Raw genomic sequence first — 57671 nt, 5'->3', positions numbered from 1 at the left:
ACGGTGACGATCTGTAGGGCCACGCTCGCTTCGGGCCCGGCTGCGCTCTGGCCCGCCCGTGACCGGGGGCGGCTGCGGGCGGCGCCCCCACGGACCCCACGGCGCGGTCTCGTCCTCCAGCGACCCCACCGTTCGCACGCACCCTCAGACGCCCAGCAGTCCGTCCAGTCGCTCGGAGACCCGATCCCAGGTCCACTCCCGGGAGACCCACTCCCGACCGCGCGCGCCCATTCCGGCGGCCAGCTCGGGATCGCGCAGCAGGCGGATGAGCGCCCGGGCGGTGGGTCCGGGATGGGAGCCGTCGACCACGGTGCCGGTCTCGTCCGCCAGGACCGCGTCCGGGGCGCCGCCGGACTCCCCGGCGACCACCGGCAGCCCCGTGGCCGACGCCTCCAGGTAGACGATGCCGAGCCCCTCCACGTCGAGGCCGCCGCGCCGCGTGCGGCACGGCATCGCGAACACGTCGCCCGCGTCGTAGTGGGCGGGGAGTTCCCCTGCGGCGACGGGGCCCGTGAGGACCACCGAGTCCAGGCCGCGCGCCGCCGAGCGCAACCGGCTCGCGTCGGGTCCGTCCCCGACGATGAGCAGCGCCGCCTCGGGCACGTCGCCAGGACACGGGGCCAGGCGCGCAGCAGCGTGTCCTGGCCCTTGCGCCGCACCAGCCGTGAGACGCACACGACCACGGGTCGCCCGCCCAGTCCGTGCCGTTGGCGCACCCTCACACCGCCGGAGCCGGGGCGGAACCGGTCGGTGTCGACTCCCGGGGCGAGGCGGCGCATGCGTTCGGCGGCCCGCGCGGACAGGGCCCGTGCCAGTCGGCGACGGGTGAACTCGCCCAGGTAGGTGACGGTGTCCGTGGTGTCCCCGATCCGGCGGAGCGCCTCGCGGGCGCCGGGCAGGGCCGACCATCCCGTCTCGTGCCCGTGGGTGAGCGCCACCTGGCGGCGCACGGGGCCGCGGTCGCGCAGGGACTCGGCCACCAACCCGAGCGGGGCCGCCGCGCCGTACAGGACCGCTTCACACCCCTCCAGTTCGGCGATGGCCCGTGCCCGCGCCGCCACCCGGGGAGTCGGCAGGAGGACGCGGGCGGAGTCACGCACGACGGGGAAGGGCTGGCGCAGGTCGAAACCGGGGTCGGCGGCGACGTCGCGGGGTGCGGGGGAGGAGCAGTACACGACGACCGATCCCTCCGGGCGGCGCAGGGCCAGTTCGTGCACGAAGGACTCGATGCCCCCGGAGCGCGGCGGGAAGTCGTTGGTGATGATCAGGGTTCGCGGCACGGACGCGAGTCTAGGGCGCGCACCCGGTACGTGCCGCGGGGGCGCACCCGGCCCGGACGTGTGCGGCCGTCGCCGCCAGGCCGAGGGCCGGTTCTTGGAACGGTCGCCCGAGGGGCGTTCGGGCGCGCCGAGGATGAGGAATTCCTGCCTTCGGGGCGCCCGAACCCGGTCCGCGGCGAAGCCGGGGACCCCGGGGGGCACTGCCTAGGGGCGCACGGCGGTGGTGAAGTTCTGCCGGTAGTAGCTGTTGAGGGTCACGGTGCCGATCGGCTTGCTCGACGTCGAGGCGTGCACCATCACGTTGTCGCCCGCGTACAGGCCGACGTGGCTCGGGCTGGATCCGTAGAAGAACATCAGGTCGCCGGGCTGCATGTCGTCCCACGACACCCGGGTGCCCGCGTTGACCTGGTCGTAGGTGGTGCGGGGCAGGCTCACGTCCGCGGCGGCCCACGCCGCCTGCGTCAGTCCGGAGCAGTCGTACCCGTTCGGGCCCGTGCCGCCCCAGACGTAGGGCTTGCCGATCTGGTCGTAGGCGAACTGGAGGGCGACCTGGGCGTCGCCGGAGGCCGAGCCGGTGTAGGCGGTGCCGCCGCCCCCGGACGAACCGTTGCTGGTCCCATCTTCGCCCGAGGTCGTGCCGCCGTCGGTGTTGGCGACGTTCTCGGTGGCGCGGGCGCGCTCCTCGGCGGTGAGCTCGTCCAGGAGCGCCTCCTGCTCGGCGATGGCCTCCTCAGCCTCCTCCGTGGCCTGTTCCGCCTCCTCCAGCGCCTCGGCGGCCTCCTCCTCGGCCGCGCTCGCCTCCGTCTCCAGCGACTCCAGGTAGGCCAGTTCTTCGACGTAGCGTTCGAGGTCCCGGTCGTTCTGCTCGGCGAGGTAGGTCAGGTCCGCCTCGTGCGCCAGCACGTCCTCGGGGCCGCTGGCGCCCAGAAGCTGGACGGGGGAGGTGAGGTCGCGCCGGTGTAGGTGAGGTTGGCCAGGGCGCGCACGCTGGCGCCCAGGTCGTCGATGGCGTCGCGGGTGGCGTCCAGGCTGGTCGTGATCTCGCCGAGACGCTCCTCGGCGGCCTCGTGCGCCTCCTGGGCCTCGTTGTACTCGGCGTTGAGCCGACTGAACTCCTCCTCCAGGGACTCGATCTCCTCGCGGACTTCGTCGGCGGTCGGCTCGGCGAGGGCCGCGGAGGGGGCGAGGAGGGCGCCGGCGGCGAGGGCGGCGACGACCGCCGTGCGGCGGCCAAGACGGGATCCAGACACGATGGGGTTACACCTTTCTCCCCTCGGTCCAGGCCTGCCAGGGGATCCAAGGGGCTGCACCGGGTGGGGCTCGGGCGGTCGACGACGCTGGCCGAAACGGTGTGGGGGTGTGCCCAACCCGGGCGCGGCCGTCACCACCAGGGGGGTGGTGAAGAAGGAGCGACCACGCTCGGCGATGAACACTAGTGCATTCGTCGCTCCGCTCTCAACTGTTTCGTTACCTTTGGCTCAAGCGTGTGGACTGTCCGAAATTCCCGTCGCGGAACGGCGTGAGGGCCGCCGCCCGGATCATCCGGGTGGCGGCCCTCACGGGCGCCTCTGGGGGTGCCCCGCTAGGGGCGGACGGCGAACTCGAACTGGCCGGCCCAGTAGGCGGCCAGGCCGACGACCTCGATGTTGCGGCCGGTGCGCGGGGCGTGCACCATCTGGCCGTTGCCCGCGTAGAGCCCGTCATGGCCCTGGCCGCTGAAGAACATGATGTCGCCGGGCTGGAGCGCGCTCATGTCGTTGATGCGCGTGCCCACGCCGGCCTGGGCGTAGGTGGTGCGGGGCAGGTTGACGCCGCCGGCGCGCCACGCCGCCTGCACCAGGCCGGAGCAGTCGTAGCCGTTGGGGCCCGTACCGCCGTAGATGTAGGGCTTGCCGACCTGGGCGTAGGCGAAGTCGAGCGCGGCCCCGGCGCTCCCGGACGCGCTTCCGGTGTAGGAGGCGCCCGCCGTGTCGTCGGCGCCCTCGGCGGAGGCGTCGGCCGAGGGGAACTGCGCCAGCAGTTCCTCCTGTTCGTCGATGGCCGCCTCGACCTCCTCCCGAGCCTCGTCGGCCTCCTGCAGACGCTCGTCGGCCTCCTCCAGGGCCTGCTCGGCCTCGTCCCGGAGGGAGAACAGACGCTGTTCGGACTCGCCGAACTCGTTCAGCTGTGCGAGCTGCTGGTCGGAAAGGTAGTTCAGGTCGGCGTTCTGCTCCAGGAGGCTCTCGGGCCCGTCCGAGGTCAGGATGCTCGCCGTGGAGTCCAACTCGCCCGACTGGTAGGAGGCGCTGGCGAACTGCTGGACCCGCTCACGCAACTCGTTGTAGCGGTCCTCCTCGTCGCCGACCTGCTCGTCCAGCTCCTCGAACTGGGTTTTGGCGGTCTCGTGGTCCTCCTCGGCCTCGTTGAATTCCTGGACCGCCGTGTCGGCCTGCTGATTGAGCTCCTCGATCCGGTCCTCGACCTCCTCCTGGGTTGGTTCCGCGTAGGCGGTTCCGGGGGAGATCAGGGTTCCGGCGACGACCACGCCGAGTCCGGTCGTCGTGAGTCGGCGAGCCGTACGCCGACCACCGGCGTTCTTCATGGCGGTCCACGCTCCTAAGGTGAGGGACTTCCGCACGGGGGTGCTGGAGGAGACAACGGGGAGGCCGTCCGCGCGGGGCGCGGACGCGCGTGAGTCGGGGGACCCGGCCCGGACCGCGGACACAGGTGTCGCGTTCTATCCGGTAGAGCACTCACGCTCCGGGAAGAACCTAGCGGACGGACCTGCGCCCCTCAACCACGAACCCCACGGAACACGCGGCCGCCCGCGCGACCGCACGGGTCGCACGGGCGGCGTTTGACCAGGCTGGGGCGCCCGCACGGGCTATGGTCACGAAGAAGTAACGAACCTGTGTGCGCGTGGCCGAGCGACCGGCCTCAACCGTGCCCCTCCAGTCGGCGCAGGAAGAGCGTCGACGGCACCGCCCGCGCGCCGGCCGCGCGCACGGCCGTGACGATCTCCCGGTCCGAGGTCACGACGGCGATCGGCCGCCCCGGCGGTTCGGCGCGCACCAGCCGCACGATCAGCTCGTCGGCGGTCTGACCGGGCGCGCTGAAGAGCACCCGTACCCGGCGCGGCTGGGCGATGACCGGCGGTGTGTCGACGTCGGCGCCGTCGAACACGCACGTGACCTCCGCCTTCGTCCGAGTCGCCAGGCCCTCCAGGGAGTTGAGCAACCGGGTGCGCTGATCGGCCAGGGCAAGCGTGCCGTAACCCGTCTTGGTGACGTTGTAGCCGTCCACGAGAAGGTGCACGCGCGGGACGGTGAGCAGCTGCTCCAGCAGTCCCGGGTCGTCGTCGGGCAGACCGCCCAACGGCACCCGGCGCTGCTCCCGCGCGGCCTCGGCGACGTGGTCGGCGGGGCTGGCCAGGGACGTGGGCAGGGCCAACTCTCGGCGCAGCCCGTGCGACGCCTCCACGAGCACGTCCACCAGCACGCGCAGGCGCGCCTCGTCGGCGTTGCGCCCGGCGCGCACCGCCCGGCGCGCGCTCTCGACCTGCGCCTCGACCTCGGCCAGCCGGGAACGCAGCCGTCTGTTCTCCGACTCCAGCGCGTTGACCTGCGTCGCCGACTCGCTCTCCCGGTCGGCGGTCTCGGCCAGGGCGCGCTCGCGCCCGCGGTGGCCTTCTTGGCGCGCTGGCGCTCGGTGTGCACCTTGCGCCGGAGCTCGGAGATCTCGGCGCGCTGCTCGCGGACCTGGCCGCGCAGCCGTTCCAGGTCGGCCTGGTGGCCGCGCCTGGTCTCCTCCAACTGGCGGCGCGCCGCGTCGAGCGCCCCCGCCGCCTCGTCGGCCTCCTTGGCACTGGTCTGGCGTTCCAACTCCGTGTGGACGCCCTCGACGATCTCCTCCCACCCGGGCGGCCGCAGCAGGTAGGCACAGGCCGCCACCGCCACGGGGTCGGCGGCGGGCGGCACGACGCCGGAGCGCAGACCCTCGGCCAACTCGGGCCAGACCTGGTCAACCCGGGCGGCCACACGTGCGCGGAACGCGCCGTCCGTCTCCAGCTGGGCGGCGATCTGCGGCCCGGCGAGCCGGGCACGGCGGCGCGGTTCGAACTTGGCCACCCGTCGCAGCAACGGGGGCAGTTCGCTCGCGGCCATGCCGCCCAGAACATCGGACCCGTACTCGATCACGCGTGCGCGTACCTGCTCGGGCAGGGGGCGCCGCAGCCGTCCGTCCTCGGAGTCCTCCCGCTCGTCACGGGCCGTTTCGGCACCGGGGCCGAGCGGCTCGTCGGAGTCGCCGCCCGCCTCCGGGCGGGCGCTCATGCCCGACCCGTCGTGCTCTCAGCCGAGGAGTCGGAGACCGACTCGGCGTCAGGGCGGGCGACGATCTCCACGCTGTCCGTCGCGCCGCACCACCGGCACCGGACGCGCTCCACCGTCTCGGCGAGCACCGACCGCTCCTCGACCAGGCCCCGTCCGGCCAGGTCCTGGTGGATGAAGTCCTCGGAACGGACCGTGCGGGTCACGTCGAAGCGCGTGAGGTTGCCGCACCCGGTGCACCGCCAACGTTCACTGTCACCCGGCATCGCGATCCCCACGGTTTCCTCCTCTGGTCGGCTCGGGACGTACGGACACTTCCGCCCCTTCACCCTCATCTTTCCATGTCGGGCAGGCCAGGCCGTCTTCGTCGGCCGTGAGGTCGGCGGCTCCGACTACCCTGACCGCGTGGGTCCACAGTCCGCGGCGTCGACCGGCGTCCAAACCAGCATCGTCGACCTCGGCACCCCGCTGGCCGCGACGACGTTCGTCGTGGTGGACCTGGAGACCACGGGGACCAGCGCCACGCGGTCCCGCATCACCGAGATCGGCGCGGTCCGGGCGCGCGCGGGCGAGGTCTTGGCCGAGTTCTCCGCCCTGGTCAACCCCGGTACCCTCATTCCGGCCAACGTCACCCTCCTGACCGGTATCACCCAGTCCATGGTCGCCACGGCCCCTCCGCTGGAGGAGGTCCTTCCCGGCCTGCTGGCCCTGCTCACCGCCGACCCCGACACCGCGCTCGTCGCCCACAATGCATCCTTCGACACCGCCTTCCTCAGGGCCGCCTGCGAACGGCTGGGCGAGCCCTGGCCCGACCTCCCGGTGGTGGACACCCTGCGGTTGGCCCGCGCCGTGCTCGACCGGGGCCAGGTCCGCAACCACCGACTCGGCACGCTCGCCGCCCATCTCGGGGTGGCCGCAGCCCCCACGCACCGCGCCCTGGCCGACGCCCGCGCCACCGTCGGCGTCCTGCACGGGCTCATCGAGCGCCTCGCCCCCGCCGGGGTGCAGAGCCTGGAGGAACTGCGCGCGGTCGCCAAGCCGGCCAGTCGAGCCCAGCGGGCCCGCCGCCACCTGGCCGAGGACCTGCCCGAGGAACCCGGCGTGTACGTGTTCACCGACGCGCGCGGCGCCACCCTCTACGTCGGCAAGAGCGTCAACCTGCGCCGTCGCGTGCGGTCGTACTTCACCGCAGCCGAGAACCGCCAGCGCATCCGCGAGATGACCGCGCTCGTGGAGGGCGTCACCCCCATCGTCTGCACCACCGAACTGGAGGCCGCGGTCCGGGAACTGCGGATCATCGCCGAGCGCAAACCGCCCTACAACCGCAGGTCGCGCACCCCCGAACGCGTCTTCTGGGTCAAGCTCACCACCGACGCCTACCCCCGCCCGTCGGTGGTGCGCACGGTCCGCGACGACGGCGCCGCCCACCTCGGCCCGTACGCGTCGGCCAAGGAGGCGGAACGGGCCAAGGAGGCGCTCCTGCACGCCTTCTCGCTGCGCCAGTGCACCCACGCCTTCACCCCGGTCCCCGGCGCGCGTCCGGTCGCCTCCCGCACGGGGAGCGGCCTGGTCGACCCCTGCGTGCTCGCCCAGCTCGGCCGGTGCGGCGCTCCCTGCGACGGCACCGAGACGCACGCCGAATACTCCGTCCACGCCGCGTCCGCGCGGGCCGCCATGACCGCGGACCCCGCGGCCGTGGTCACCGCGCTCACCGGACGCATCGCCGAGCTCTCCGCCGACCTTCGCTACGAGGACGCGGCGACCCTCCGCGACCGACTCGTCGCCTTCCTGCGCGGGGCCCGGCGGGCCCAGCGCCTGTCCGCGATCGCCGCCGTCGCGCACCTGGTCGCCGCGCGTCCCGGCGGCACCGGCTGGGAGACCGTCGTCGTCCGCCACGGACGCCTGGCCGCCAGCGCCGTCCTGCGCCCCGGCACCGACCCAGCGGCCTTCCTGGCCTCGCTCACCGCCACGGCCGAGCGCGTCCCCGCCGGTTTCGGGCCCACGCCGCGCGCCACCGCCGGGGAGACGGAACTGATCCTGGACTGGCTCGCCCACCCCACGACCCGACTGGTCGAGATCGAGGGCGAGTGGACGTGTCCCCTGAACGGCGCCGAGGCCCACACCGGGATGACACACTGGGCGCATGGCCGCGCTTCCGCTCAATGACGACTACCCGGTCCGCCGCGCCCCCGTGGTCGCCTACACGCTGATCGCGGTGAACGTCCTCGTCTACCTGGCGTCCCCGCTGGCGATGACCGCCGTCTGGTACCCGGCCGATCTCGCCGACCGGTTCTGCGCCATCGACGGCTACTTCATGCGCTGGGGCGCGGTCCCCGACGAGATGCTCGGCCGCACGGACCTGGCGCCCCCGATGACCCCCGAGTGCGGCGCCATCGGCGGCAAGTCCGTGGGGTTGTCGGTGTTCAGCGCCATGTTCGTCCACGGAGGGGCCGCCCACCTGCTCGGCAACATGGTCTACCTGTTCGTGTTCGGCCCGGTGGTGGAGGACCGGATCGGCCGGCTCCGCTTCCTCGTCCTGTACCTGGTCACCGGCCTCGCCGCGGCCTACGGGCACGCACTGGCCGAGAGCGACGGCGTCGTCCCCATGGTCGGCGCCTCCGGGGCGATCTCCGGGGTGCTCGGCGCCTATCTCGTCGTGCAGTTCCGCAGCAAGGTCACCACTTTGGTGTTCGGGGCCATGCCGATGCGACTGCCCGGGTGGGCCCTGGTGGGCAGCTACTTCGCCCTTCAGTATCTTCTCTACGTCACCACGTCCACCACTCCGGGGAGCGGGTCCAACGTGGCCTACGCGGCGCACGTGTACGGGTTCCTCGCCGGAGTGGCCGCGGGACTGGTGGTCTACCGGCTGCGATGGCGCTCCGGGACGCGGCTCTCCGACGTCTACTAGCGGTGCGCCCGCGCCCAACCCGTTCAGCGCCGATCCGCCATGGAGGCACCGTGATCACCGCGATCGTCATGATCAAGGCCGACGTCCACCGCATCCCCGAGGTCGCCGAGGCGATCGCCGACATCGACGGCGTCAGCGAGGTCTACTCGGTCACCGGCGGCGTCGACCTCATCGCCATGGTGCGGGTCCGCCGCCACGAGGACCTGGCCGAGGTGATCCCCGGCCGGGTGAACAAGGTGCCCGGCGTGATCTCCTCCGACACCCACATCTCCTTCCAGACCTACTCCAAGCACGACCTGGAGTCGGCCTTCGCCCTGGGCTGGTAGGCCGCGGACGGCGACGGGGGAGCGGTGACCGGACACCGCTCCCCCCGTGCGCGCCCCGTAGCTCCTAGACACCCTTGGACAGGCCCTGGCTGGTCTCCACCCAGGCCGCCAGCGTCCGCTCGGCCGCGCCGCCGTCCACCGCGGCGGCGGCGCGCTCGTAGCCCGCGCGCACGGAGTCCACCAGGGAGCCGCCGACACCGTCCACGGCCGCCAGCGCCGCGCCGGCGTTGAGCAGGACCGCGTCCCGGACCGGCCCCCGCCGGCCCGCGAGCAGGTCGCGCACCGCCTGGGCGTTGAACTCCACGTCGCCGCCGCGCAGCGCGTCGGGCGCCGAGCGCTCGATGCCCAGGTCCGCCGGGTCCAGCCGCTCCCTGCGGGCGGCGCCGTCGCGGACCACCCACACCGTGGACGTCGTGGTCGTGGTCAGCTCGTCCAGGCCGTCGTCCCCGCGGAACACCAGGGCCGAGGAGCCGCGACCGGCGAACACACCCGCGATCACCTCGCACATGCGCTCGTCGAACACCCCGATCGCGGACGTGGTGGGCCGCGCGGGGTTGGTCAGCGGGCCCAGGAAGTTGAACACCGTGGGCACCGCCAGTTCGCGGCGCGGCTTGGCGGCGAAACGCAGCGAGGGGTGGAACAGCGGAGCGAAGCAGAAGGTGATACCCGCCTCCTCCGCGACCCGGGCGGTGAGCTCGGCGGGCAGGTCCAGCACCACGCCCAACCGCTCCAGCACGTCGGCAGTCCCGCAGGACGAGGAGGCCGCGCGGTTGCCGTGCTTGACCACGCGCGCGCCCGCCGCCGCCGCCACGATCGCGGCCATCGTCGACACGTTCACGGTGTGCGCCCGGTCGCCGCCGGTTCCGACGATGTCCAGGGTCGGTCCGGGGACGCTGATTCGGACGGCGTTGTCGAGCATGCCCCTGGCCAGGCCCGTCACCTCGGACACGCTCTCGCCCTTGGCCCGTAGGGCGATGGCGAACCCGGCGATCTGGGCGTCGGTCGCCGATCCGGCCATGATCTCGTTCATCGCCCACTCGGTGTCGGCGGCGCTGAGCGTCTGGCCGCCGAGCAGAGCGGTGATCAGGTTGGACCAGGTCCGCTCGGTGACGGCGACCGCGCGTTCGGCGGGGTTGTCGGGCTTGGTGTTCATCGCTTCTTCGACTCCACGGTGCGTGCGGGCATGGGGGCGCGGCGGGGCGGCGGCGCACTGACGCGTCAGCTCCGCCGCGGGCCGGCGCCCGAGGGGACGGGACGGGCGCGGCCACGCCATCGCCCGGTGTCCGCACCGTGGTTGAGCGCACCGCGCACGACGGAACGCCGACGCATCTCCCTGTCGGCGTTCTGACGGTCGCTCAGTGTCGACGGACGGCCCACCGGGTCACCCGCTGAGGGCGGCGGCACGCTGACGCATCAGCTCCGCCAGCGACTCGGCCAGGGCGACGGGGTCGATCGGGTGGCTGATCACCTGGTCGGCCTGCGACCAGGTCGCGAGCCACCCGTCGTCGCGGCGGCCCACCAGGAGCAGGACCGGCGGGCAGCGGAAGATCTCGTCCTTGACCTGGCGGCACAGGCCCATGCCGCCGACCGGGGCGGCCTCGCCGTCGAGAACGGCCACGTCGATCCGCTCCGAGGCGGCCGTCGCCTCCAGCCTGCGGATCACGACGGGCGCGGTCGCGCACTCGACCAGTTCCACCCGGGGCACGTCGGCGGCCGGGCGCCGGCCGATCGCCATCCGCACCTGTTCGCGGGTCTCGGCCTTGTCGCTGTAGACCAGCACGCGCATCCGGGCGTCCGTGTCCGTACCGCTGACCACCATCGCGCAACCGTCCCATCACGTCGGTCCTCGGCCGCCGTCGAGGGGGCGCGGCCGGAGCGTTCGTTGGCTGTGTGTGTTCGACTCTATTGCCTCGCGGTCCCGGTGCCCAGAGCCGTCGGCAGGCCGGGCTGCTGGGTTGAGACCTTCGACACCCCCCAAGGATGCCAGCAGTCCGAAGCGGCCGGCCCACACGTCCCCCGCATGGCGTTGTGCAACGGTGACCCTTTCGATACCCGCGCGTTGGCCCCGGGGGGTTGGGCGGGACTCCACGCGGGTACGGATCGCCTCGGCAGCCCAGGATCGCGCCTGTCGGCCCCGTTCGGCGGGTCGCCGTCGCGCGGATGGCGGCCGAGTCGGTACAGTAACGCACGAGTCACGGTGAACGCCCCGGTCCAGGGCGCTTCGATGCTCGGTGCCGGTACTGATCCGCCCCCTTACGGGGGGTCGGGTACGGGTCTCCGCGAGATGCCGTAATAATGCTCCCGTGGCGACAGCAACCGCGAACCTCAAAACAACACCTACACCAGAGCATGGTGTGGCAAAGCGTCCTGACCTGGTGAGCGTTGGCACCATCGTGTGGCTCGCCAACGAGCTCATGTTCTTCGCAGCGCTGTTCGCGATGTACTTCACCATCCGATCGGTGACGAACGGGAACCCCGAGCTGGGCCCGTGGCCGACCACGCACCTCAACGTGCCGTGGGCGACCACCATCACCGTGGTCCTCGTGGCTTCGAGTTTCACCGCGCAGGCCGGCGTCTGGGCCGCCGAGCGCGGTGACGTCAAGAAGCTGCGCGCGTGGTTCTACCTGACGTTCTCCATGGGCCTGTTCTTCATCCTCGGACAGGCCTACGAGTACTACGAGCTCATCGTCCACGAGGGCCTGACTCTTCAGTCGAGCGCCTACGGGTCGATGTTCTTCCTGACCACGGGCTTCCACGGTCTCCACGTCACCGGTGGGCTGTTGGCGTTCCTCATCATGCTGGGACGCACGTACGCCGCGAAGCGCTTCACCCACCAGCAGGCGACCAGCGCGATCGTCGTGTCCTACTACTGGCACTTCGTCGACGTCGTCTGGATCGCTTTGTTCTTCACCATCTACTTCATCCAGTAACCCGAAACGGGGAAACCGTGAAATGGATTACCGCGCGGCGACGGCATCCCCTGGCGGGGTATGTCGTCGTCATCCTCGCGCTAGCCCTGTTCGGCGTGGGGTACGCCGCACTGGCCCCCACCCCCGACCAGGCGCAGGCGCAGACCCTCGCCGCTGACGCGCCGTCGCCCGAGGACGTCGACGTCGCCGAGGGCCGGCAGATCTTCGACCAGACGTGCGCCACGTGCCACAACTACGACGGGTCCGGCATGGTGGCCGAGGACGGCAGCGTCCAGGGGCCGGACTTGCGCGAGGTCGGACCCGCGGCGATCGACTTCCAGGTCAGCACCGGCCGCATGCCGTCCTCGAACCCGGACGTGCAGATGCCGCGCAAGCCCATGGCCATGTCCGACGAGGACCTGGCCAACCTGATCGCGTACTACGACGCGCAGATCAGGGACGGCCAGAGCGGCGCGGACGTCCCCTACGACGTACCGGACCTCGCGCCCCGGAGGGCCGACTTCAGCGTCAACCGCGCCGACTTCGACTCCGAGGAGGAGTACGAGGAGGCCGTCGAGGAAGCCGAGGCCGAGTACGAGTCCGCGCTACGGGAGTTCGAGGCCGAGTACGAGGACTACATCGCCGGCGCGAGGACACCGAGATGGGCATGAAGCTGTACCTGAGCAACTGTGCGCACTGCCACAGCTGGTCCGGTGCCGGCGGCGCCCTCACCGACGGCCGGTGGGCCCCCGAGATCCACGACGCCACCCCGCGCGAGATCTACGAGGCCATGGTCACCGGCCCCGGCGCCATGCCGATGTTCTCCGACACGGTCATCACGTCCGACGAGAAGCAGGAGCTGATCTCGTACGTCAAGACCCTGCAGGACGAGCCGAACGCGGGCGGAGTCTTCGACCTGGCGCGCGTCGGCCAGGTCGCCGAGGGCCTCATCTCCTGGACCATCGGCCTGGCCCTGATCATCGCCTGCGCGATCTGGATCACCGCGAAGCAGCGTGCACATGACTGAGAACAACAACAACGACAACACCGAGGCCGGAGCCGAGGCCGCGAGCGCGTGCTCGGAACCCCGTCCGCCGAAACCGGGGAGAGCGTGGTCTCCGGCGCCTCCGTCGAGGCCGGGCACGAGGGCCCCTACCCCGCATCCGAGACCCACGCGCACCCGGAGGAGGTCCAGCGCCGGGGCGAGAGGATCGCCTCGCTGTGGTTCGTCATCGCCTTCCTGGGCGGTGTCGGCTTCCTGGTCTCCTACTACCTGTTCCCGCCGAGCGCGCAGGACGTTCCGGCGATCGCGGACCCGCGGATCGGCCAGTACTCGAACATGCTCCTCGGCGGCACGCTCGCCGTGGCGCTGTTCGGCATCGGCGCCGGTATGACGGTGTGGGCGCGCAGGGTGATGCCCCACTACGAGGTCTCCTCGCCCTACGACGACCTGCCCTCCAGCGAGAAGGAGAAGGGCTCCTTCGGCGACTTCTTCATGAAGAGCGCCGACGAGAGCGGCTTCACCAGGCGCCCGCTGATGCGGCGGACGCTCATCGCCGCCATGCTGCCGCTGGGCCTGGCCCCGATCGTGCTCCTGCGCGACACGGGCCCCCTGCCCGGCGACAAGCTCAGGGACACGCCCTGGGCGGAGGGCGTGCGCATGGTGGTCGAGGGCACCGACCGGTTCATCCGAGCCGAGGACCTGGAGTCCGAGCCCAACGGGATGATCACCGCACTGCCCTACGTCGTGCACGAGGGCGGTCACGGCGAGGGCGGCCACGGCGGGGGAGAGGGCGAGTCCGCGCGGTACGCGGAGGGCTACCACCTCAGCCTGAACGACAAGGCCAAGTCCGTCATCCTCCTGATCAAGATCCCGGAGGGCGACTACAAGTCGGGCATGACCGAGACGGTCGAGGGCCAGGACGAGCCGCGGATCAACTGGACGCACAACGGGATCGTCGCCTACTCCAAGATCTGCACCCACGTGGGCTGCCCGGCGGCGTTGTACGAGCGCACGACGCACCGCATCCTGTGCCCGTGCCACCAGTCGACCTTCGACGCGGCCAACGCCGCCGAGGTCGTGTTCGGTCCGGCGCACCGTCCCCTGCCGCAATTGCCGATCGGCGTCGACGACGAGGGCTACCTCTCGCGACGGGCGACTTCACCGAGCCGCCCGGGCCGACGTTCTGGGACTACGCGAAGGACTAGTCGATGAGTAAGACCACGCAAGCACCCAAGGCGCTGCGCGGCGTCGGCAACTTCATCGACGACCGCTTCCACCTCGCCAAGACCGGTGAGAAGAACCTGCGCAAGGTCTTCCCGAACCACTGGTCGTTCATGCTGGGTGAGATCGCGCTGTACTCGTTCATCATCCTGCTCCTCACGGGTGTCTTCCTGACCCTGTGGTTCAAGCCGAGCATGGCGGAGATCGTCTACGACGGCTCCTACGAGCGCCTCCAGGGCGTCGAGATGAGTGAGGCCTACGCCTCGACCCTGTTCATCGACTTCGACGTTCGCGGCGGGTTCCTCGTCCGGCAGATCCACCACTGGGCCGCGCTGATCTTCGTGGCCTCGCTGGTGGTGCACATGCTCCGTGTGTTCTTCACCGGTGCGTTCCGCAAGCCGCGCGAGATCAACTGGCTGATCGGTGTCGGGATCTTCACGATCGCCATTCTGGAAGGCCTGTTCGGCTACTCGCTGCCGGACGACCTGCCCTCCGGCATGGGCGTGCGCATCCTCCAGGGTGTGATCATGTCCCTGCCGCTGGTCGGCAGCTACGTCTCGATGTTCCTGTTCGGCGGGGAGTTCCCCGGCGATCTGATCATCCCGCGCCTGTACATGCTGCACATCCTGCTGCTGCCGGCTCTGCTGCTCGCCCTGATCGCGGCGCACTTCATGATCCTGTGGCACCAGAAGCACACGCAGTACCCGGGCACAGGCAAGACGAACAAGACCGTTGTGGGAACGCCCATGTTCCCGGGCTTCGCGGTCAAGGCGGGCGGGTTCTTCTTCTTCACGTTCGCCGTGACCGCAGGTCTGGCCGCGTTCGTGCAGGTCAACCCGATCCACCTGTTCGGGCCGTTCACGCCGACCTCCATCACCTCCGGTCTTCAGCCGGACTGGTACATGGGCTTCCTGGAGGGGGCCCTGCGGATCTTCCCGAACACGTTCGACTTCCAGATCTTCGGCTACGCGGTTCCCACCGCGGTCCTCGTCCCGGGCCTGGGTCTCATGGGCCTGCTCTTCGGCGGTCTGGCCGCGTGGCCGTTCCTGGAGGCATGGATCACCGGCGACCGGCGTCCGCACAACGTGGCCGACCGGCCGCGCAACGCCCCGGTCCGTACCGGTCTGGGCGTCGCTGGCGTCACCGCCTACGGCATCCTGTGGCTCGCCGGGTCGAACGACATCCTGTCGGAGACGTTCTCGATCGAGCTGTACGTCACCACGTACATCTTCCGTGCGGCGATCTTCGTCGGCCCGGTCATCGCGTTCATCGTCACCAAGCGGATCTGCCTGGGGCTGCAGCGGCGTGACCGCGCGACCCTGGAGCACGGGTACGAGAGCGGCGTCATCCAGCAGCTGCCCAGCGGCGAGTTCATCGAGGTCCACAAGGAGAGCTCCCAGGACACGGTGGACGCGCTGCTGAGCAAGCCGGAGGTCACCTCGACCGCCCTGGGCGAGGAGACCGACGAGAAGGGCGTCGAGAGCCCCGGCAAGCGCAAGGCCATGGGCAGGATCCGCCGGTCCCTGGCGCACTGGTACACGAAGGACTACGTGTCCTTCGATGGTGTGGAGCCGCACAGCGGCCACCACCTGCACCACGCCGCCGAGGGCGAGAAGGAGTCCGCGGCCCACTAGGGACGCGCGCACCGCACACCGCGGGCCGCTCTCCCCTGGGTTCTAGCGGTGGTCGCAACACCCTGACTCTCAGGAGGTTGCGACCACCGTGTCGTTTTCGAAGCAGGAACTGGCCCGCTTGCGGGCGAGGTTCCTGGAACTGATGGCAGAGGCCGGTGACGTCACCGAGGTCGCACGCCGTCTCGGGGTGGACAGGAACACCGCGTTCTCCTGGGCCAGGAAGGCGGGCCCGTCGTGCGTTCTGGGCCGTGACGTCCAGGGGGCATGACGACGCCCGCGGATCGTTCCCGGAGCGTCCTCCGCCAACGGGAGAGGGAGTCGGCCGCACCCCGGGGTGCGGCCGACTCCCTCTCCCAGCACGGCGGGATCACACGTTGTAGATCTCCTCGATCTCCCTGCTCCAGCTCTTGCTCACCACGTGGCGCTTGACCTTCAGGGAGGCCGTCAGCTGGCCGCTCTCCTCGGTGAAGTCGCTGGGCAGGATCCGGAACTTCTTGATCGCCTCGGCCTTGGAGACGGCCTGGTTGGCGTGGTCCACGGCCTCCTGGACGGCGGCGTTGAGGTCGGGGTCCTCGGTGAGGTCGGCGATGTCGCCGGTCTTGCCGTTGTCGGACTTCCACTGATCGAACGACTCGGGATCGATCGTGACCAGGGCGGCGATGAACTTGCGGTTGTCGCCGACCACCATGCACTGGCTGACGAGGGCGTGGGCCCGGATCCGGTCCTCCAGGACGGCCGGGGCGACGTTCTTGCCGCCCGCCGTCACGATGATCTCCTTCTTGCGCCCGGTGACGCTGAGGAAGCCGTCGTCGTCGAGGGCGCCGAGGTCGCCGGTGCGGTAGAAGCCGTCCTCGGTGAACGCCTCCTCGGTGGCCTTCTCGTTGTTCCAGTACCCGACCATGATGTGGTCGCCCTTGAGGAGGATCTCGCCGTCCTCGCCGATCCGGACGGTGGTGCCGGGGAGGGGCTGGCCGACCGTGCCGATCTTGTTGAAGCCGGGGCTGTTGACCGAGGTGGGCGCGGTGGTCTCGGTGAGGCCGTAGCCCTCGATGATGGTCAGGCCAGCGCCGCGGAAGAAGTGCCCGAGGCGGTCGCGAGGGCCGATCCGCCGGAGACGGCGTACCGGCACCGGCCCCCGAGCCGGTCCATGAGCTTGCCGTAGACGAGTTTCTTGAACACGGCGTGCCTGACCTTGAGACCGAAGGGCACCTGACCGGTGGACAGAGCCTTGCTGTAGTCGATCGCGGTGTTGGCGGCCGCGTTGAAGATCCTGCCCTTGCCCTCGGCGGTGGCCTTCTGCTCGGCCTTGGTGAAGACCTTCTCGAAGACGCGGGGGACGGCGAGGATGAAGGTGGGTTTGAAGACGCCGAACTGGTCGATCAGTTCGGGACCGGTCGACGTGAAGTGGCCCAGGACGGCCTTGGACTCGATGACGATGACCTGGACGAATCGGGCGAACACGTGCGCCAGGGGAAGGAAGAGCAGAGTCGAGGGGTCCGCGGCGTGCGTGAGGACCTGTTTGGTCGGCCCCTCCAGCGCCGCGTGTGAGATGAACAGGAAGTTGCGGTGGGTCAGCTGACAGCCCTTGGGGCGGCCGGTGGTGCCCGAGGTGTAGATGAGGGTGGCCATGTCGTCGACCTTGACCGCGGTGCGGCGCTCCTCGGCGGTCGCGTCGTCGACGTCGGCGCCGGTGGAGCGCAGGGCGGCCAGGTCGTCGCCGTCGAACCTCCACACGTGGGCCAGGTCGGGGGAGGAGGAGCGGACCGCCTCCACGCGCTCGGCGTGGGCGTCGGTCTCCACGAAGGCGGCCTTGGCCCCGGAGTCGGAGAGGATCCACGCGATCTGCTCGGCGGAGGAGGTCTCGTAGATCGGTACGGTGATGCCGCCGACGGACCAGATCGCGTAGTCGACGACCGTCCACTCGTAGCGGGTCCGCGACATGAGGGCGACTCGGTCGCCGTGCGCGACACCCGCGTTGATCAGCGCCTTGGCGTACGCGGTGATGTCGCCGTGCAGTTCGGCGACGGTGACGTCGCGCCACTGTCCGGACTCCAGTCGGCGGGCGGCGACGGCGTTGGGCTCGCTGGCCGCGCGGGCGTAGAGCGTGTCGGTCAGCCGCGCGTCATCGGAGATCTCAGCTTTCGCGGGAGAGCTGTATTCGCGCACGTTGTGGCTCCTGGGCGTGTACGGGGTTCTCTTGTGTGGGGACGCGACGACCGTAACAACACCATGCTACTCGTGAGTAGGACAGGTTGCGGTTCGGTATCCAACGGTGACCGAAACGGCTGTCTGACGTGGGTGGACGCGCGGGGGCGGACAGCTCGTCCCGGCGGCTCCGCGCACGCACGCGACACTATCGCCTACAAGGGGTTTGTGCGCCCGTAGTGGGCAACGCGTTGAATGTCGCTTTCCTTGGTTTTTGGGTGATGTCGACACCGGCGCCGCGCCCTCTCCCTCCGGGGTCCCCTGGTTCCCCCCTGGTTCGGCCCCCAGGGCCCTGTAGGGCGCTCTCGCGGCCGGTTAACGTAAGGCCAACGGACTCGGCGCCAACGGAGGTCTGACATGACGGAGAACAACGGTCGGGGCGAGCGGACGTCGGGCGGGAGCGGACCGTCGCCCGACCTCGTCGACGACGCGCTGCGGCTGGTCGACGGCCTCCAGCGCAAGCTGCTGGCCGCCGGGGTCAGACGCGGGGTGGGCGCGGTCACGGCGCCGCCGTCCAAGGGGGACGTGTGGGAGGAGGCGATCCGTCTGGAGACGGAGCCGGAGCGTCCGGCGCTGAGCGAGGTCCTCGACATCGTCCGCACCAGTGCGCCGCAGATCGCCGGGCACCTCGGGCGGGCGGGTCTGGTGATGGCCGACGCGCTCGGCCGCACGTGGGACGTGGTCGAGCGCTCCCTGGAGCGGCCCCGCGACGACACCCCGGAGGCCGGGCGGCGGCGGTAGGGCTGGGGCGGCGGTGCTCACGGAGCTCCTCACGGGGATCGGCGCACCGTCGTCGTGCCGTCGCGGACGCATTGGGGTGGGGTCCGTGGAGCGGGTGGTCGCGGTGCGGTGACGGGACGCGCGGGCCGTCGGAGTGCGGAGGGGCGACACCGGGGGCAAGGGCCATTACACAGTGTCGTGAGCCGTGCATGCATGGTAGTCCAACGGGTTGCGTGGAAAGGGTTCTCGGGGCGGTGGGGACCTGGTTTAATCAAATGGTTCCCCTACAATTGCAAGTTCTCTGTCGCGAACCTGGATGCTTATGTCAGAGTTCGGGCGTAAGTGCGGAGGAGTCTTCCCCATGCTGACCATCGGCGTAGACATCGGTGGCACCAAGGTCGCCGCCGGGGTCGTCGACCCCGACGGGAGGATTCTGGACAAGGTCAGGTACCCCACTCCGGCCAACGCCTCCGAGGAACTCGCCGACGTCGTCGCCCTGGCCGTCCGCGAACTGCGCGACCGGCGCACTGAAGGAGACTGCGTGGCGGTCGGCGTGGGGATGGCGGGGTTCGTCGACGAGGACCGCGCCACCGTGCAGGTCGCCGTCAACCTCGGTCTGCACGATCATCCGCTCCGGGACCTCGTCCAGGAGCGCGTCGGTCTGCCCGTCGTGGTGGAGAACGACGCCAACGCCGCCGCGTGGGCCGAGGCCCGGTTCGGCGCCGGCCGCGGCAGTGACCACATCGTCTGCGTCACCCTGGGCACGGGGATCGGCGGTGGCCTGGTGCTGGACGGAAAGCTGTACCGGGGGCGCTTCGGCGTGGCCTCGGAGGTCGGCCACTACCGGATGGTGCCCTTCGGCCGCCGGTGCCCGTGCGGCAACCACGGTTGCTGGGAGCAGTACGCCAGCGGGCGCGCCTGGTAGCCGAGGCGCAGGACCTGGCCCGTACCCACCCCCGGGCGGCGGAGCGGATGCTCAAGCTCGCCGAGGGGGAGGTCGAGCGCGTCCAGGGTCCGATCGTCACCCAGGCGGCCCTGGAGGGCGACGCCGCGGCCCTGGAATGCTTCGCGTCCGTGGGCGAGTGGGCGGGGATGGGCCTGGCCGACCTCGCGGCCATCCTCGACCCGGAGTGCTTCGTCATCGGCGGCGGCGTGTCCGACGCGGGCAGGATCCTCCTCGACCCGGTCCGGGCCTCCTACGCCCGTCACGTCTCCGGACGCCCCCACCGCCGTTTGGCGCAGGTGCGTCTGGCCGAGCTCGGCGGCGAGGCGGGCATCGTCGGCGCGGGGGACCTCGCCCGGCACTGAGCCGCCGCGCGGCGCGGCCCCAAGGGGTTCGCGGTTCGCGCCCCGCTGCTGTGGGCCGGACTCAGTCCCTCGTGTCCCGGCCCTCCTCGGACCGTCCGGCCGCCTTGCGCCCGGCCCGCTCGGTCCGCCTCTCCTCGCGGCGCGTGCGCCGCTCCTCCTTGCGCTGGGCCCGCTCGGTGCGCCTGCGGTCCTTGTCGGAGGCGTGCTGTTCGCGACGGGCCTCCTTGGCCTCGGCCTCCAGCTCCGCCTTGACCGACTGTGCGTACCGGTCCACGTACTCCTGGCCGGACAGCGACATCAGCGCGTACATGATCTCGTCGGTGACGGCGCGCAGGACGCGGGGATCGCGCTCCATCCCGTGGTAGCGGGAGAAGTCCAGCGGCTCGCCGAACACCACCTTGGGCCGAACGCCCAACTTCGGGATGGTGCGGCCGGGCGGCATGATCTTCTCCAGGTTGATCATCGCCATCGGCACCACCGGCACCTTGGCCTCCAGTGCCAGGCGCGCCACGCCCGTGCGGCCGCGGTAGAGGCGGCCGTCGGGGGAGCGGGTGCCCTCGGGGTAGATGCCCAGCAGGTCGCCGCGCCTGAGCACACGCAGGCCCGTGCGCAGCGCCGCCTCGCTCGCCTTGCCACCGGAGCGGTCGATGGGGATCTGGCCCACACCGGTGAAGAACGCGCGGCTGACCAGGCCCTTGACGCCCGTCCCGGTGAAGTACTCGGACTTGGCCAGGAAGGTGATCTTGCGCGGCAACGGCAACGGACCGAAGAAGTGGTCGGAGAAGGACAGGTGATTGCTTACCATGATCGCCGCGCCCCGGCGGGGAACGTTCTCCACGCCCTCGGCGCGCGGCTGCCACAGAACGGCCAGGACCGGCCCCAGGATCGCCTTGACCACCCAGTAGAACATCGTTGAGATCACCCCTGCACACGCGGGGAGCTCTGGGCAGGGTCTGCCTCTGTTCACTGTCCCGCTCGGCCAACAAGGTCGCGAACGCCTCCGCCCGCCGGGTGCGGAGGAGCCGTTACCTGACGTGCGTCATCTTCCCATCGCACGGGGGCAACTGCCAAAGCGTCCCCAATCGGACGGCCACGCCCGACCCGTTAGAGGATACCCACGGACCCGGCCGTCGTGACGCGCCCCTCCGGGGACACGGCGCGGCGCGGGGGAAGCCTCGATGGCGAACGGATCGTCGAACGACTAACCTCACGCCTGAAGCCGGGGGCCTGCCGTCACCCGCGCGCGTACCGCACGATCCCCTGGAGCCGCCGCATGAGACCGACCGCCGTCACCCCCCTGCTTCCAGGAGCGGAGCCCTACAGCCACCGGGGGTCCGAGGTCGGCGTCCTCCTCTGCCACGGCTTCACCGGTTCTCCCCAGTCCATGCGTCCCTGGGCCGAACGCCTGGCCGCCGCCGGGTACAGCGTCGAGGTGCCCCTCCTGCCGGGACACGGCACCTGCTGGCAGGACATGAACCTCACCACCAGCGACGACTGGTACACGGCGGTCGAGCGGGCCCTGCTCGACCTGGCCTCCCGGTGCGAGGAGGTGTTCGTCATGGGTTTGTCGATGGGCGGCGCGCTCTCCCTCAGGCTGGCCCAGGAGCACCCGCACCTGGTGCGCGGCGCGGTGTTGGTCAACCCGTCGCTGGTCGTTGAGGACGTCCGGCTCCCGCTGGTCGCCCCGTTCCGCGGCCTGGTCGCGCGGATCATGCCCTCGACGCCAGGGTTGACGAGCGACGTCGCCAAGCCCGGCGAACGGGAGGGAGGCTACACGCGCACGCCCACCGCCGCCGCCGCGACACTCCCGAAGCTGTGGCGCGCGGTTCAGGAGGGCATGTCCGGTTTGCGAGCGCCGATCCTGGCCTACCGCAGCCCGCAGGACCACGTCGTCGGTCCGCGCAGTCTGCGTATGCTCGCAAGGAGGGCGGTCAACACGTCGTTGACGATCCACCTGCTCCACGACAGCTACCACGTGGCGACGCTCGACCACGACGCCGACGTGATCTTCGACGGGAGCCTCGCCTTCGTGCGAGAGCAGAGGAGAAGCGGGGAAGGAGCGGTCCGATGACTGAACGTCGGGGCAACGGCCTGCTCGCCGATGCCTACGTTCCCCTGGCCCTCCTGGCTCCCACCCACGCCGACCGGATGCTGGAGGCCCTGCGCCGCAGCGGGATCGCCGCCTACGCCGTCCCCCTGGACGAGGACGTCCTGGAACCGGGCGGAGGTGGAGCGGCCGATGACCCGCCCACCGACCACCTGTACGTGGACGCCGAGGAACGCGCGGCGGCCGAACGCGTGCTGGGGGTGGAGCTTCCCGATCTGGGCGGCCGGACGGGCGCCGTCCCCGCCACCGAGGACCACGACCCCCCGCGCGGCGGTGACCTGCTGGAGGGGCCTCCGGTCCACGCCGACCCCGACGCGCCCCCGGCGGACCCCCCTGACGAGGACGACGTCTGGAACGACCTGGTCGCCCGCTTCTACGACGGCGACACGGACGCCGCCGCCACCCGCCGCCGGGCCGCATGGCCCGACGCCGAGAACCTGAGCGTGCCCGACGAGCGCGACGAACCCCTTCTGGGCGACCTGCTGGCGGGCGGACCGACCTTCGACCACGACGACGCCTCGCACCTCGGGGCCGCCGAGCAGGAGGCGCGCCGCAGGGCCGAAGCCGAACGCGAGGGCCACTACGAACCCCCGCCTCCGCCTCCGCTGCTCCAGGGTGACCGGATCGGCATCGCCGCCTGGTTCGGCCTCCTGGGCGGACCGGTCGTCCTCTTCGGCGCCGCCTTCGCCGGGATCAGGCTCCCCAACTGGATCATGTTCCTGGCGATCGCCGCCTTCCTGGTCAGCTTCGTCGTGCTGATCCTGCGCATGACCGACAGCAGATCCGGGGGCGACGGCCCCGACGACGGGGCGGTGGTCTGAGCCCTGGGTTTCGACGTCCCCCTCTGGCGCGCGATCGCCGTCTTCCGCGCCGCTTCCCTCGTCTACTCGGCGGTCCTCGCCGTCCAGCACCACGAAGCCCTGAGCCGCCCCTGGCTGGCCTGGTGCGTGCTCGTGCTCATGGTCGTGTGGACGGTGGTCACCACGCGTGCCTACGCCCGGCCGCGACTGCGGACGTGGCGCCTGCTCACCGTCGACCTCGCGGTGTCGTTCGCCTGCCTGTTCGCCACGGCCCCCGCCGCCACCGCCTTCTACCTCACCCAGGCCCCGCCGCTGAGCGGATACTGGTTCGCCGGGGCCTCACTCGCGGCCAGCGTCATCTGGGGCCGACGCGGGGCGGCCGCCGTCGCCCTCTCGTACGGCGTCGCCGACACCGCCCTGCGGGCGGTCATGGACGCCGCCGTGACCGCCGCGACCGCGCGCGGCGTGGTCCTTCTCCTGCTCACCGGTCTGGCCGTCGGGTCCATGGCGCGGGTGGCCGAGCGCGCGGAGAAGCGGTTCGCGCACGCGGTCGCCCTGGAGGCGCGCATCCGCGAACGCGAGCAGCTGGCCCGATCCGTCCACGACTCGGTGCTCCAGGTGCTGACCCTGGTCAGCAGGCGCGGTGCGGAGGCCGGCGGAGAGGCCGCCGAACTCGGACGCATGGCGGGGGAGCAGGAGGTGCGCCTGCGCTCTCTGTTCGCCGACGGTCCCGTGGACGACGAGGACACCCGCTCAGCCCCGGCCGCACCCGAGCCAGGGGCGTCCCACCCGCCCGGCGCCGCGGACACCGGCGACGCCGGCACGGTCGACCTGCGCGACCTGATCCGACGGCACGAATCGGTGCGCGTGACCGTCGCCGCGCCCGCCACCCCGGTCGCGCTCCCCGCCCACGCGGCGCGCGAACTCGCCGCCGCCGTCGCGGCCGCCCTGGACAACGTGGCGCGCCACTGCCCCCCGGACACGCCGGCCTGGGTCCTGGTGGAGGACGAGGACGACGCCGTGACCGTCTCCGTCCGGGACGAGGGCCCCGGCTTCCCGAGCGGGCGGCTGGAGGAGGCGCGCCGGGGCGGGCGTCTCGGCGTGGCCCAGTCGGTCGTGGGGCGGTTGCGCGATCTGGGCGGCAGCGCGCAGGTCGTGAGCGAGCCCGATGAGGGCACCGAAGTCGAACTCCGGCTCCCCCGCGAGGGCGCGCGGGGCGGCGCGTGAGGGCGCGCCGCGTTCACGGGGGCGGGCCGTGCCCGGGTTCCTCCTGGTAGGAGAAGCGCTGTTCACGCCAGGCGTCGGCGCGGTTGTGGTAGCCGCGCTCCTCCCAGAAGCCCCGCCGGTCCGCGGTCATGTACTCCACGGCGCGCAGCCACTTCACGCTCTTCCATCCGTACAACCTCGGCACCACCAGGCGCAGCGGGAACCCGTGCTCCGGGGGCAGCGGCTCACCGCCCCGGTGTGTGGCCAGCACGACGTCCTCGCCCAGGAAGGTCTCCAGCGGCAGGTTCGCGCTGTACCCGTACTCGCCCCACGCCATCACGTGGGTCACTTCGGGGCCGGGCGGTGCGACCCGGACCAGGTCCACCGCGCGGACGCCGCGCCAGCGCACGTCCGGAACGCTGAACCGCATCACGCAGTGGAAGTCGCTCACCGAGTCCGCCGTGGGCAGCCGTCCGAACTCCTCCCACGTCCAGCGGTGGCTGCCGAGCGTCTCGGTGACCCCCATCACCCGAAAGTCCCACCGGTGCTCGCGGAATGTCGGCACGGGCCCGTAGTGCAGGGCCCTGTGTTCGCGCCGCAGGGCCTGGCCCGGCGGGAGACGCGCCGCGCGTGCGCCCTTCCGCTCCGCGTCCCCCGTTCCGTCGGACACGGCGTCCTCCGATCCTCTGGCTCCGGCCTGTCGGCCCCGGTCTCGACCCCGCCGCTGGCGGGCGGGTTCTCCTGTCCTGTGGGGAAAGGTCGGCATCTGGCCATCCTGCCAGGCGACACGAGAGCCACGTCACTCGCCCCGGGTGCTCGGACCGCAGCTGACGGTGCGCTATAGTCGCACCCATGCAGCGGAACTTCTGGCGCTTTTATGGCTACCGGCCCGATCCTCGGACGGTCGCCTGTCAAGCGCTGCGCTGACAGAAGACCTCACAAGGAGCCCCGGGCCGGACGGCCCGGGGCTCCTTCGCGTTCCGGCCCGGCCGCCCCGGTGAACGCGGACCCGCGCGGCTCAGCCACCAACACCGACGAACAAGGGAAACGCACATGGTCATCGTGATGGCACCGGACGCCACAGCCGAGAACATCGACGATCTGGTCGACCTCGTCGCCTCCGCCGGGGGCGCGGCCTACGTGACGCGCGGCGTGAGCCGCACGATCATCGGACTGGTCGGGGACGTCGAACGCTTCCAGGACCTGGGTCTGGCCGCCAAACCCGGGGTGAGCGACGTACTACGGATCTCCGCGCCGTACAAGCTGGTCAGCCGAGAGAACCACGACAGCCGATCCGTGGTCAGCGTACGAGGCGTGCCGATCGGCGGCGACCACATGACGGTCATCGCCGGCCCGTGCGCCGTCGAGACGCCCGAACAGACCCTCGCGGCGGCGCGCATGGCGCTGACCGCGGGCGCATCGCTGCTCAGGGGCGGCGCCTACAAGCCGCGCACCTCGCCCTACGCCTTCCAGGGCCTGGGCGAGGCGGGCCTGCGGATCCTCGCGGACGTGCGCGAGGAGACCGGGTTGCCGATCGTGACCGAGGTCGTCGACGCGGCCGACGTCGAACTCGTCGCCTCCTACGCCGACATGCTCCAGGTCGGCACGCGCAACATGCAGAACTTCGCCCTGCTCCAGGCGGTGGGCGACGCGGGCAAGCCCGTCCTGCTCAAGCGCGGCATGAGCGCCACCGTGGAGGAGTGGCTGATGGCTGCCGAGTACATCGCCCAGCGCGGCAACCTCGACATCGTCCTGTGCGAGCGCGGTATCCGCACCTTCGAGAAGGCCACCCGCAACACCCTGGACATCAGCGCGGTGCCGGTGGCCCAGAACCTGTCCCACCTGCCGGTGATCGTGGACCCGTCGCATTCCGGCGGCAAGCGCGATCTGGTGTTGCCGCTGTCCCGAGCTGCCATCGCGATCGGCGCCGACGGCGTCATCGTGGACGTTCACCCGAGTCCGGAGAACGCGCTGTGCGACGGTCCCCAGGCGCTCCTGGAGGAGGACCTGGCCGAGCTGCGCGACCTCGCGGGCACCCTGGCCACGCTCGCCGGCCGTGAGTTGACCCCGGCCCCGAGCCGTCAGCTCGCCGCCTTCTGAGCCCCGGGCCCGTTCTGGCGCCGCCAGGGCGTTCGGGGACCTGACCGCTCCGAGGGCGTCCGTCGAGGTGCCCGGCCCCCCCGCCGCCCCGTCCGCGCCCCGGTGCGGACGGGGCGGCGGCGCGGTGTCAGGCCCGGGCGACGGCCGCGCGGCCGTCCACCCGTGCGGGGGCCTCCTCGCCCAGGAAGCTCGGCTTGTGCAGCTGGGCGGTGCCGACCAGGTGCTCGGCCAGCTCCTCAGCGTCCAGGCGGCGCTCGATCTGGCGCAGGTCAGGGATCTTGGCCGCGGTCTCCACCTGGCGCGGCGTCAGCATGGTGCAGCAGTCCTCGTCGGGCAGCTCGGAGATGGCGAGTGTGCCGATCCGGCGGGCCTGGTCCATGATCTCGGTCTTGTCCATGCCGATGAGCGGACGCAGGATCGGCAGGTCCACGGCGTCGTCGAGCGCGGTGATGTTGGCCATCGTCTGGCTGGACACCTGTCCCAGCGCGTCACCGGTGATCAGGCACTGCGCGCCCAGGTCGTCGGCGAGCGCCTCGGCCGTCTTGAGCATGAGCCGGCGCTGGGCGACGATCTGGAGCCGCTCGACGCCGGAGCTCTTCAGCTGCTGTTGCGCCTTGCCGAAGGGGATGACGAACAGGCGCGAGCCACCTGGTAGCGGTCGAGCTGGCGTACCAGGCTGTAGGCCTTGTAGATGGATTCGGGGCCGGTGAACGGCATGCCTGAGAAGTGCAGGAAGTCGACCTTGAGCCCACGCCGGATCATTCGGTGGGCGGCGACGGGGGAGTCGATCCCTCCGGACATCAGCACGAGGCCTCGCCCGCTCATCCCGGCCGGCAGCCCGCCCTGGCCCGGGACGCCGTCGGTGAACACGAACGCCTCGTCCTTGTCCACCTCGACGTACAGGGTGTTCTGGGGGCGCCGCAGGTCCACCGGGTACCCGTGCGCCTCGATGATCTTCGAGCCGAGGTGGCCGGCCAGCTCGGAGGAGGTCATCTCGAAACGCTTGTCGCGGCGGCGGGCCCGCACGGCGAACGTCCCGCTGCGGTCGGCCATGGAGCGCACGGCGACGTCGGTGACCGTGTCCAGGTCCTTGGCGACGCGGCGGACCAGGTGCACCCACACGATCCCCATGACGTTGGCCATGCGGTCGGCGATCTCGGCGACCTCCAGGTCGGAGGCGCCCGGTTTGCGCACGATGATCACGCCCGAACCGCGTTGGGACAGGCGGATCTCGCCGAGGTCGCGCACGGAGTTGCGGATGTTGTTGTGCAGCCGCCGCTCGAACAGCTTGCGGTTGGAGCCCTTGAGGACGATCTCCCCGAGCTTCATCAGAACGCAGAGCTCGCCCAGTCCGGCGTCGGCTCCGGCCGGGTTTACGGGGAGCGGCGCGGACTCAAGCGACGCGGACATGGTGCTACCTCCGGTGGATGCGCTCCGGTGCGACGTGAATGCGACGGCGACGGGACCGGGCACACCCGCCGTCCCTCTCCAGTATCGAACACCGTTCCCACCGCTCCATCCGTTTTCGCGGGGGAACCGGCCACACGGCGGGCACGTGACCGCCCGCCGCGCCCCGGGAGCGACGGCGGGCGGGGGCCGGCGGCGATCAGCCGAAGAAGGTCTCGGCCTCCTGGTACCGCTCGCCGGGGACGGTCTTGAGGGTGTCCGTGGCCTCGGCCAGGTCGACGCGGACGACGTTGGTGCCCTGGAGGCCGACCATCTTCCCGAAGTCGCCGTCGGCGACGGCTTCGATCGCGTGCAGGCCCAGACGGGTGGCCAGGACGCGGTCGAACGCGGTGGGGGTGCCACCGCGCTGCACGTGGCCGAGCACGACCGAGCGCGCCTCCTTGCCGGTGCGGTGCTCGATCTCGTCGGCCAGACGCTGGCCGATGCCGCCCAGTCGGACGTGGCCGAAGGCGTCCTTCTCGCCGGTGGCCAGCTCCATCTGCCCCTCCTTGGGGTGGGCGCCCTCGGCGACGACGATGATCGGCGCGTACTGGGTGCGGAACCGGCTCTCGACGTGCTTGACGACCTCGTCCATGTCGAAGGGCCGCTCCGGGACGAGGATGACGTTGGCCCCCGCGGCCATACCCGAGTGCAGCGCGATCCATCCGGCGTGGCGGCCCATGACCTCCACCACGAGCGCCCGGTGGTGGGACTCGGCGGTGGTGTGCAGGCGGTCGATCGCCTCCATGGCGATGTTCACGGCGGTGTCGAAACCGAACGTGTAGTCGGTCGCGTTCAGGTCGTTGTCGATGGTCTTGGGCACGCCCACGACCTTGACGCCGCGGTCGTGCAGCTGGCGGGCCACGCCCAGGGTGTCCTCGCCGCCGATGGCGACGAGGGCGTCCACGCCCAGCCCGGCCATGTTGTCCTTGACCCGCTCGACGCCCCCCTCGATCTTCATGAGGTTGGTCCGGGAGGAGCCCAGGATGGTTCCGCCGCGCGGGAGGATGCCGCGCACGGCCTCCACGTCCAGCGTCATGGTGTCGCCCTCAAGAGGACCGCGCCACCCGTCGCGGAAGCCCACGAACTCGTAGCCGTGGTCCTTGATGCCCTTGCGCACCACCGCGCGGATGACCGCGTTGAGACCGGGGCAGTCTCCACCACCGGTCAGAACACCGACTCGCATGCGACTTCTCCTCGACGTTGTGGGTTCGGGGCGGCCCGTGCCGCCATATGGTCTAGACCATAGTGTCCGGGTGGAGCACAGGCCAACCTCCGGGGCGAATTCACCGACAGTTCACCCGTCCAGGCCCTGGTCGATCGCGTATCGCACCAGCTCGACTCGGTTGTGCAGGTGCAGTTTGGTGAGGGTGTTCTGGACGTGGTTCTGGACGGTCCGGTGCGCGATCGACAGCCTCCGCGCGATCTGCTTGTACGCCAGTCCCTTGGCCACCAGCCGCAGGACCTCCGTCTCCCGGGGGGTCAGCGCCGGGGCGCCCCCGTCGCGTCCGTGTCGCCGACCGCCGACAGCCGCCGGTACTCGCCCAGGACCAGCCCCGCCAGCCCCGGGGTGTACACGGCCTCGCCGGTGTTCACGCGGCGCACCGCGTCCAGCAGCTCCTCGCGCCCGGCCGACTTGACCAGGTAGCCCGTCGCGCCCGCCTTGACTGCGGCCAGCACGTCGTCGCCGGCCCCGCTGGCCGAGAGCACCAGGACGCGCGGCGGCTCGTCCAGGGCCAGCAGGCCGGACGTGAGCTCCACACCGGTCATGTCGGGCAGGTTGAGGTCCACCACCGCCAGCGTGGGCCGTGCGGCGGGAGCGATGCGCAGCGCCTTGGCGCCGTCGCCCGCTGTTCCCACCACCGCGACGCCCGCCTCCTCCAGGTCGCGCGCCACCGCGTCGCGCCACATCGGATGGTCGTCCACCACCAGAACCCGGATCGCCTCGGTCTCCATGCGGGCGAGCCTATCCCGAGGTGAGGTCCGTACGCGACGGATCGGGCGCCCCGCCCGCCCCGTCGCGTACGGCCGAAGGTCAGTCGTCGTCCCGGTCACCGCCGAAGTCGACGCCGAAGTCGACGCCGCCCGGGGTCGCGATGATCTCGATCTCCGTGCCCTCGGGGGCCCGGCCCGTCCGGGACTGCTGCGACACGGTGTCGCCGCCGAAGAACCGTTCGACGGTCACGTCGAAGCCGGCGTCCTCCAGCGCCTCTCGCGCCTCGCTGACCCGCATGCCGACGACGTCGGGGATGTCGACCCCGGGCGGGCCGCTGGAGACGGTGAGCGTGACGGTGGCGTTGGCGCCCACCGTGCTGCCGTTGTCGGGGTCCTGGCTGATCACCACGCCCTCCTCGACGTCCTCGCTCTCCTGTTCGACGACCTCGACCGTCAAACCGAGGTCCTCCAGAGCCTGGCGTGCCCGCCCCGACTCCTGGCCGCCGACGGCGGGAACCTGGATGCCCCGACTGATCTGGACGGTGACGGTCTCCTCGCGGTCGGCGTCCTCACCCTTGACCGGGTCGGTGGAGATCACCTGGCCCGGAGGAACGTCCTCGTCGTCCACGACCTCCTCCTGGAGGTTGTCCGGGTGGAAGCCGAGCTCCTCCAGCGCCGCCATGGCGTTGGCGCCGTCCTCGCCGACCAGGTCGGGCATCTCCACCACCTGCGGACCCCTGGACACGAACGCGGTGATCTCGTCGCCGGGGGACACCCGCTCCCCGGCCCCCGGTTCGGTGCGCGCGACCGCCCCGGCCTCGATCTCGCTGTAGACGCCCTCCTCCGCCTCCACGAGGATGAGGCCCTCGGCGCGGATCTCGTCACGGGCGGCGGACACGCTCGCGCCCGTCACGTCCGGCACGCTCTCGAACGTCCCAGGAGCAGCCACCAGCCGGCGCCGAACACGACGATCGCCATGACCGCGCCGACGATCCCCAGCAGGAGGTTGCGTCGCCGCCGCAGGCGTCGGCGTCATCGGGGTAGTCGTCGTACCGGTCGTCGTCCAGGGGGACGGCGCCGATGTCCACGACCATCGTGGCGTTGCCGGTGCCCGGTCCGGCGCCGCCGGCGATGAGCTGCGGCGCGGTCACGGCGGACGTCGCGGCGCCCGCCGGAGCGACGGGCGCCAGCGGACCCTGGGCGTCCTGCGCGCCCTCGGGCAGCCCCTGGAGGACATCCAGGACCCGGGCCAGGTACTGGCCGGCGTTGCTGGGCCGGTACCGGGGGTCGCGTTCGGTGGCCTTGGTGACGAGGTCGTCGACCTCCGGAGGCAGCCCCGGCAGGTAGTGCGAGGGACGCGGGACGTCCTCGGTCACGTGCTGGTACGCGATGGCGATCGGCGTCTCGCCGGTGTGCGGCTGGCCGCCGGTGAGCAGCTCGTAGAGCATGATGCCCGCCGCGTAGACGTCCGTGCGGGCGTCGGCCACGCCCTGCTCGATCTGTTCGGGGGCGAGATAGGCGGCCGTGCCCATGAGGGTGCCGGTGCGCGTGAGCCCCTGGTTGGACTGCTCCACGGCCCGAGCCAGACCGAAGTCGGCCACCTTGACCATGCCGTCGTGGGTGATGAGCACGTTCTCGGGCTTGACGTCGCGGTGGATCATGCCCGCCTGGTGGGCGGCGCCCAGCGCGGCGAGCACGGAGGCCATCACGTGCAGGGCCTCATGGGTTCCCATCCGCCCGGCCGACTTGAGCCGGTCGCGCAGGGTCAGCCCGGGCACGTACTCCATCGCCAGGAAGACGTGCCCCTGGTCCTCGCCCTGGTCGAAGACCTGGACCACGTTGGGATGGGACAGCTTGGCGACGGAGTGGGCCTCGTTGATGAAGCGCTGGACGAAGGCGGGGTCCTGCGCCAGCGACGGGTGCATCACCTTGAGCGCCAGTCGCCGGTCGAGCCTCAGGTCGTGGGCGACGTAGACGGTCGCCATCCCGCCACCGGCGATCCTGGACTCGACGAAGTAGCGTCGGTCCAGCGTCGCGCCTACGAGGGGATCGGAAGTCGTCATGTCCACGGCGGAGTAGTGTCCTTGTTGCGGGGAGCGTGGGCGTTCGCGGCCGGTGGCGCGTACCCGGCACCGGGTGTCGAATCGACACGATAGCGGAAGCGCGCGTCCGGGCCGCCCCGCGGATCGCGGTCGTGCCGTCCGGATTCCTCCGCGCGGGCGGCGTTCGCGGGTCGTGTTCGGTCGGGCGGCGCCGCTCCGTTGGCACCGCTTACCCCACCCACGGTAAGGGACGCCGCCAAACGCCCACGGGGATCTCGTCCGCGCCTGTCGTCAATCCACCGCGGGGGAGGACGCCTGGGCGTGTCGGCGGACCGGGATCCGCCCCGCCCGGCGCGCGGCGCGGCCCGCGCGGACGGCGTCGCGCATGGCCGCAGCCATCCGCACCGGGTCCTGGGCGCGGGTCACCGCCGTGGCGAGCAGGACCGCGTCGCAGCCCAGTTCCATGGCCAGTGCGGCGTCGCTGGCGGTGCCGATGCCCGCGTCGACGATCACCGGGACGCCCGCCTGTTCGACGATCAGCTCCAGGTTGTGCGGATTGCGGATGCCCAGGCCGGAGCCGATCGGCGCCGCCAGCGGCATCACCGCCGCGCACCCCAGCCGCTCCAGGCGGCGCGCCAGGACCGGATCGTCGTTCGTGTAGGGCAGGACAGTGAAGCCCTCGTCCACGAGCCGTTCGGCTGCGTCGAGCAACTCCACCGGGTCGGGCAGGAGGGTGTGCTCGTCCGCGACGACCTCCAGTTTCACCCAGTCGGTGCCCAGGGCCTCCCGGCCCAGGCGGGCGGTGCGCACGGCGTCGGCGGCGGTGAAGCAGCCCGCGGTGTTCGGCAGGGGCCGGATCTTGTTCCGGGTCAGCACGTCCCACACGGACCCCTGGGCGCCGGGCGTCACCCGGCGCATCGCCACGGTGGTCAATTCGGTCCCCGATGTGACGAGCGCCTCCTCCAACACCTCCATCGACGGGGCGCCGCCGGTGCCGGTGATCAGCCGGGAGCCGAAGGAGACGCCGTCGATCACCAACGGATCGTCCAGGATGTCGGTCATGGTCAGCCTCCCTGCACCGCGGTCAGGACGTCCACCCGGTCACCGGCGCCCAGGGTCGTGTTCGCCCAGGCGGTCCGGCGCAGGACCTCGTCGTTGACGGCCACGGCGATGCCGCCGGGGACCTCGCCGCCCTCCGGGGCGGTCAGGTCGCGCACGACCGTGGCGACCGTGGTGTCCTCGGCCATCTCGCGCCGGTCGCCGTTGATGATCAGTTCCACTGCTTCTCCCCCGTGGTCGTGCGGCCGCCGCCCAGTTCGCGGTCGGCGGCGAAGGCGCGCGCGTACTCCGGCAGGGCGCCGTCGGCGAGGGCCTCGGCCACGGCCTCGCCGGTGACCGGGGCCAGCAGGACGCCGTGCCGGTAGTGACCGCCCGCCAGGTGCACGCCGGGGATCCGGGTGGGTCCCAGGAGCGGTTCGTTGTCGGGTGAGCCCGGACGCAGACCGACGCAGGTCTCGGTGACCTCCAGTTCGGTGACGCCAGGGACGAGTTCGCGTGCGTCCCGCAGAACCTGCCACAGGCCCCCCGCGGTCAGCGCGGTGTCGTAGCCCCGTTCCTCCTGGGTCGCGCCGACGATGACCTCCCCGTCCTCGCGCGGGACGAAGTAGACGGGGAAGCCGCGGACCAGCCCCCTGACCGTGCGCCCGACGATGGGCGGCTCCCCCGCGGGCGGGCGCATCCGCAGCAGCTGGCCCTTGACCGGGCGCAGGTGGGGCACCACCCGCTCGGGGACGGTGATCCGGTCGTTCCAGCAGCCCGCCGCCAGGACCGTTTGGTCGGTGGGCAGGACGCCGCCGTCCGCCAGGCGCACGCCCAGGGGAGCGCCGTCCGGGCCGCCGTCGGTGATCTCCTCGACCCGGTCGGCCAGCTCTGCCACGCCCGCAGCCGCGCCAGCCGCGGCCAGCGCCCGCAGCAGCAGCCGAGGGTCCACCGAGTGGTCGTCGGGGGCGTGCAGGCCACCGCGCACGGACGGGGCGAGCATGGGCTCCAGACGTCGGCACTCGCGACTGGTCAGGCGCTCGCTGGCGACGCCGGTGCGCCGCTGCAGGTCCTGGAGGTCGCTGAGCACGGCCATGTCATCGCGGTCGAAGGCGACGAGCAGCGTACCGGTGGTGCGGTAGCCGACCCGCACGCCGCTGGCGCGCTCCAGTTCGGCGACGAAGTCGGGGTACATGCGCGTGGACCGGACGCCGAGTTCGACCAGCCGTTCCTCGCCGAACACCGCCTCGGTGGCGGGCGTGAGCATGCCCGCGGCGACCACGGAGGAGGCCCGGCCGCGCGCGGGGGCGCCGACGGGGTCGGGTTCGACGACGGTGACGGACAGTCCGCGCTGGGCGGCGCGCCAGGCGGTGACCCGCCCGACGATCCCGCCGCCGACCACGACCACCCGGTCGCCGTCATTGGTAGGACGATTCGCCCCGGAGCGGGGCTCGTTCCACGTGCGCATGGCGCTGGGTTCCACTCCCTTCGCCGGTATGACCCGGATCAGGTTCGTGCGGTCGGAGGCCGGATCAGCCTCCCTCTCAGCCGGGTCCACCCGGCTCCCGCGGGACGTTCGCTTGCGCGTTCATCCTAGATCACCCCGGTTCGGGGATGGGTGACGGGGATCTCCTGGCTCCGCGTCGGGCGTTCCCGGAGAGGGTGTCCGGGCCCCGCGCCGGTGTGGCAGATTGGAGGCGTGACACAACGCGAATCCGACATCGACGCACTGGTCGGCGAGTGGCTGACCCTCAGGGAGGCGGCGGCGCCGCTGGGCGTGAGCCCGAACCGGATCAAGCAGCTGATCCGGGAGAATCGGATGATGGGCGTCGTCCGTTCCGGACAGTTGTCCGTCCCGGCCGCGTTCCTGGACGGTGACGACCTCGTCAAGGGGCTGCCGGGGACCCTGGTGCTGCTCACCGACGCGGGCTTCTCCACCGAGGAGGCCCTGCGCTGGCTGTTCACGCCCGACGACACGCTGCCGGGCACGCCGATCCAGGCCATGCGGGAGAACCGGGGGACCGAGGTCCGTCGCCGGGCGCAGAGCCTGGCCTTCTGAGGAGGCGCGCCGTCGGGGGCCGACCCTTGGGCGCCGCGCGGCACAGGCCCTAGGCTGGGCGGCGTGAGGACCAGCCACGGAACCAGCCTGCGCAAGCACCTGGACGCATCGCTTCTGTACCTGTGCACCGACGCCCGTCGTGAGCGCGGTGATCTCGCCGAGTTCGCCGACGCCGCCCTCGCCGGGGGTGTGGACATCATCCAGCTCCGGGACAAGGACCTGGAGGCGCGCGAGGAGATCGCCGCCCTGGAGGTGCTCAGGGAGGCCTGCGAGCGGCACGGCGCCCTGCTCGCGGTCAACGACCGGGCCGACATCGCCCGCGCGGTGCGCGCCGACGTCCTGCACCTGGGCCAGCGCGACCTGCCCGTCCCCATGGCCCGGGACATCATCGGCGCGGACCCGGTCATCGGCCGTTCCAACAACGACATCGACGCCGCGACCGCCTCCGCGGCCGAACTCGGCAGCGACTACTTCTGCGTGGGCCCGACCTGGGCGACCCCCACCAAGCCGGGACGGGCCGCCGCCGGGCTGGAACTGGTCGAGCGGGCCGCCGCGCTGGACACGGACAAGCCGTGGTTCGCCATCGGCGGGATCGACCTGTCCACCGTCGACCAGGTGCTCGACGCCGGGGCGCGCCGGGTCGTGGTCGTCCGCGCGATCACCGAGGCGGAGGACCCCCGGGCTGCCGCCGCCGAGCTGCGCGCCCGTCTGGCCGCCCGCGCCTAGAGGTGTCTGCCTTGGGGCCTGCGCCTCGCTTCGGCCCGTGTTCGGGCGCCACCGCCCGGGGGCCGCTCCGCGGCGGCGGTCACACCGCGACGTGCGACAGCGCACTCGGGTGGCGACGCAGGAACCCCTCGATGGACTGGGCCGGGTGCCCGGTCAGCTTCGGAACGGTGGACGCGACCACGTCCATCTCCCCGGTGGCGATCGCCGCGTAGGACGACGCCCACCCCTTGACCGCCCACTCGGGAGCGCCGCTGGACCGACGCGACTCCAGCGCCTCCTCCCACGTCTCGGGCACGTACCGGACGGTGCGGCCGGTCAGGGAGGACAACTTGTCCACGGTGGCGCCCAACGTGAGCGCCTCCGGGCCGGTGACGTCGTAGGTCGCGTCGTCGGACACGGCGATCACCGCCGGATCGGTCAGCACGGCGGTCGCCACGTCCGCCACGTCGTCCCGCGACACCCAGGCGACCCTGCCGTCACCGGCGGGCCCGCGCACCACACCGCGCCCGTCCGCCCAGCGCGGCAGCAGGTCCAGGTACAGGCTGGGTCTCAGGAAGGTGTGCGCCACCCCGGACAGCCGGATGTGCGCCTCGGTGAAGAAGTGCGTCCGGGCGAAGGTGAACGTGGCCGCCGGCCCGGCGCTGAGGAACGACAGGTAGACGATCCGCGACACCCCCGCCTTGACCGCCGCGTCCACCGCGCTCGTGTGCGCGTCGATCCGGTCCTCCGACTCGGTCGCCGACACGAGGAACAGCGTGTCCACCCCGCGGCAGGCGCGCTCGAAGCCGGTGGTGTCCTCGTAGGCCGCCATCGCCGCGCTGCTGCCCGGGTACTCGGCGCCCGGTTGATGTCGCGGACGATGAGCCGCTGCGCCATCCCGAGCCGTGCGATCCGGGCCGCGACGCGTCCGCCGACGGCCCCGGTCGCCCCGGTCACCCCTATGGTGTGGTTTGTCATCTGATCGTCGCCCATGACACCCCATCCTGAGGGATCGGGACGGGCCGGGCGCCGAACGGCACGCGCGTTTTTGCGGCTACCGGTCAGCGGGTGGTGCGCTCTTGGTCCTCGTCCCGGTCGGGCCGGGCGACCGTGCTCTGGAGGGGACGCCGGTAGGACAGGCGGCGCAGCAGCACCTCCGCGGGACCGCGGCGGCCCGCGCGCTCCAACGCGTAGGCGGACACCACCGTCACCAGCCACACCCCGACCGCGAACGGGAACATGCTCCACGACGTCAGGTGCGCGCCCAGCCCCAGGCCCCACGCGGCCAGCAGCGGCGCGCACAGCACCGACTGCGCGAGGTAGCACGAGAGCGAGCGCCGCCCGGTGGCGGTGAGCGCGGTCACGATCACGCCGGGCTCGCGTCCGCGCCGCTGGATCCGGTGGGCGACGAGCGCGATCAACGCGACGTAGCCCAGGCCGCCCATCATGCCGCTGGTGACGTCCAGCATGGACAGCGCGTCCCCCGGGGACCAGTCCAGGACCCCGGTCTGCGTGAGCGCCGACGGGAGGCCGCCCAGCCAGCCCGCGGCGATGCCTCCGACGGCGACCCGGCGCAGCAGGGGCAGATGGCGTCCGGGCTCCTCCAGGATCCGGCGGCGCGCGGCCCAGAAGCCGAGCAGGACCACGGCGGGCACGACCATGCCGACCAGGCCCTGGACGAGGACGAACAGGGGCCAGAGCGCGGCGCGGTCCAGTGCGGCGCCGACCAGGGAGGGATCGGCGATGTTGCCGGCCACCACGCCCATGAAGTCCGCACCGGAGGACGCCGACGCCGCCTGCGAGAACACCAGCGGGACGAGGCTGGCCACCGACAGCAGCGCCAGGACGCCCGTGAGCGCCCCGGCCCACGCCAGCAGGGTGGTGTCCCTGCGGCGGAGGAACAGCCAGCACATCAGCAGACCGGCCAGGCCGTAGGCGCCCAGCACGTCGCCCATCCACAGCAGGAGGGCGTGGACGAAGCCGAAGGCCAGCAGCCACAGGTTGCGCCGCCGCAGCAGGGCGGACACGTCCTTCGGATCGGCTCCGGCGGCCTCCTGGCGTGTGGCGAGCTGCACGATCCCGTACCCGAACAGGAACGCGAACATCGGGTAGCTGCGCGCGTCCACGGCCACGATGGTGAAGAACTGCGCGATGGCGTCCAGCGGGCCCCCGGGCTCGGGGTGGGCGCCCAGCCCGCCGGTCGGCGCGGCCCACAGGTACCAGACCGTGTTGGCGAGCGCGATGAACAGCAGCATGAAACCGCGCGCCAGGTCGGGTGCGAGCGCACGCTCACCCGCCCGGGTCGGCCCTCTCGACGCGGTTGTCGCGGACATGACGACGTCCCCCCGTGATCGCGATACGGCTGTCGACGATTCAACCGGGCGGGAGCAGCGGGCGGCAACCTGTTTTCGTAGGGTTCGTCCGCGACGTCCGTCTCAGGCCGAGCGGCCCCGGAATCAGTGTGTCCGGGACGTGGCGGCCACCACGAGCCGGCGCAGCGGCTCGCGGGCGCCGGCGTCCAGTTCGGGGCTCTCCAGCGCGGCCATCGCCTGCCCGGCGTACTCCTCGATGAGCGCCTCGCACGCCTTGAGCGCACCGGAGTCGGCGATCAGTCCGCACATCCACGCGACCGACTCCGCGGACAGGTCCGGCGTGCCCAACAGGGAGCGGAACCGGTCGGCGTCGGCGCGTCCGGCGCGGGCGAGGGTCTCGGCCACGACCAGGGTCCGCTTCCCCTCGCGCAGGTCGTCCCCGGCCGGCTTGCCGGTGGTGCCCGGGTCGCCGAACACCCCGAGGACGTCGTCGCGCAGCTGGAAGGCCACGCCCAGCGGCAGGCCGTACCCGGTGTAGACCCCCTCCAGCGCGTCGAGCCGACCTGCCAGCGCCGCGCCCAGGTGCAGCGGGCGCTCGATCGTGTACTTGGCCGACTTGTACCGCATCACGCGCAGCGCGGCCTCGCGCGTTCCGGTCCCGCGCACCTGCTCCAGGGTGTCGAGGTACTGCCCCGCCATCACCTCGGTGCGCATGGCGTCGAAGGGCCGCCGACCGGCCTGGAGCGTCTCCAGCGCGAACCCGCTGGCCTGGTACATCTCGTCGGACCAGGCCAGACAGATGTCGCCGATGAGGATCGCCGCGCCCTGGCCGAACCCCGCGCTGTCACCGCTCCAGTCGTGCTCGGCGTGCAGGGTCTCCAGCCGCTTGTGCGTGGCGGGCAGCCCGCGGCGGGTGTCGCTGCGGTCGATGACGTCGTCGTGGATCAGCGCGCACGCCTGGAGGAACTCCAGGGACGCGGCGGCACGGGTGATCCGGTCGTCCTCCTCGGCGCCCCCCGCACCGCGCCACCCCCAGTAGCAGAAGGTCGGCCGCAGGCGCTTGCCACCCGCGAGCATCGCCTCCAGGGCGTCCATGGCCGGGGCCAGCTCCTCACCGATCTCCAACAGCCGGGTCCGGTGCGCGGCGCAGAACGCGGCCAGCTCGCCGTCAACCGCGGAGCGGATCACGGACACGGGAGAGGCGGACGGGGCGGAGGAAGCGAAAGGGGCCATGCCCAGCACACTAGCGGCTGGTCTGGACGGCCGGCGCGGTTTCCGCGCGTTCGGCTCAAGGCGCCGGTGCGACGCGCTCCGGCGAGCCGCGCCGGGTCTGGTGCCAGCTCGCGACCAGCACGAACGACACCGTCACCAGCAGGGCCCATGCGCCGAGCTTGGCGACGTGCACGAACTCCCAGCCCTGGTCCTGGTGCGGGTACCGCCAGGCGTCGAACAGGGTCGAAACGTTCTCCGCGACCCACAGGAACACCCCGATCAACAGGAAGGACAGGGACAGCGGCATCCGGTACCGCGCCTCGCCGACGGTGAAGTGCACCCAGGTGCCCCACGTGACGGCGATGAGCAGGGCTGCCAGGAGCACACGGAAGTCGGGGAGCCAGTGATGGGTGAGGAAGTTGAGGTAGATCGCGACCGCCACCGCGGTGGTGGCCCAGGCCCGGTAGCCCACCAGTCCCAGGTCCATCAGCCGCCACGCCCGCACGATGTACGAACCCACCGCGGCGTACATGAAGCCGCTGTACAGGGGCACGCCCCACAGTACGGTCCAGGCCTGCTCGGGGTAGGACCACGAGCCCAGCCGCACCTTGGCCAGCTCGAACGCCAGGCCCACCACGTGGAAGCCCGCGATCGCGGCGATCTCCCGTCCGCTCTCCAACCGCAGTCCCCAGAACACCGCCGTGACCGCCACCGCGTAGAGCAGCAGGGCGTCGTAGCGGGGGAGGGGCAGGGGCGCCACCGTGGACGCCGCCAGACCGGCGAACATGCACACGGCGAAGGCGCACGCCCGGGACTGCAGCCAGGCGAACCTGAGCAGCTGTGCGAGGACGTACCCGGGCGAGACGGACGTTCGTGCCATCGGCCGATGATCGCAGGTCCGCGGCCCCGGGCGCACCCCTGCCCCGGCATGTGCATGACCACATTCGAGACGATTGGTCTCACCTCGTGGGACGGTTCTTTCGGTGGGAGAGGGGGGCTCGCCTAAGGTTGTACGCATGCTGGCTGCACCGACACGCCCCGCGGGGCTCCGAAACCCGGCCCCACGGCCGCGTCAGATTCGCGAACTCCTCGACTCGGGCGAGCCGATGTTCTCCTTCGAGTTCTTCCCGCCGCGCGGCCCCAAGTCCCAGGCGAGGCTGTGGCGCGCCATCCGTGAGATCGAGGCGCTCGGTCCCTCCTTCGTCTCCGTCACCTACGGGGCGGGCGGCGGCACGCGCGACCTCACCGTGGAGACGACCGAGCGGATCGCGACCGACACCACGCTGCTGCCGGTCGCGCACATGACACTGGTCGACCACTCGGTCGCCGAACTGCGGCACCTGATCGGGCGGTTCTCCGACGCGGGAGTGTCCAACATGCTGGCCGTGCGCGGCGATCCTCCCGGCGATCCGACCGGCGAGTGGATCCGGCACCCCCGGGGGCTGACCTACGCCGAGGAACTCGTCCGGCTGCTCAAGGAGAGCGGCGACTTCAGCGTGGGGGTGGCGGCCTTCCCCTACAAGCATCCCCGGTCGGCTGACGTCGAGACCGACACCGACCACTTCGTGCGCAAGTGCGAGGCGGGCGCCGACTACGCCATCACCCAGATGTTCTTCGACGTCGACGACTACCTGCGGTTGCGGGACCGGGTGGCCTCGCGCGGCTGCGACGTGCCGATCATCCCCGAGGTGTTCCCGGTGGTGAGGCTGGCCTCGATCCCGCACTCGGAGAAGCTCTCCGGGGCGCCCTTCCCCCGTTGGCTGGCCGAGCGCTACGCGCGCCTGGGCGAGGACGCCGACGCCGTGCGCTCGTTCGGCATCGAGTACGCCCAGCGCATGTGCGAGCGGCTGCTCGCCGAGGGGGCGCCGGGCATCCACTTCATCACCTTCAACCAGTCCACGGCCACCAGGGAGATCTACCGTGAGGTCGCCCCGGGGAAGCGCGCAGGGGGAGCCGGGCGGCCATGATCGAGAAGGGCTGACCCGGGTTGCCGGGGAAGGGGAAGTCCCCCAGCAACTCGGTGAACCCGCACGAACGGTACAGGTGCCGCGCCGCGGTGGGGCCCACGCGTGTGGACAGCACCGCGGTGCGCTCCGGCCGCCCCTCGCACAGGGCGTACAGCATCGCCCGTCCTATACCCCGGTTCTGCGCCTCCGGGTGGACGTGGACCTCGGCGATCTCCAGGGGGTCCGCCAGGTACCTGCGCGCCAGCCGCACCCGGCCGCGCGCGTGCAACGCCTCGGTGACGACGTCGTGCCACCACTGGCCCCCGTGCCCGTGGAACCCGTAGGCGAAGCCGACCGCCCGCTCGTCGAGCACCGCCACCACCGACCGGAACCCCGGGTGGCGGGTGTGTCCGTTCATGACGGAGGCCCTGCCCGACAGTTGTTCGGACGGGGGGCCCATGGCCGCCTCGTACACCTCCAGGAGGGCGGGGACGGCGTGCGCGAACGCCGCGGGGGCGAGTTCGCGCAGTTCGGTGTCTGCTGCCACCCCGTCAGCCTAGATTGTGTCCGGCGGGCCCGTCGCTTGACGCGTTCCCCGCCCTGGGGTTAACTGGTGCCGATCGAACGGGCGTTCGATCACGGTCCGGAGGGTTGCCCCCCGACGGACGACGGCGTGGCCAGGTTGGGGAGGGGAAGCCCCACGTCTGGCCGCGCCGTCCGCGTGTGTCGGGCGGACACGGCCGTTCACGTCCGCCGCCGTCACGTTTCCAGCCGTCGCCCTGACGGAGCCCGGACGCACAAGAAACCGGCGTCCCGAGGATCGCCGGTTCTCGTGTGCGGGCCCGAGCGGCCCGCCGACCGCCGGGAGGGCCGCGTCCGTCTCCCTAGAAAGCGTCGACCGCGCGGCGCGCCTCGGGGTCGAGGACGCCCCAGTTGATGAGCTCCTCGGTCAGGTCCGACGGAGACTTGTCGTAGATGACCGCGAGTGAGCGCAGGTCCTCCTGACGGATGGACAGCACGCGGCCGTTGTAGTCGCCGCGCTGGCTCTGGATGGTGGCCACGTAGCGGGACAGCGGGCCGGCCTTCTCCTGCGGCAGCTGCTGCATGCGCTCAAGGTCGATGACCAGCTTGGGTGTCGGGCCGAGGGGGGTGGGGGCGGCGCCGCCGGGCAGCAGCTCCGACATCGGGACACCGTAGAAGTCGGCCAGTTCGGCGAGCTTCTGTACGGTGACGGCGCGGTCGCCACGCTCGTAGGAGCCGACCACGACGGCCTTCCAGCGCCCGTGGGACTTCTCCTCCACCCCGTGCAGGGACAGGCCCTGCTGGGTGCGGATGGCACGCAGCCGCGCACCGAGGGACTTCGCGTATTCGGATGGCATCTTCTTGTCGCTCCCGGCCGTGACGGTGGCTGGCGTGGTGGGGGAGACGTCCGCTCGCCCTCGGCGGGCCGCACAGGCGGTCCATCGGTGGTCACGGGGTGCAACCCCACCCGGCAATGGTTACAGACAGTGACGCTAGGGGGGTCTGGCTTCCAGGTCAAGCCGTTGGTGTGAAACGCGACGAATCAGTGGCCAAACCGTGCGTAAGTGAGGCACCTCTCATGTGCGGATCGATCGGGGCGAGTGGTGCGGATCTCGCGGGCGAAAAGCCCGATCTGACAGGCGTTTTCACGTTTTGCCCCTGGAAGGGGCCAATCCGTTCAGTCATGAAACGGTGACCCTTGGGTGACTAAGCGCCCACTCTCGATGTGTCGAGAGTCACATTCGCGATCGGCCGAGGTCGACCACCACTCGAAGGTCCTGGTCGTCGCTGGTAGCGTTGGCCCGATCGACATCCTTTAACGACCTGTTCAGCGAGGCAGGGAAGGGGTCACTATTTTGCGTGCGCGAAAGCAGACGAGGGGTGACACCGGGTCCGCCGACCCAGCGTCGTCACCCGAAGTGCCCGACGGAGCCAGGGCCGTCCTCGACGGCCCCGAGATCAACCGGGCGCTCACCCGCATCGCCCACGAGGTGCTCGAACGCACCAAGGGCGGTCGCCGCGTCACCCTCCTGGGCATTCCCTCGCGGGGCGTTCCCCTCGCCCGGCGCCTGGCCCAGCGGATCGAACGCGTCGAGGACCTGAAGGTGCCCACCGGATCCCTCGACATCACCATGTACCGCGACGACCTGCGGCTCGCCCCCGCACGGGCGCTCGGCAAGACCGAGATCCCCACGGGAGGGCTCGACGACCGCGTCGTCGTCCTCGTCGACGACGTCCTCTTCTCCGGCCGGACCGTGCGCGCCGCGCTGGACGCCCTGGGCGACCTCGGCCGCCCCCGCGCCGTCCAGCTCGCCGTCCTCGTCGACCGCGGCCACCGGGAACTGCCGATCCGCGCGGACTACGTCGGCAAGAACCTGCCGACCTCCCTGCGCGAGAACGTCACCGTCCGCCTCACCGAGACAGACGGACACGACGCGGTCCTGCTCGGTCCCGCGCGGCCGCGCCCCGGCGCCACGGAGGGGGACGAATGATGCGCCACCTGCTCTCCACCGGCGACCTCACCCGCGACGAGGCGACCCTGGTCCTGGACACCGCCGCCGAACTCGCGCGGGTCGGCGACCGCTCGGTCAAGAAGCTTCCGACCCTGCGCGGCCGGACCGTGGTCAACCTCTTCTACGAGGACTCCACCCGCACCCGCACCTCCTTCGAGCTCGCGGCCAAGCGCCTGTCCGCCGACGTCATCAACTTCTCCGCCAAGGGGTCGAGCGTCTCCAAGGGCGAGAGCCTCAAGGACACCGCCCTGACCCTCCAGGCGATGGGCGCCGACGGCGTCGTCATCCGCCACAGCGCCTCCGGCGCCGCCCACCGCCTCGCCAACTGGGTCGACGGATCGGTGCTCAACGCGGGCGACGGCACCCACGAACACCCCACCCAGGCCCTCCTGGACGCCTTCACCATGCGCTCCCGCCTGGGCCGCCTGGAGGGGTTGCGGGTGGCCATCGTCGGCGACATCCTGCACAGCCGCGTCGCCCGATCCAACGTGCTCCTGCTGAACACCCTCGGCGCGCACGTCACCCTGGTCGCACCGCCCACCCTGCTGCCGGTCTCGGTGCACACCTGGCCGTGCGAGGTCTCCTACGACCTCGACGACGTCCTGCCGAAGTCCGACGTGGTGATGCTGCTGCGCGTGCAGGCCGAGCGCATGACCGAGTCCTACTTCCCGTCCGTGCGCGAGTACAGCCGCAACTACGGACTGGACGGCGAACGCCTGGCGCGTATGCCCCAGGACGCGATCGTCATGCACCCCGGCCCCATGGTCCGCGGCGTGGAGATCTCCGCCGAGGTGGCCGACTCGCCGCGCTGCACCGTGACCGAACAGGTCGCCAACGGCGTCAGCCTGCGCATGGCCGTGCTCTACCTGCTGCTCGGCGGCTCCTGACCGCTCAGGCCGCCCCGACCGGCGCCCGCCGGGCGCGCGCCCCCGATCCCGGGGCCGCCGCGCCCGCGTTCCGGCGCGCCCTCGCACCGACCTTCCGCACACCGAACACGAGGAACACCACACAGCGATGCCCGACACCCACGGACCGCACCTGATCCGCCGCGCCCGCGCGCTCGGCGGCGACCCCGTCGACATCCTGCTCGCCGACGGCAGGATCGCCGCCCTGGGCCCCGACCTGGACGCCCCCGAGGGCGCCGAGACCGTCGACGCCGACGGTCTGATCGCCCTGCCCGGCCTCGTGGACCTGCACACACACCTGCGCGAGCCCGGCCGAGAGGACGCCGAGACCGTCGCCACCGGCTCCCGCTCCGCCGCGATGGGCGGCTACACCGCGGTCCACGCGATGGCCAACACCGACCCCGTCGCCGACACCGCGGGGGTCGTCGAGCAGGTCTGGCGCCTGGGACGGGAGGCCGGGTACTGCGACGTGCGCCCGGTCGGCGCCGTCACCGTCGGACTGGCCGGTGAGCGGCTCGCCGAGATCGGCGCCATGGCCGACTCCGCCGCCCAGGTCCGCGTCTTCTCCGACGACGGCGTCTGCGTCTCCGACGCCCTGCTCATGCGCCGCGCCCTGGAGTACGTCAAGGCGTTCGACGGCGTGGTCGCCCAGCACGCCCAGGAGCCCCGTCTGACCGAGGGCGCCCAGATGAACGAGGGCTGTGTCTCCGACCGCCTCGGACTGCCCGGCTGGCCCGCGGTCGCCGAGGAGGCGGTCATCGCCCGTGACTGCCTGCTCGCCCAGCACGTCGGTTCCCGCCTGCACGTGTGCCACGTCTCCACTCGGGGGTCGGTCGACATCATCCGCTGGGCCAAGGCCCGCGGCTGCGACGTCACCGCCGAGGTCACCCCCCACCACCTGCTGCTCACCGACGACCTGGTGGAGAGCTACGATCCCGTCTACAAGGTCAACCCGCCGCTGCGCACGGCCGAGGACGTCCGTGCGCTGCGCGAGGGGCTGGCCGACGGCACGATCGACATCGTGGCCACCGACCACGCCCCGCACCCGGTGGAGGCCAAGGAGACCGAGTGGTCCACCGCGGCCATGGGGATGGTCGGCCTGGAGACCGCACTCGCGGTCGTCCAGCACACGATGGTCGACACCGGCCTGCTCACCTGGGACCGGGTCGCCGACCGCATGTCCGCCGCCCCCGCCCGCATCGGGCGGGTCTCCGGGCACGGGCGCGACCTGGCCGCCGGTGAGCCGGCCAACGTCGTGCTGTACGACCCGGCGGCCCCCGTCGAGGTCGACGGCGCCGCCATGGCGACCAAGAGCGGCAACACCCCCTTCCGAGGCATGACGCTGCCAGGCCGGGTTCGCGCGACCTTCCTGCGCGGGGTTCCCACGGTCATGGAAGGGAAGATCAGTTGAACACGACAGAGAAGACCCAGGTCAGCACTGGTTCGGTAGAGGGGGAGAACGTGTCCGAGCAAACCGGCGGACCGGCGGTTCTGGTGCTAGAGGACGGCAGGGTCTTCCACGGCCGGTCCTTCGGCGCCGCTGGGGAGACCTTCGGCGAGGCCGTCTTCAACACCGGTATGACCGGCTACCAGGAGACCCTCACCGACCCCTCGTACCACCGCCAGATCGTCGCGATGACCGCGCCGCACATCGGCAACACCGGAGTCAACGACGACGACCCCGAGTCCGGCCGGATCTGGGTGGCCGGGTACGTCGTCCGCGAGCCCGCGCGCATCCCGTCCAACTGGCGGGCCCAGCGCACCCTCGACGAGGAACTGCGCCGTCAGGGCGTGGTCGGCATCGCCCTCACCGGCACCCGCGCCCTCACCCGCCACCTGCGCGACCGGGGCGCCATGCGCGCCGCGATCAGCACCGTCGAGACCGACCCGAAGGCGCTGCTCGCCCGGATCCAGGAGCAGCCGCGCATGGCCGGGTCGGACCTGGCCGCCGAGGTCAGCACCGACGTCCCGTACGAGGTCCTGCCGCCCGAGGCGTCCAGACCCGCTTCCACGTGGCCGCCGTCGACCTCGGCATCAAGGCCATGACGCCCCAGCGCCTGGCCGAGCGGGGCTGCCGGGTCACCGTGCTGCCCGCCACCGCGACCGCCGAGGACGTCCTCGCACTCGACCCCGACGGCGTGTTCTTCAGCAACGGCCCCGGCGACCCCGCCACGGCGGACGGTCCCGTCGCAGCCATGCGCGGCGTCCTGGACGCCGGCAAGCCGCTCTTCGGCATCTGCTTCGGCAACCAGATCCTGGGCCGCGCCCTGGGACTGGGCACCTACAAGCTCACTTTCGGGCACCGCGGCGTCAACCAACCGGTCCGCGACACCCGCACCACGAAGGTCGCCATCACCAGCCAGAACCACGGGTTCGCCGTCGACGCGCCGCTCGACGGCTCCTTCGACACCCCCTACGGCCGGGCCGAGGTCAGCCACGTCGGCCTCAACGACCAGGTCGTGGAGGGTCTGCGGCTGCTGGACCGACCCGCGTTCAGCGTCCAGTTCCATCCGGAGGCCGCCGCGGGCCCCCACGACGCCGCCGGACTCTTCGACGAGTTCTGCGACCTGATGTCCGCCCAGCCCGCTGGCCAGCAGCAGTAGAGGAAGAACATGCCGCGCCGTAGTGACCTTTCATCCGTCCTCGTGATCGGCTCCGGCCCGATCGTGATCGGGCAGGCGGCCGAGTTCGACTACTCGGGCACCCAGGCCTGCCGTGTCCTGCGGGCCGAGGGCCTGCGGGTCATCCTGGTCAACTCCAACCCGGCCACGATCATGACCGACCCGGAGATCGCCGACGCCACCTACGTCGAGCCGATCACCACCGAGATGATCGAGAAGATCATCGCCAAGGAGCGCCCCGACGCCCTGCTGCCCACCCTGGGCGGCCAGACCGCGCTGAACGCCGCCGTCGCCCTGGACGAGGCGGGCATCCTGGACGAGTACGGCGTCGAGCTCATCGGCGCCAACATCCAGGCCATCCAGTCCGGCGAGGACCGGGAGACGTTCAAGGAGATCGTCGAGCGGATCGGAGGCGAGTCCGCGCGCTCGCGGATCTGCCACACCCTCCAGGAGTGCCTGGACGCCGCCGAGGAACTCGACTACCCGGTCGTGGTCCGCCCGTCCTTCACCATGGGCGGCGCCGGTTCCGGCTTCGCCCACGACGAGACCGCGCTGCGCCGCATCGCCGGACAGGGCCTCGCGCTCTCCCCGACCACCGAGGTGCTCCTGGAGGAGTCCATCCTCGGCTGGAAGGAGTACGAGCTGGAGCTGATGCGCGACACCAACGACAACGTCGTGGTCGTGTGCTCCATCGAGAACCTCGACCCCATGGGCGTGCACACCGGTGACTCCATCACCGTGGCCCCCGCCATGACTCTGACCGACCGCGAGTACCAGAAGCTGCGCGACATCGGCATCGCGGTCATCCGCGAGGTCGGGGTGGACACCGGCGGCTGCAACATCCAGTTCGCCGTCCACCCCACCACCGGCCGCGTCATCGTCATCGAGATGAACCCGCGCGTGTCCCGCTCCTCGGCGCTGGCCTCCAAGGCCACCGGCTTCCCGATCGCCAAGATCGCCGCCAAGCTCGCCGTCGGCTACACGCTCGACGAGATCCCCAACGACATCACCCGGGAGACACCGGCCAGTTTCGAGCCCACGCTCGACTACGTGGTCGTGAAGGTCCCCCGGTTCGCCTTCGAGAAGTTCCCCGGCGCCGACCCCGCGCTCACCACCACCATGAAGTCGGTCGGCGAGGCGATGGCGATCGGCCGCTCCTTCCCCGAGGCCCTCCAGAAGGCCATGCGCTCCGTCGAGAAGGCCGGGATCGGCTTCACCTGGGCGGGCGAGGCCGGGGACAAGGGCGACCTGCTGCGCCGCGCCGCGACCCCGACCGAGCACCGCCTGCGCCAGGTCCAGCAGGCCCTGCGCGCCGGTGCGACCGTCGAGGAGCTGCACGAGGCCACCCGGATCGACCCGTGGTTCCTCGACCAGATGCTCCGCCTGGAGGAGACGGCCCGCGCCCTGGGCGGAGCCGCCAAGCTCGACGCCGGACTGCTGCGCGAGGCCAAGGGGCTCGGCTTCTCCGACGTCCAGATCGGTGAGATCACGGGCAGGAGCGAGGACGTGGTCCGCGAACTGCGCCATGCCCTGGGCATCCACCCCGTGTACCTGACCGTGGACACCTGCGCCGCCGAGTTCGCCGCCCGCACGCCCTACCTCTACTCCAGCTACGACGAGGAGACCGAGGTCCCCACCGGCGACCGTCCCAAGATCATCATCCTGGGCTCGGGACCCAACCGCATCGGCCAGGGCGTCGAGTTCGACTACTCCTGCGTCCACGCCTCCTTCGCGCTCTCCGAGGCCGGCTACGAGACCGTGATGGTCAACTGCAACCCGGAGACCGTCTCCACCGACTACGACACCAGCGACCGGCTCTACTTCGAGCCGCTCACACTGGAGGACGTCCTGGAGGTCGTCCGCGCCGAGCAGGCCGCCGGACCGGTCGTCGGGGTCATCGTGCAGCTCGGCGGCCAGACCCCGCTCGGCCTGGCCCGCCGGCTCAAGGCCGCGGGAGTCCCCATCATCGGCACCAGCCCCGAGGCCATCGACCTGGCCGAGGACCGCGGCGAGTTCGGCAAGGTCCTGGCCGAGGCCGGGCTGCCCGCGCCCAAGCACGGCACCGCCTACTCCTTCGAGGAGGCCAAGGCCGCCGCGGACGAGATCGGCTACCCGGTCATGGTCCGTCCGTCCTACGTGCTCGGCGGACGCGGCATGGAGATCGTCTACAGCGAGACGATGCTCGCCGACTACATCCGCCGCAACGCCGAGGTCAGCCCCGAGCACCCGGTGCTGATCGACCGCTTCCTCGACGACGCCATCGAGATCGACGTCGACGCCCTCTACGACGGCGCCGAACTGTACCTGGGCGGCGTCATGGAACACATCGAGGAGGCCGGGATCCACTCCGGCGACTCGGCGTGCACCCTGCCCTCGATCACCCTGGGCGGCGAGGACATCGAGCGGATCCGCCACTCCACCGAGGCCATCGCCCGGGGGACCGGCGTGCGCGGCCTGCTCAACGTCCAGTACGCGCTCACCTCCGGCGTCCTGTACGTGCTGGAGGCCAACCCGCGCGCCTCGCGCACCGTGCCGTTCGTGTCCAAGGCCACCGCGGTGCCGCTGGCCAAGGCCGCGGCCCGGGTCATGGCGGGCAGCACCGTCGCCGAGCTGCGGGCCGAGGGCCTGCTCCCGGCCGAGGGCGACGGCGGCGACCTGCCCGCCGACGCGCCGGTCTCGGTCAAGGAGGCTGTGCTCCCGTTCAACCGGTTCATCGACCGGCAGGGCGAGGGCGTCGACACCATCCTCGGTCCGGAGATGCGCTCCACCGGCGAGGTCATGGGCCTGGACACGCAGTTCGGCGCCGCCTACGCCAAGTCGCAGCTCGGCGTCACCGGCGCCGTGCCGTCCGGCGGCCGGGTGTTCGTGTCCGTGGCCAACCGCGACAAGCGCTCGATGATCTTCCCGGTCAAGCGCCTGGCCGACCTCGGCTTCGAGATCCTCGCCACCGAGGGCACCGCCCTGGTCCTGCGCCGCAACGGGGTCCGCGCCACCGTCGTGCGCAAGCACAGCGAGGGTCCCGGCCCCGACGGCGAGCCGACCATCGTGCAGCTCATCCATGACGGAGGGGTCGACCTCATCGTCAACACCCCGTTCGGCGGCGCCGGGCAGGCCGGTCCCCGTCTGGACGGGTACGAGATCCGCACCGCCGCCGTCGTGCGCGGCGTTCCCAGCGTGACCACCGTGCAGGGACTCGCCGCCGCGGTCCAGGCGATCGAGGCGCGCGTGCGCGGCGACGTGGGCGTGCGGTCCCTCCAGGAGCACGCGCGCACGCTGGAGGCCGGTCGCGCGTAACCGGACCGGACGGCGGGGCCGGACGCAGTAGAGTGCGTTCGCCGTGGGCCGCGGCCCACGGCGAACGCACGGCCAAGGCGAGGAAGGCTACCCCGAACGATGAGCGACAACGGACCGGTGCAGATCAGGTGCCCCGTGCTGAACGTGCGCAGAGTGGACGCCTACTACGCCATCACCGTGGTCGCGCCGGGCATAGCCGAGCGCTTCCGCTCCGGGCAGTTCGTCACGGTGGGCGTGGGCGGGGACCACTCCAGCACCCTGCTGCGCCGCCCCTTCGCCATCCACGACGTCAAGCCCGACTACGGCGGCACCGTCGAGTTCCTGTTCTCCGTGCGGGGGACCGGGACGGCCTGGCTGTCCGAACGCAGGTCACGCGACCTGCTGGACGTGGTCGGCCCACTGGGCCGCCCCTTCCCGCTGCCGCGCGACCCGGTCAACTGCGTGCTCGTCGGCGGCGGGTCGGGCAGCGCCCCGCTGTTCCCGCTCGCCCAGTCCCTGCGCAGGCGCGGCTGCCGCGTCGACTTCGTGCTCGGAGCGGCCTCCGCCGACCGCGTGTTCAGCGCGATCACCGCCCGCCGCGTCGCCGAGACGGCCGTCTTCACCACCGACGACGGATCCTTCGGCACGCGCGGCCGGGTGACGGACGTGCTCGGTCGCGTCATCGAGGACGCCCGCTCCGACGCGGTGTACGCCTGCGGACCGATGCCCATGCTGCGCGCGGTCACCGCGGTGGCGGGGGAGCACGGCGTTCCGGTCCAGGTGGCGGTGGAGGAGACCATGGCCTGCGGTACGGGGATCTGCATGACCTGTGTGATTCCCGTCGTCGGTGAGGACGGTGTCACCCGCATGGTGCGCTCCTGCGTGGACGGCCCGGTGTTCCGGGGCGAGCGGGTGCGCTTCGACGACGTCGGCTCCATCCCCTTCGACGCCTGGGCGCCCCGGGCTGGAAGGGCTCCAAGGCGGCCCGCGCGGCCGAGTCCGCACGCGACATCGCCTGACCCGCACACAGCCGGAAGGTGGGAACGTGGCTGCTCCCCTCTCCTACGGAAGGAGGTTCTCGGATGAGTGCCCTCCCGCCATGCGACGTGCGGGGATTCCTGGCTCAGGCAGCCCGGACGTCCCACGGGAGGTCGGGTCCCCCGCCCTCGACGCCAGCCGGGCTCGGACCCGCCCGGACCGGCGCCACGCGTGCGGACCCCGTCGTCCTTCCGCGGTGGCGTCGTCACGTTCGACGATCCAGTGGGAACCCGACACGAGGAGGGGAGCTTTGGCCCAGGTGAGTCATCCCGCCGTGGACATGGGCGGACGGCGCACTGCCCGGGACACCGTCCGGCCGCCGCTGCCGGTGAGGCGTGGGTTCCGATTCCCTCCCCGGCCCGAGGACCGGGGCATCCTTCAGGAGAGAACGTGAACGCGGACCTGACCATCCGACTCGGCGGCGCCGAGCTGCCCAATCCGGTGGTGACCGCCGCCGGGTGCGCCGGGGCGGGCCGCGAGCTGGCCCGGTTCTTCGACGTCTCCTCGATCGGCGCGGTGACCACCAAGTCGGTGATGCTGGAGCCGCACGCCGGGCGGCCGGCGCCGCGGATGGCCGAGACCCCCAGCGGGATGCTGAACACCGTCGGCATGCAGGGGCCGGGGATCGACGTCTTCCTCCAACGGGATCTGCCCTGGCTGCTCTCGCGCGGCGCACGGGCGATCGTGTCCATCGCCGGGACGGGGACGGCGGAGTTCGGGGAGCTGGCCCGACGCGTCTCCGGGGCCGCCGGGGTCAGCGCCATCGAGGTCAACCTCTCCTGCCCGGACCCGGCCGACCCGGGCGGGCGGTACTTCGCCGACGACCCGGCGAGCGCGGCGGCGGTGGTCGGCACTGTGCGCTCGCACGCCCGTTCGGACGTGCCCGTTCTGGCCAAGCTCGCGGCCGACGTCCCCGACGTGGTGGAACTGGCCAGCGCGTGCGTGGAGGCCAGGGCGGACGGTCTGTCGATGATCAACACCGTGCGCGGGATGGCGATCGACACCCGCACCCTGCGGCCCGCGGTGGCGGGCGGCGTGGGCGGGCTGTCCGGTCCGGCGATCCGCCCCCTCGCCGTGGGCTGCGTCTTCCGGGTGCACGAGGCCCTGCCCGACGTGCCGATCGTCGGCATGGGCGGGGTCCGCACGGGGGCGGACGTGGTCGAGTTCATGGCAGCCGGGGCGAGCGCCGTGGCGGTGGGCACGACCAACTTCTCCGACCCCTCCGCGTGCGCGCGCGTCCTCCGGCAGTTCACGGAGGAGTTGGAGGCGCGCGGGATCGAGCGGGCCCGCGACCTGGTCGGCGCGGCCCACGGCGAGGGGGTGGGCGCCTGAGACGCGGTCCGGGTCGAGTGCGAGGCTCCTGACCGGCCTGGACGGCGCTGAGGCGGCGCTGTGCGACCGAACGTGCGCATCCGGCATCCCGGACATACGAACCGGGGCGCGACCCGTTCACGGCCGCCTCGGAAGGCGTTACGGGGAAGTGACCTACCGGGGGCGCATGAAGAGCCGTATCCGGGGAATCGCACACTTTGGTGTGTGCACATGACAGCGAACGTGCATCGGCCGGTGCTTTCGTAAGCACAGGTGCAGGTGCTGACACCGACCGTACGGTGTCGGACGAAGAAGGGGAAACCGACATGACCGCGCCCACCGCTCCCGCCCCGATCGCCGTGGCGATCGACGCCGACGACATCGAGACCGCCGCCACCTGGGCGTCCGCGGTCGCTCCGCACGTGAGCACGGTGAAGGTCGGGCTGGAGCTGTACCTGCGGTACGGCCCCGAGGCGGTCAGCGCGGTGCGCGGCGCCAACCCGGTCGGGGTGTTCCTCGACCTCAAGCTGCACGACATCCCGGCGACGGTGGCGGGTGCGGCGCGCAGCGTCGCGGGCCTTCGCCCGTCGATCCTCACGGTGCACGCCAGTGGGGGAGCGGACATGGTCCGGGCGGCGGTGGAGGCCGCGCCGGACACCAGGATCGCCGCCGTGACGGTGCTCACCTCGATGAGCGAGAAGGACCTGGAGCAGGTGGGGCTGCTCGGTCCGGCCCGCGACGCGGTGCGGCGTCTGGCGGCGATGGCGGTGGGCGCAGGGGCCCGGGCCCTGGTCTGCTCGCCGCGGGAGGTGGCCCTGGTGCGTTCCGAGGTGGGCCCCGACATCACCCTGATCACGCCGGGCGTGCGCCCGGCGGGGGCGGACAGGGGTGACCAGTCGCGGGTGGCGACCCCGGAGGAGGCCGTGGCGGCGGGTGCGGACCTGCTGGTCATCGGTCGACCGATCACCAGGGCGGCGGACCCCGGCGCCGCGGCGGCGGCCATCGCGGCAGCGGTTCGGCGCGCCGGGGTCCGCGCCTAGCGGAGGCGGGGTCCGCGACCCGTGTGACGGAGCGGAAGGGGGTCTGGCCCGGATGTCGCAGTGATCCCATCACGCGCAGTTGTGGATCACGTACGGTCACCAAAAAAGTGTGTCCGAAATCAGGTTCTCAACGCTGAGAGTGACCCGCGTCACCCCCGTGTGACCTGCACAGGTGGCACCGTTGTCGGGCCTTTCAATCGGGACTTAGGTCCTGATTTTCGTCTCTGCCTGCAAGGGCTTAGTTACCTTGAGTAGTTCCTTCGATGAAATAGCCGCTGAAAGGCCACTTTGCGTTGCCTAAGGGGGGTCGGACCTACTAACTTGCGCAGGCGTCCGCCCTCTACAAACGAGTAGAAATCCGAGGTGACCCGGCGTGGCCCTTCCTCCCCTCACACCCGAGCAGCGCAGTGCGGCTCTTGAGAAGGCCGCCAAGGCCAGAAAAGAGCGCGCTGAGGTCAAGAACAAGCTCAAGAACGGCGGTATCTCGCTGTCCGAGGTCCTCGCCGACGGGCTCAAGGACGACGTCATCGGCAAGATGAAGGTTTCGGCTCTGCTGGAATCCCTGCCCGGCGTCGGCAAGGTCCGTGCCAAGCAGATCATGGAGCGGCTCAACATCGCTGAGTCCCGCCGCGTCCGTGGCCTGGGCACGAACCAGCGTGCCGCCCTCGAAAGCGAGTTCGGGGACCTGACCAAGTAGGTCTCCCCGAGCGACACCGGCCCGTCCGCGTCCCCCACAGTCGCGGCGGAGACCGTTCCTCGCACACGCGGGAACGGCCGCGTGCCACAGCGGTGGCCGAACCCCCGGTGAGTCTTCGACCGCGCCGCGGTCGGCGGACCGCTCGGCCCCAGGTCGACGCGTCCGCCGCGCCGCGCGCGGTGGTATAAATGGAGCTTCCCGCGACCGCGGAGACCTCGAAGGGAAGCCCGATCCACCCATGCCAGACGAGCCCGGAGCCCAGTCCAGCCCGCAGGAGAAGCGGCTGACCGTCCTGTCCGGCCCCTCCGGTGTGGGCAAGAGCACGGTGGTGGAGGCGATCCGTCGCGACCACCCCGACGTCTGGCTCTCGGTGTCGGTGACCACCCGCGACCCCCGGCCCGGTGAGCGCGAGGGCGTGCAGTACCACTTCGCCTCCGAAGCGGAGTTCGACCGCCTCGTCGCCGACGACGAACTGCTGGAGTGGGCCGAGTTCGCGGGCAACCGCTACGGCACCCCCCGCACCCCCGTGACCGAGCGGCTCTGCGCCGGGATCCCCGTCCTGCTGGAGATCGAGCTCCAGGGCGCCCGCCAGGTGCGCGCGACCATGCCCGACTCCCTGCACGTCTTCCTCGCGCCGCCCTCCTGGGAGGAGCTCGTCCGCCGCCTGACCGGCCGCGGCACCGAGTCCGAGGAGGTCGTCCAGCGCAGACTGGACGCGGCCCGGGTCGAGCTCGCCGCGGAGAAGGAGTTCGACACGACGCTCGTCAACACGGCCGTACGGGACGTATGCGACGAGCTGCTAGCGTTGATCCGAGCGCCCAAGGTGTGATATCGCCGCCCGCGGGCGCCCACCTGTCAATCACGTCACGGCTTTCGACGAGCCGGAGACCGTCCCTGGGGGTATACGAAGTGGCTGGTACCGAGCCCGTCGCCGAAGGCATCACCAACCCGCCGATCGACGACCTGCTGGAGTGCGTCGACAGCAAGTACAGCCTGGTGACCATGGCCTCCAAGCGGGCCCGCCAGATCAACGCCTACTACGCCCAGCTCGGCGAGGGCCTGCTGGAGTACGTCGGCCCGCTGGTGGAGACCCACGTGCAGGAGAAGTCACTGTCCATCGCCCTGCGCGAGGTCAGGTCCGGCCTGCTCACCGCCGAGCCCTACGAGGGCAACTGAGCCGCGCTCCCGCGGACTCGGGCGCGAGGAACGGGGCGCTCGCCCGCCCCCCGCCGTCCGGGGACGCCGCGCGCGGGTGGACCGCCGCCCCGACGCGGCCCGCCGGTGCGGTGCTCCCCGGCCCGTGCCCGGCGCCCGTTCCTCGCCGACGGCCCGACTCCTTCCGCGGAACCTCGTACGCCCCTCACGGCGTTCGGGGCGGCACCTGGTAGAACTCGTTCCGTGAGTGAGAGAGAACCCGATCGCGTGCCCCAGGTAGTCCTCGGCGTCGGCGGCGGCATCGCCGCCTACAAGGTCTGCGAGCTGCTCCGACGTCTGACCGAGTCCGGTCACCAGGTCCGGGTCGTGCCCACCGCCGGCGCCTTGCGCTTCGTCGGCGAGCCCACCTGGGCCGCCCTGTCCGGCCAGCCCGTCGCGACCGCCGTCTGGGACGGCGTGCACGAGGTGCCGCACGTGCGCACGGGCCAGTCGGCCGACCTGGTGTTCGTCGCCCCCGCCACCGCCAACATCCTGGCCAAGGCCGCCGCGGGTCTGGCGGACGACCTGCTGACCAACACGCTCCTGACCGCCCGATGCCCGGTCGTGTTCGCCCCGGCGATGCACACCGAGATGTGGGAGCACCCCGCGACCCGGGCCAACGTGGCCACGCTCCGCTCGCGCGGCGCGATCGTGCTCGACCCGGCCGAGGGGCGCCTGACCGGCGCCGACACCGGCAAGGGCCGGCTGCCCGAGCCCGCCGAACTCCTCGACGCGGCCCGCACGGCCCTGCGCGGGGGCGCCGCCGACCTCGCGGGACGACGCGTGGTGATCTCCGCCGGGGGCACGCGCGAGGCGATCGACCCGGTGCGCTTCATCGGCAACCACTCCTCAGGCAAGCAGGGGTACGCCCTGGCCCGGACCGCCGCAGCGCGCGGCGCCGAGGTGACGCTCCTCTCGGCCAATGTCGCCCTTCCCGACCCGGCCGGGGTCCGCGTCGTCCGCGTCGGGTCCGCGCTCGACCTGGCCGAGGCCGTGGCCGCCGAACGGGCCGGGGCCGACGTCGTGGTCATGGCCTCCGCCGTGGCGGACTTCCGCCCCGCCGCCAGCGTCGGGAGCAAGATCAAGAAGTCCGGTGGCCGGCCCGCGCCGATCGAACTGACCGAGAACCCCGACATCCTCGCCGGGCTGGTCGCCTCACGAGACGAGGAGGGACTGGCGCAGACCATCGTCGGGTTCGCCGCCGAGACCGACGACGTCCTGGCGCACGGCCGCGCCAAGCTGGAGCGCAAGGGCTGCGATCTGCTCGTGGTCAACCAGGTCGGCAACGGCCGCGCGTTCGGCACCGAGGACAACCAGGCGGTCGTCCTCGGCTCCGACGGCACCGTCGTGGAGGTCCCCTTCGGCCCCAAGGAGGACCTGGCCGATCGCGTGTGGGATCTCGTCGTCGCGCGCCTGGCGTAAATCACCACTGCCCGGGACTGGATTCCCACCCCTGATTACGCCACACTTCCTTCGGGAACCCGCGATCACAGGACCACGGGATTTCCACCTTCACCAGTCCCGTTACAGTGGAGCAACAACAACCCCGCCGGTCGGCCCCGTGTCACCGGTCCATGTCAGCCAGCAGCCGCTGCAAGGAGTCAGGCAACGTGTCCCGCCGCCTTTTCACCTCCGAGTCGGTCACCGAAGGCCATCCCGACAAGATGGCCGACCAGATCAGTGACTCGATCCTCGACGCGATGCTCGCCAACGACCCCAGGAGCCGGGTCGCGGTCGAGACGCTGATCACCACCGGTCAGGTCCACATCGCGGGTGAGGTCACCACCCAGACCTACGTCGACATCCCCGCCATCGTGCGCGAGCGGATCCTCCAGATCGGGTACGACTCGTCCGCCAAGGGGTTCGACGGTGACTCCTGCGGGGTCAACGTCTCCATCGACGCCCAGTCCCCCGACATCGCCCAGGGCGTCGACACGGCCTACGAGGCGCGGGTCGAGAACGAGGGCGACGACCTCAACCGGCAGGGCGCCGGCGACCAGGGACTGATGTTCGCTACGCCAACCGCGAGACCCCCGAACTCATGCCGCTGCCGATCAAGCTGGCGCACGCGCTCGCGGAGCGCCTCGCGGAGGTCCGCCGCAACGGGACCGTCCCCTACCTGCGCCCGGACGGCAAGACCCAGGTCACCGTCGAGTACGAGGGCCAGACCCCCGTCCGCCTCGACACCGTCGTGGTCTCCAGCCAGCACTCCGCCGACATCAACCTCGACGAGATGCTCGCCCCGGACGTGCGCGAGCACGTCATCGAGCCGGTCGTGGCCTCGTACGGTCTGGACGCCGACGACTACCGCCTGCTGGTCAACCCCACC

At 71.7% G+C, this 57671-nt stretch carries 39 protein-coding genes, 15 pseudogenes and 1 riboswitch (2 of these 55 cut by a window edge); of the genes and pseudogenes, 31 read left to right on the top strand and 23 right to left on the bottom strand.

The annotated features are described in order from the left end of the window. Positions 1-17, top strand: a pseudogene (locus BJF83_RS02485) (Ig-like domain-containing protein) (it extends 1281 nt beyond the left edge of the window). 127 nt (positions 18-144) lie between these two features. Here the strand turns inward: BJF83_RS02485 and BJF83_RS02480 are convergent. From BJF83_RS02480 to BJF83_RS02460, 5 genes and pseudogenes are all read right to left on the bottom strand, one after another. Continuing rightward, positions 145-1280 (bottom strand): annotated as a pseudogene (locus tag BJF83_RS02480) (glycosyltransferase family 4 protein). 204 nt (positions 1281-1484) lie between these two features. Then, positions 1485-2530 (bottom strand): annotated as a pseudogene (locus tag BJF83_RS02475) (C40 family peptidase). A 332-nt stretch (positions 2531-2862) separates the two neighbouring features. After that, complete coding sequence (locus BJF83_RS02470) at positions 2863-3861, bottom strand: C40 family peptidase (protein ID WP_187347065.1); 999 nt, start codon at positions 3859-3861, stop codon at positions 2863-2865. 335 nt (positions 3862-4196) lie between these two features. Beyond that, positions 4197-5590 (bottom strand): annotated as a pseudogene (locus BJF83_RS02465) (NYN domain-containing protein). After that, positions 5587-5865 carry a hypothetical protein gene (locus tag BJF83_RS02460; protein WP_075925014.1) on the bottom strand — a complete coding sequence of 93 codons (279 nt, stop codon included), beginning with the start codon at positions 5863-5865 and terminating at the stop codon, positions 5587-5589. Before BJF83_RS02460 ends, BJF83_RS02465 begins: the two are co-directional and overlap by 4 nt. A 127-nt stretch (positions 5866-5992) precedes the next feature. Between BJF83_RS02460 and BJF83_RS02455 the strand changes: the two genes are divergently transcribed. From BJF83_RS02455 to BJF83_RS02445, 3 genes are read left to right on the top strand one after another with little or no spacing between them, the layout of a single operon-like run. Continuing rightward, on the top strand, positions 5993-7753 hold the full coding sequence (locus tag BJF83_RS02455) for a DEDD exonuclease domain-containing protein (protein WP_075925013.1): 1761 nt from the start codon (positions 5993-5995) through the stop codon (positions 7751-7753). Further along, positions 7731-8495, top strand: a complete 765-nt coding sequence (locus BJF83_RS02450) for a rhomboid family intramembrane serine protease (RefSeq protein WP_075925012.1) — start codon at positions 7731-7733, stop codon at positions 8493-8495. The genes BJF83_RS02455 and BJF83_RS02450 overlap by 23 nt, the downstream gene beginning before the upstream one ends. A gap of 50 nt (positions 8496-8545) precedes the next feature. Then, a complete protein-coding gene (locus BJF83_RS02445; RefSeq protein ID WP_075925011.1) occupies positions 8546-8821 on the top strand; it encodes an Lrp/AsnC family transcriptional regulator in 276 nt (91 codons plus the stop codon). Between the two features lie 64 nt (positions 8822-8885). Here the strand turns inward: BJF83_RS02445 and trpD are convergent, their stop codons facing one another. Together trpD and BJF83_RS02435 are read right to left on the bottom strand one after the other, a co-directional pair. Continuing rightward, positions 8886-9974, bottom strand: coding sequence for an anthranilate phosphoribosyltransferase (trpD, locus tag BJF83_RS02440; protein WP_075925009.1), 1089 nt, complete (start codon positions 9972-9974; stop codon positions 8886-8888). Positions 9975-10202: 228 nt separating this feature from the next. Continuing rightward, positions 10203-10640 carry a hypothetical protein gene (locus BJF83_RS02435; RefSeq protein ID WP_075925008.1) on the bottom strand — a complete coding sequence of 146 codons (438 nt, stop codon included), beginning with the start codon at positions 10638-10640 and terminating at the stop codon, positions 10203-10205. A gap of 535 nt (positions 10641-11175) precedes the next feature. Here BJF83_RS02435 and BJF83_RS02430 point away from each other — a divergent pair. The 5 genes and pseudogenes from BJF83_RS02430 (at position 11176) to BJF83_RS02410 (ending at position 15856) form a co-directional block, all read left to right on the top strand. After that, positions 11176-11751: a heme-copper oxidase subunit III gene (locus BJF83_RS02430; RefSeq protein WP_316042177.1), complete on the top strand. Its 576-nt coding sequence runs from the start codon at positions 11176-11178 to the stop codon at positions 11749-11751. Between the two features lie 95 nt (positions 11752-11846). Further along, positions 11847-12757 (top strand): annotated as a pseudogene (locus tag BJF83_RS02425) (cytochrome c). Further along, positions 12750-13938: pseudogene (locus BJF83_RS02420) on the top strand (Rieske 2Fe-2S domain-containing protein). The pseudogenes BJF83_RS02425 and BJF83_RS02420 overlap by 8 nt, the downstream one beginning before the upstream one ends. A gap of 3 nt (positions 13939-13941) precedes the next feature. Further along, on the top strand, positions 13942-15588 hold the full coding sequence (locus BJF83_RS02415) for a cytochrome bc complex cytochrome b subunit (protein ID WP_075925006.1): 1647 nt from the start codon (positions 13942-13944) through the stop codon (positions 15586-15588). Positions 15589-15676: 88 nt separating this feature from the next. Continuing rightward, the gene (locus BJF83_RS02410; RefSeq protein WP_075925005.1) at positions 15677-15856 is read left to right on the top strand and encodes a helix-turn-helix domain-containing protein; all 180 of its coding nucleotides are present in this window, start codon (positions 15677-15679) and stop codon (positions 15854-15856) included. A 99-nt stretch (positions 15857-15955) separates the two neighbouring features. Here the strand turns inward: BJF83_RS02410 and BJF83_RS02405 are convergent. Then, positions 15956-17754, bottom strand: a pseudogene (locus BJF83_RS02405) (AMP-dependent synthetase/ligase). 396 nt (positions 17755-18150) lie between these two features. Between BJF83_RS02405 and BJF83_RS02400 the strand changes: the two are divergent. Both BJF83_RS02400 and BJF83_RS02395 read left to right on the top strand, forming a co-directional pair. Further along, positions 18151-18534, top strand: a complete 384-nt coding sequence (locus tag BJF83_RS02400; RefSeq protein WP_075925004.1) for a hypothetical protein — start codon at positions 18151-18153, stop codon at positions 18532-18534. Between the two features lie 340 nt (positions 18535-18874). After that, positions 18875-19821: pseudogene (locus BJF83_RS02395) on the top strand (ROK family glucokinase). A gap of 61 nt (positions 19822-19882) precedes the next feature. Here BJF83_RS02395 and BJF83_RS02390 read toward each other — a convergent pair. Continuing rightward, positions 19883-20731 carry a 1-acyl-sn-glycerol-3-phosphate acyltransferase gene (locus tag BJF83_RS02390; RefSeq protein ID WP_075925003.1) on the bottom strand — a complete coding sequence of 283 codons (849 nt, stop codon included), beginning with the start codon at positions 20729-20731 and terminating at the stop codon, positions 19883-19885. Between the two features lie 363 nt (positions 20732-21094). Between BJF83_RS02390 and BJF83_RS02385 the strand changes: the two genes are divergently transcribed. Genes BJF83_RS02385 through macS form a run of 3 tightly spaced genes read left to right on the top strand, consistent with a single transcriptional unit; the run spans position 21095 to position 23955 of the window. Then, the gene (locus BJF83_RS02385; RefSeq protein ID WP_075925002.1) at positions 21095-21892 is read left to right on the top strand and encodes a carboxylesterase; all 798 of its coding nucleotides are present in this window, start codon (positions 21095-21097) and stop codon (positions 21890-21892) included. Next, positions 21889-22749 carry a hypothetical protein gene (locus BJF83_RS02380; protein ID WP_075925001.1) on the top strand — a complete coding sequence of 287 codons (861 nt, stop codon included), beginning with the start codon at positions 21889-21891 and terminating at the stop codon, positions 22747-22749. Before BJF83_RS02385 ends, BJF83_RS02380 begins: the two co-directional genes overlap by 4 nt. A 3-nt stretch (positions 22750-22752) precedes the next feature. After that, positions 22753-23955 (top strand): MacS family sensor histidine kinase, encoded by a 1203-nt coding sequence (macS, locus tag BJF83_RS02375; protein ID WP_262391251.1) that lies wholly within the window; start codon positions 22753-22755, stop codon positions 23953-23955. Positions 23956-23968: 13 nt separating this feature from the next. On the opposite strand, the gene BJF83_RS02370 is transcribed toward macS, so the two are convergent. After that, positions 23969-24604 carry a molybdopterin-dependent oxidoreductase gene (locus tag BJF83_RS02370; RefSeq protein WP_262391249.1) on the bottom strand — a complete coding sequence of 212 codons (636 nt, stop codon included), beginning with the start codon at positions 24602-24604 and terminating at the stop codon, positions 23969-23971. Between the two features lie 383 nt (positions 24605-24987). On the opposite strand from BJF83_RS02370, the gene aroF reads away from it, so the two are divergent. Then, a complete protein-coding gene (aroF, locus tag BJF83_RS02365) occupies positions 24988-26034 on the top strand; it encodes a 3-deoxy-7-phosphoheptulonate synthase (protein WP_075924997.1) in 1047 nt (348 codons plus the stop codon). Positions 26035-26161: 127 nt separating this feature from the next. Here aroF and thiI read toward each other — a convergent pair. From thiI to thiO, 7 genes and pseudogenes are all read right to left on the bottom strand, one after another. Continuing rightward, positions 26162-27444 (bottom strand): annotated as a pseudogene (thiI, locus tag BJF83_RS02360) (tRNA uracil 4-sulfurtransferase ThiI). A gap of 196 nt (positions 27445-27640) precedes the next feature. Further along, entirely contained in the window at positions 27641-28666 is a 1026-nt protein-coding gene (locus tag BJF83_RS02355) for a 6-phosphofructokinase (protein ID WP_075924995.1), read from the bottom strand. Positions 28667-28777: 111 nt separating this feature from the next. Further along, positions 28778-29436: pseudogene (locus tag BJF83_RS02350) on the bottom strand (response regulator). Positions 29437-29515: 79 nt separating this feature from the next. Continuing rightward, positions 29516-31484 (bottom strand): annotated as a pseudogene (gene pknB / locus BJF83_RS02345) (Stk1 family PASTA domain-containing Ser/Thr kinase). Between the two features lie 264 nt (positions 31485-31748). Beyond that, positions 31749-32519, bottom strand: a complete 771-nt coding sequence (locus BJF83_RS02340; protein WP_075924994.1) for a thiazole synthase — start codon at positions 32517-32519, stop codon at positions 31749-31751. Between the two features lie 2 nt (positions 32520-32521). Next, positions 32522-32737 carry a sulfur carrier protein ThiS gene (gene thiS / locus BJF83_RS02335; protein WP_075924993.1) on the bottom strand — a complete coding sequence of 72 codons (216 nt, stop codon included), beginning with the start codon at positions 32735-32737 and terminating at the stop codon, positions 32522-32524. Further along, entirely contained in the window at positions 32728-33963 is a 1236-nt protein-coding gene (gene thiO, locus BJF83_RS02330; RefSeq protein WP_075925028.1) for a glycine oxidase ThiO, read from the bottom strand. Before thiO ends, thiS begins: the two co-directional genes overlap by 10 nt. Continuing rightward, positions 33961-34074: riboswitch (TPP riboswitch) on the bottom strand. It overlaps the preceding gene by 3 nt. 120 nt (positions 34075-34194) lie before the next feature. Here thiO and BJF83_RS02325 point away from each other — a divergent pair. Both BJF83_RS02325 and thiE read left to right on the top strand, forming a co-directional pair. Continuing rightward, positions 34195-34554 carry an Rv2175c family DNA-binding protein gene (locus tag BJF83_RS02325; RefSeq protein ID WP_075924992.1) on the top strand — a complete coding sequence of 120 codons (360 nt, stop codon included), beginning with the start codon at positions 34195-34197 and terminating at the stop codon, positions 34552-34554. 63 nt (positions 34555-34617) lie between these two features. Then, the gene (thiE, locus tag BJF83_RS02320) at positions 34618-35280 is read left to right on the top strand and encodes a thiamine phosphate synthase (protein WP_075924991.1); all 663 of its coding nucleotides are present in this window, start codon (positions 34618-34620) and stop codon (positions 35278-35280) included. A gap of 79 nt (positions 35281-35359) precedes the next feature. Here thiE and BJF83_RS02315 read toward each other — a convergent pair. The 4 genes and pseudogenes from BJF83_RS02315 to BJF83_RS02300 form a co-directional block, all read right to left on the bottom strand. Next, a pseudogene (locus tag BJF83_RS02315) lies at positions 35360-36252 on the bottom strand (SDR family oxidoreductase). Positions 36253-36320: 68 nt separating this feature from the next. Beyond that, positions 36321-37592 carry a DUF418 domain-containing protein gene (locus BJF83_RS02310; RefSeq protein ID WP_075924990.1) on the bottom strand — a complete coding sequence of 424 codons (1272 nt, stop codon included), beginning with the start codon at positions 37590-37592 and terminating at the stop codon, positions 36321-36323. A gap of 123 nt (positions 37593-37715) precedes the next feature. Continuing rightward, positions 37716-38804, bottom strand: a complete 1089-nt coding sequence (locus BJF83_RS02305; RefSeq protein WP_075925027.1) for a polyprenyl synthetase family protein — start codon at positions 38802-38804, stop codon at positions 37716-37718. A 55-nt stretch (positions 38805-38859) separates the two neighbouring features. After that, positions 38860-39663 (bottom strand): DUF817 domain-containing protein, encoded by an 804-nt coding sequence (locus BJF83_RS02300; RefSeq protein ID WP_075924988.1) that lies wholly within the window; start codon positions 39661-39663, stop codon positions 38860-38862. Between the two features lie 226 nt (positions 39664-39889). On the opposite strand from BJF83_RS02300, the gene metF reads away from it, so the two are divergent. Next, positions 39890-40750, top strand: coding sequence for a methylenetetrahydrofolate reductase [NAD(P)H] (gene metF / locus BJF83_RS02295; RefSeq protein WP_262391250.1), 861 nt, complete (start codon positions 39890-39892; stop codon positions 40748-40750). On the opposite strand, the gene BJF83_RS02290 is transcribed toward metF, so the two are convergent. Beyond that, positions 40671-41276, bottom strand: coding sequence for a GNAT family N-acetyltransferase (locus BJF83_RS02290; RefSeq protein WP_075924984.1), 606 nt, complete (start codon positions 41274-41276; stop codon positions 40671-40673). The two genes, metF and BJF83_RS02290, sit on opposite strands and share 80 nt — an antisense overlap. Positions 41277-41613: 337 nt before the next feature. Further along, positions 41614-42108: a transcriptional regulator gene (locus BJF83_RS02285; protein WP_017576791.1), complete on the bottom strand. Its 495-nt coding sequence runs from the start codon at positions 42106-42108 to the stop codon at positions 41614-41616. A gap of 498 nt (positions 42109-42606) precedes the next feature. Here BJF83_RS02285 and pyrR point away from each other — a divergent pair, with 498 nt between their 5' ends. From pyrR to metK, 13 genes and pseudogenes are all read left to right on the top strand, one after another. Continuing rightward, on the top strand, positions 42607-43242 hold the full coding sequence (gene pyrR, locus BJF83_RS02280) for a bifunctional pyr operon transcriptional regulator/uracil phosphoribosyltransferase PyrR (RefSeq protein ID WP_075924983.1): 636 nt from the start codon (positions 42607-42609) through the stop codon (positions 43240-43242). Continuing rightward, on the top strand, positions 43242-44150 hold the full coding sequence (locus BJF83_RS02275) for an aspartate carbamoyltransferase catalytic subunit (protein WP_075924982.1): 909 nt from the start codon (positions 43242-43244) through the stop codon (positions 44148-44150). Before pyrR ends, BJF83_RS02275 begins: the two co-directional genes overlap by 1 nt. 127 nt (positions 44151-44277) lie before the next feature. After that, entirely contained in the window at positions 44278-45579 is a 1302-nt protein-coding gene (locus tag BJF83_RS02270; protein WP_075924981.1) for a dihydroorotase, read from the top strand. Between the two features lie 50 nt (positions 45580-45629). Next, positions 45630-46771 (top strand): annotated as a pseudogene (gene carA / locus BJF83_RS02265) (glutamine-hydrolyzing carbamoyl-phosphate synthase small subunit). A 9-nt stretch (positions 46772-46780) separates the two neighbouring features. Beyond that, positions 46781-50083, top strand: a complete 3303-nt coding sequence (gene carB, locus BJF83_RS02260; protein ID WP_075924980.1) for a carbamoyl-phosphate synthase large subunit — start codon at positions 46781-46783, stop codon at positions 50081-50083. Positions 50084-50182: 99 nt separating this feature from the next. After that, positions 50183-51081: pseudogene (locus tag BJF83_RS02255) on the top strand (dihydroorotate dehydrogenase electron transfer subunit). Positions 51082-51490: 409 nt separating this feature from the next. Continuing rightward, on the top strand, positions 51491-52432 hold the full coding sequence (locus tag BJF83_RS02250) for a dihydroorotate dehydrogenase (protein WP_075924978.1): 942 nt from the start codon (positions 51491-51493) through the stop codon (positions 52430-52432). A 305-nt stretch (positions 52433-52737) separates the two neighbouring features. Then, positions 52738-53451 (top strand): orotidine-5'-phosphate decarboxylase, encoded by a 714-nt coding sequence (pyrF, locus tag BJF83_RS02245; protein WP_075924977.1) that lies wholly within the window; start codon positions 52738-52740, stop codon positions 53449-53451. A gap of 373 nt (positions 53452-53824) precedes the next feature. Further along, the gene (gene mihF / locus BJF83_RS02240; RefSeq protein ID WP_075924976.1) at positions 53825-54148 is read left to right on the top strand and encodes an integration host factor, actinobacterial type; all 324 of its coding nucleotides are present in this window, start codon (positions 53825-53827) and stop codon (positions 54146-54148) included. Positions 54149-54386: 238 nt separating this feature from the next. Beyond that, complete coding sequence (gene gmk / locus BJF83_RS02235) at positions 54387-54977, top strand: guanylate kinase (RefSeq protein WP_075924975.1); 591 nt, start codon at positions 54387-54389, stop codon at positions 54975-54977. 80 nt (positions 54978-55057) lie between these two features. Beyond that, the gene (rpoZ, locus tag BJF83_RS02230) at positions 55058-55324 is read left to right on the top strand and encodes a DNA-directed RNA polymerase subunit omega (protein ID WP_075924974.1); all 267 of its coding nucleotides are present in this window, start codon (positions 55058-55060) and stop codon (positions 55322-55324) included. Between the two features lie 246 nt (positions 55325-55570). Then, complete coding sequence (gene coaBC / locus BJF83_RS02225) at positions 55571-56764, top strand: bifunctional phosphopantothenoylcysteine decarboxylase/phosphopantothenate--cysteine ligase CoaBC (protein WP_075924973.1); 1194 nt, start codon at positions 55571-55573, stop codon at positions 56762-56764. Between the two features lie 188 nt (positions 56765-56952). After that, positions 56953-57671, top strand: a pseudogene (metK, locus tag BJF83_RS02220) (methionine adenosyltransferase) (it continues 474 nt past the right edge of the window).

The organism is Nocardiopsis sp. CNR-923, assembly GCF_001942255.1.
Classification (GTDB): domain Bacteria; phylum Actinomycetota; class Actinomycetes; order Streptosporangiales; family Streptosporangiaceae; genus Nocardiopsis.
Note: the sequence above shows the minus strand (reverse complement) of the source record. Positions and strands in the feature narration are given on the sequence as shown.

What these genes read in the sequence shown, in the direction of transcription:
- BJF83_RS02400 (WP_075925004.1), top strand. Translation starts at nt 18,151, where the DNA reads ATGACGGAGAACAACGGTCGGGGCGAGCGGACGTCGGGCGGGAGCGGA.
- BJF83_RS02355 (WP_075924995.1), bottom strand. Translation starts at nt 28,666, where the DNA reads ATGCGAGTCGGTGTTCTGACCGGTGGTGGAGACTGCCCCGGTCTCAAC.
- BJF83_RS02305 (WP_075925027.1), bottom strand. Translation starts at nt 38,804, where the DNA reads ATGGCCCCTTTCGCTTCCTCCGCCCCGTCCGCCTCTCCCGTGTCCGTG.
- thiO (WP_075925028.1), bottom strand. Translation starts at nt 33,963, where the DNA reads ATGCGCACGTGGAACGAGCCCCGCTCCGGGGCGAATCGTCCTACCAAT.
- pyrF (WP_075924977.1), top strand. Translation starts at nt 52,738, where the DNA reads ATGACCGCGCCCACCGCTCCCGCCCCGATCGCCGTGGCGATCGACGCC.
- BJF83_RS02275 (WP_075924982.1), top strand. Translation starts at nt 43,242, where the DNA reads ATGCGCCACCTGCTCTCCACCGGCGACCTCACCCGCGACGAGGCGACC.
- carB (WP_075924980.1), top strand. Translation starts at nt 46,781, where the DNA reads ATGCCGCGCCGTAGTGACCTTTCATCCGTCCTCGTGATCGGCTCCGGC.
- BJF83_RS02385 (WP_075925002.1), top strand. Translation starts at nt 21,095, where the DNA reads ATGAGACCGACCGCCGTCACCCCCCTGCTTCCAGGAGCGGAGCCCTAC.
- metF (WP_262391250.1), top strand. Translation starts at nt 39,890, where the DNA reads ATGTTCTCCTTCGAGTTCTTCCCGCCGCGCGGCCCCAAGTCCCAGGCG.
- BJF83_RS02380 (WP_075925001.1), top strand. Translation starts at nt 21,889, where the DNA reads ATGACTGAACGTCGGGGCAACGGCCTGCTCGCCGATGCCTACGTTCCC.
- BJF83_RS02300 (WP_075924988.1), bottom strand. Translation starts at nt 39,663, where the DNA reads ATGGCACGAACGTCCGTCTCGCCCGGGTACGTCCTCGCACAGCTGCTC.
- BJF83_RS02390 (WP_075925003.1), bottom strand. Translation starts at nt 20,731, where the DNA reads ATGTTCTACTGGGTGGTCAAGGCGATCCTGGGGCCGGTCCTGGCCGTT.
- BJF83_RS02470 (WP_187347065.1), bottom strand. Translation starts at nt 3,861, where the DNA reads ATGAAGAACGCCGGTGGTCGGCGTACGGCTCGCCGACTCACGACGACC.
- gmk (WP_075924975.1), top strand. Translation starts at nt 54,387, where the DNA reads ATGCCAGACGAGCCCGGAGCCCAGTCCAGCCCGCAGGAGAAGCGGCTG.
- aroF (WP_075924997.1), top strand. Translation starts at nt 24,988, where the DNA reads ATGGTCATCGTGATGGCACCGGACGCCACAGCCGAGAACATCGACGAT.
- BJF83_RS02450 (WP_075925012.1), top strand. Translation starts at nt 7,731, where the DNA reads ATGGCCGCGCTTCCGCTCAATGACGACTACCCGGTCCGCCGCGCCCCC.
- trpD (WP_075925009.1), bottom strand. Translation starts at nt 9,974, where the DNA reads ATGAACACCAAGCCCGACAACCCCGCCGAACGCGCGGTCGCCGTCACC.
- BJF83_RS02270 (WP_075924981.1), top strand. Translation starts at nt 44,278, where the DNA reads ATGCCCGACACCCACGGACCGCACCTGATCCGCCGCGCCCGCGCGCTC.
- BJF83_RS02435 (WP_075925008.1), bottom strand. Translation starts at nt 10,640, where the DNA reads ATGGTGGTCAGCGGTACGGACACGGACGCCCGGATGCGCGTGCTGGTC.
- BJF83_RS02310 (WP_075924990.1), bottom strand. Translation starts at nt 37,592, where the DNA reads ATGTCCGCGACAACCGCGTCGAGAGGGCCGACCCGGGCGGGTGAGCGT.
- BJF83_RS02415 (WP_075925006.1), top strand. Translation starts at nt 13,942, where the DNA reads ATGAGTAAGACCACGCAAGCACCCAAGGCGCTGCGCGGCGTCGGCAAC.
- BJF83_RS02340 (WP_075924994.1), bottom strand. Translation starts at nt 32,519, where the DNA reads ATGACCGACATCCTGGACGATCCGTTGGTGATCGACGGCGTCTCCTTC.
- BJF83_RS02285 (WP_017576791.1), bottom strand. Translation starts at nt 42,108, where the DNA reads ATGCCATCCGAATACGCGAAGTCCCTCGGTGCGCGGCTGCGTGCCATC.